At 55.3% G+C, this 57,671-nt stretch carries 49 protein-coding genes (2 of these 49 only partly in view); 36 read left to right on the top strand and 13 right to left on the bottom strand.

The annotated features are described in order from the left end of the window. Positions 1-250 carry the start of a response regulator gene (locus tag CSC3H3_RS21955; RefSeq protein WP_101268712.1) on the bottom strand. It extends 413 nt beyond the left edge of the window, so 250 of the gene's 663 nt are visible here — the first part of the coding sequence; it begins with the start codon at positions 248-250; the stop codon falls past the left edge of the window. Between the two features lie 242 nt (positions 251-492). Between CSC3H3_RS21955 and CSC3H3_RS21950 the strand changes: the two genes are divergently transcribed. The 10 genes from CSC3H3_RS21950 to CSC3H3_RS21905 all read left to right on the top strand — a co-directional run bounded on the left by CSC3H3_RS21950 (position 493) and on the right by CSC3H3_RS21905 (position 14,285). Continuing rightward, positions 493-1,593, top strand: a complete 1,101-nt coding sequence (locus CSC3H3_RS21950) for a type 2 periplasmic-binding domain-containing protein (protein WP_101268713.1) — start codon at positions 493-495, stop codon at positions 1,591-1,593. Positions 1,594-1,725: 132 nt separating this feature from the next. Continuing rightward, the gene (locus tag CSC3H3_RS21945; protein ID WP_101268715.1) at positions 1,726-3,705 is read left to right on the top strand and encodes a tripartite tricarboxylate transporter permease; all 1,980 of its coding nucleotides are present in this window, start codon (positions 1,726-1,728) and stop codon (positions 3,703-3,705) included. A gap of 5 nt (positions 3,706-3,710) precedes the next feature. After that, positions 3,711-4,841, top strand: a complete 1,131-nt coding sequence (locus CSC3H3_RS21940) for a 4-oxalomesaconate tautomerase (protein WP_101286541.1) — start codon at positions 3,711-3,713, stop codon at positions 4,839-4,841. Continuing rightward, complete coding sequence (locus tag CSC3H3_RS21935; protein ID WP_101286540.1) at positions 4,841-5,899, top strand: isocitrate/isopropylmalate dehydrogenase family protein; 1,059 nt, start codon at positions 4,841-4,843, stop codon at positions 5,897-5,899. Before CSC3H3_RS21940 ends, CSC3H3_RS21935 begins: the two co-directional genes overlap by 1 nt. A gap of 288 nt (positions 5,900-6,187) precedes the next feature. After that, the gene (locus CSC3H3_RS21930) at positions 6,188-6,406 is read left to right on the top strand and encodes a hypothetical protein (protein ID WP_101286539.1); all 219 of its coding nucleotides are present in this window, start codon (positions 6,188-6,190) and stop codon (positions 6,404-6,406) included. 403 nt (positions 6,407-6,809) lie between these two features. Beyond that, positions 6,810-8,405, top strand: coding sequence for an ABC transporter substrate-binding protein (locus tag CSC3H3_RS21925; RefSeq protein ID WP_101286538.1), 1,596 nt, complete (start codon positions 6,810-6,812; stop codon positions 8,403-8,405). A 262-nt stretch (positions 8,406-8,667) separates the two neighbouring features. Continuing rightward, on the top strand, positions 8,668-9,675 hold the full coding sequence (locus tag CSC3H3_RS21920; RefSeq protein ID WP_165791881.1) for an ABC transporter permease: 1,008 nt from the start codon (positions 8,668-8,670) through the stop codon (positions 9,673-9,675). Next, positions 9,672-10,499: an ABC transporter permease gene (locus CSC3H3_RS21915; protein WP_101268727.1), complete on the top strand. Its 828-nt coding sequence runs from the start codon at positions 9,672-9,674 to the stop codon at positions 10,497-10,499. The genes CSC3H3_RS21920 and CSC3H3_RS21915 overlap by 4 nt, the downstream gene beginning before the upstream one ends. Further along, positions 10,492-12,123, top strand: a complete 1,632-nt coding sequence (locus CSC3H3_RS21910) for an ABC transporter ATP-binding protein (protein WP_101286536.1) — start codon at positions 10,492-10,494, stop codon at positions 12,121-12,123. The genes CSC3H3_RS21915 and CSC3H3_RS21910 overlap by 8 nt, the downstream gene beginning before the upstream one ends. 140 nt (positions 12,124-12,263) lie before the next feature. Next, positions 12,264-14,285: a CocE/NonD family hydrolase gene (locus CSC3H3_RS21905; RefSeq protein ID WP_101286535.1), complete on the top strand. Its 2,022-nt coding sequence runs from the start codon at positions 12,264-12,266 to the stop codon at positions 14,283-14,285. Between the two features lie 95 nt (positions 14,286-14,380). On the opposite strand, the gene CSC3H3_RS21900 is transcribed toward CSC3H3_RS21905, so the two are convergent. Then, positions 14,381-15,352: an alpha/beta hydrolase gene (locus tag CSC3H3_RS21900; RefSeq protein WP_101286534.1), complete on the bottom strand. Its 972-nt coding sequence runs from the start codon at positions 15,350-15,352 to the stop codon at positions 14,381-14,383. A gap of 282 nt (positions 15,353-15,634) precedes the next feature. Next, entirely contained in the window at positions 15,635-16,567 is a 933-nt protein-coding gene (locus CSC3H3_RS21890; RefSeq protein ID WP_101268735.1) for an L-lactate dehydrogenase, read from the bottom strand. Between the two features lie 163 nt (positions 16,568-16,730). Between CSC3H3_RS21890 and CSC3H3_RS21885 the strand changes: the two genes are divergently transcribed. Continuing rightward, positions 16,731-17,120, top strand: a complete 390-nt coding sequence (locus tag CSC3H3_RS21885; RefSeq protein ID WP_101286532.1) for an ester cyclase — start codon at positions 16,731-16,733, stop codon at positions 17,118-17,120. A gap of 103 nt (positions 17,121-17,223) precedes the next feature. Here CSC3H3_RS21885 and CSC3H3_RS21880 read toward each other — a convergent pair whose 3' ends face one another. Together CSC3H3_RS21880 and araD are read right to left on the bottom strand one after the other, a co-directional pair. After that, the gene (locus CSC3H3_RS21880; RefSeq protein WP_101286531.1) at positions 17,224-17,946 is read right to left on the bottom strand and encodes a ribonuclease activity regulator RraA; all 723 of its coding nucleotides are present in this window, start codon (positions 17,944-17,946) and stop codon (positions 17,224-17,226) included. 19 nt (positions 17,947-17,965) lie between these two features. Beyond that, on the bottom strand, positions 17,966-19,708 hold the full coding sequence (gene araD, locus CSC3H3_RS21875) for an L-arabinonate dehydratase (protein ID WP_101286530.1): 1,743 nt from the start codon (positions 19,706-19,708) through the stop codon (positions 17,966-17,968). A gap of 246 nt (positions 19,709-19,954) precedes the next feature. Here araD and CSC3H3_RS21870 point away from each other — a divergent pair, with 246 nt between their 5' ends. The 4 genes from CSC3H3_RS21870 (at position 19,955) to CSC3H3_RS21850 (ending at position 24,274) form a co-directional block, all read left to right on the top strand. Then, complete coding sequence (locus tag CSC3H3_RS21870; RefSeq protein WP_101286529.1) at positions 19,955-20,674, top strand: GntR family transcriptional regulator; 720 nt, start codon at positions 19,955-19,957, stop codon at positions 20,672-20,674. Positions 20,675-21,142: 468 nt separating this feature from the next. Next, on the top strand, positions 21,143-22,123 hold the full coding sequence (locus tag CSC3H3_RS21860; RefSeq protein ID WP_101286527.1) for a C4-dicarboxylate TRAP transporter substrate-binding protein: 981 nt from the start codon (positions 21,143-21,145) through the stop codon (positions 22,121-22,123). A gap of 325 nt (positions 22,124-22,448) precedes the next feature. Further along, positions 22,449-22,994 carry a TRAP transporter small permease gene (locus CSC3H3_RS21855; protein ID WP_101286871.1) on the top strand — a complete coding sequence of 182 codons (546 nt, stop codon included), beginning with the start codon at positions 22,449-22,451 and terminating at the stop codon, positions 22,992-22,994. 2 nt (positions 22,995-22,996) lie between these two features. Next, complete coding sequence (locus CSC3H3_RS21850) at positions 22,997-24,274, top strand: TRAP transporter large permease (protein ID WP_101268747.1); 1,278 nt, start codon at positions 22,997-22,999, stop codon at positions 24,272-24,274. A 75-nt stretch (positions 24,275-24,349) separates the two neighbouring features. Here the strand turns inward: CSC3H3_RS21850 and CSC3H3_RS21845 are convergent, their stop codons facing one another. Then, a complete protein-coding gene (locus CSC3H3_RS21845; protein WP_101268749.1) occupies positions 24,350-25,243 on the bottom strand; it encodes a LysR family transcriptional regulator in 894 nt (297 codons plus the stop codon). A 134-nt stretch (positions 25,244-25,377) separates the two neighbouring features. On the opposite strand from CSC3H3_RS21845, the gene CSC3H3_RS21840 reads away from it, so the two are divergent. The 4 genes from CSC3H3_RS21840 (at position 25,378) to CSC3H3_RS21825 (ending at position 29,824) form a co-directional block, all read left to right on the top strand. Further along, the gene (locus CSC3H3_RS21840) at positions 25,378-26,667 is read left to right on the top strand and encodes a TRAP transporter large permease (RefSeq protein WP_101286526.1); all 1,290 of its coding nucleotides are present in this window, start codon (positions 25,378-25,380) and stop codon (positions 26,665-26,667) included. A gap of 39 nt (positions 26,668-26,706) precedes the next feature. Beyond that, a complete protein-coding gene (locus CSC3H3_RS21835) occupies positions 26,707-27,705 on the top strand; it encodes a TRAP transporter substrate-binding protein (RefSeq protein ID WP_101286525.1) in 999 nt (332 codons plus the stop codon). Between the two features lie 16 nt (positions 27,706-27,721). Beyond that, the gene (locus CSC3H3_RS21830; protein ID WP_245881435.1) at positions 27,722-28,276 is read left to right on the top strand and encodes a TRAP transporter small permease; all 555 of its coding nucleotides are present in this window, start codon (positions 27,722-27,724) and stop codon (positions 28,274-28,276) included. A 105-nt stretch (positions 28,277-28,381) separates the two neighbouring features. Then, the gene (locus tag CSC3H3_RS21825) at positions 28,382-29,824 is read left to right on the top strand and encodes an N-acyl-D-amino-acid deacylase family protein (protein ID WP_101286524.1); all 1,443 of its coding nucleotides are present in this window, start codon (positions 28,382-28,384) and stop codon (positions 29,822-29,824) included. Between the two features lie 76 nt (positions 29,825-29,900). Here CSC3H3_RS21825 and CSC3H3_RS21820 read toward each other — a convergent pair whose 3' ends face one another. Both CSC3H3_RS21820 and hmgA read right to left on the bottom strand, forming a co-directional pair. Next, positions 29,901-30,911, bottom strand: a complete 1,011-nt coding sequence (locus CSC3H3_RS21820; protein ID WP_101286523.1) for a fumarylacetoacetate hydrolase family protein — start codon at positions 30,909-30,911, stop codon at positions 29,901-29,903. Positions 30,912-30,980: 69 nt separating this feature from the next. Further along, positions 30,981-32,354 (bottom strand): homogentisate 1,2-dioxygenase, encoded by a 1,374-nt coding sequence (hmgA, locus tag CSC3H3_RS21815; RefSeq protein ID WP_101286522.1) that lies wholly within the window; start codon positions 32,352-32,354, stop codon positions 30,981-30,983. A gap of 79 nt (positions 32,355-32,433) precedes the next feature. Between hmgA and CSC3H3_RS21810 the strand changes: the two genes are divergently transcribed. After that, positions 32,434-32,862 (top strand): MarR family winged helix-turn-helix transcriptional regulator, encoded by a 429-nt coding sequence (locus CSC3H3_RS21810; RefSeq protein ID WP_101286521.1) that lies wholly within the window; start codon positions 32,434-32,436, stop codon positions 32,860-32,862. Positions 32,863-32,882: 20 nt separating this feature from the next. Here the strand turns inward: CSC3H3_RS21810 and CSC3H3_RS21805 are convergent, their stop codons facing one another. Continuing rightward, positions 32,883-33,710 carry an IclR family transcriptional regulator gene (locus CSC3H3_RS21805; protein WP_245881434.1) on the bottom strand — a complete coding sequence of 276 codons (828 nt, stop codon included), beginning with the start codon at positions 33,708-33,710 and terminating at the stop codon, positions 32,883-32,885. Between the two features lie 212 nt (positions 33,711-33,922). Between CSC3H3_RS21805 and maiA the strand changes: the two genes are divergently transcribed. The 5 genes from maiA to CSC3H3_RS21780 all read left to right on the top strand — a co-directional run bounded on the left by maiA (position 33,923) and on the right by CSC3H3_RS21780 (position 38,087). Continuing rightward, positions 33,923-34,561, top strand: a complete 639-nt coding sequence (maiA, locus tag CSC3H3_RS21800; protein WP_101286519.1) for a maleylacetoacetate isomerase — start codon at positions 33,923-33,925, stop codon at positions 34,559-34,561. 92 nt (positions 34,562-34,653) lie between these two features. Continuing rightward, on the top strand, positions 34,654-35,712 hold the full coding sequence (locus CSC3H3_RS21795) for a TRAP transporter substrate-binding protein (protein WP_101286518.1): 1,059 nt from the start codon (positions 34,654-34,656) through the stop codon (positions 35,710-35,712). Further along, the gene (locus CSC3H3_RS21790) at positions 35,709-36,245 is read left to right on the top strand and encodes a TRAP transporter small permease (RefSeq protein WP_101286517.1); all 537 of its coding nucleotides are present in this window, start codon (positions 35,709-35,711) and stop codon (positions 36,243-36,245) included. The genes CSC3H3_RS21795 and CSC3H3_RS21790 overlap by 4 nt, the downstream gene beginning before the upstream one ends. After that, positions 36,245-37,555 carry a TRAP transporter large permease gene (locus CSC3H3_RS21785; RefSeq protein WP_101286516.1) on the top strand — a complete coding sequence of 437 codons (1,311 nt, stop codon included), beginning with the start codon at positions 36,245-36,247 and terminating at the stop codon, positions 37,553-37,555. The genes CSC3H3_RS21790 and CSC3H3_RS21785 overlap by 1 nt, the downstream gene beginning before the upstream one ends. Before the next feature lie 82 nt (positions 37,556-37,637). After that, positions 37,638-38,087: a GNAT family N-acetyltransferase gene (locus tag CSC3H3_RS21780; RefSeq protein WP_101286515.1), complete on the top strand. Its 450-nt coding sequence runs from the start codon at positions 37,638-37,640 to the stop codon at positions 38,085-38,087. Between the two features lie 87 nt (positions 38,088-38,174). Here the strand turns inward: CSC3H3_RS21780 and hppD are convergent, their stop codons facing one another. Next, entirely contained in the window at positions 38,175-39,287 is a 1,113-nt protein-coding gene (gene hppD, locus CSC3H3_RS21775; RefSeq protein ID WP_101268776.1) for a 4-hydroxyphenylpyruvate dioxygenase, read from the bottom strand. A 143-nt stretch (positions 39,288-39,430) separates the two neighbouring features. Here hppD and CSC3H3_RS21770 point away from each other — a divergent pair, with 143 nt between their 5' ends. Continuing rightward, positions 39,431-39,895: an Lrp/AsnC family transcriptional regulator gene (locus CSC3H3_RS21770; protein WP_101268778.1), complete on the top strand. Its 465-nt coding sequence runs from the start codon at positions 39,431-39,433 to the stop codon at positions 39,893-39,895. A 67-nt stretch (positions 39,896-39,962) separates the two neighbouring features. On the opposite strand, the gene CSC3H3_RS21765 is transcribed toward CSC3H3_RS21770, so the two are convergent. Continuing rightward, the gene (locus CSC3H3_RS21765) at positions 39,963-41,093 is read right to left on the bottom strand and encodes a Gfo/Idh/MocA family protein (RefSeq protein ID WP_101268779.1); all 1,131 of its coding nucleotides are present in this window, start codon (positions 41,091-41,093) and stop codon (positions 39,963-39,965) included. A 101-nt stretch (positions 41,094-41,194) separates the two neighbouring features. Between CSC3H3_RS21765 and CSC3H3_RS21760 the strand changes: the two genes are divergently transcribed. From CSC3H3_RS21760 to iolG, 10 genes are all read left to right on the top strand, one after another. Continuing rightward, entirely contained in the window at positions 41,195-42,019 is an 825-nt protein-coding gene (locus CSC3H3_RS21760; protein ID WP_101268781.1) for a MurR/RpiR family transcriptional regulator, read from the top strand. A gap of 209 nt (positions 42,020-42,228) precedes the next feature. Further along, on the top strand, positions 42,229-43,179 hold the full coding sequence (locus CSC3H3_RS21755; RefSeq protein WP_101286869.1) for a sugar ABC transporter substrate-binding protein: 951 nt from the start codon (positions 42,229-42,231) through the stop codon (positions 43,177-43,179). Positions 43,180-43,257: 78 nt separating this feature from the next. After that, complete coding sequence (locus tag CSC3H3_RS21750; RefSeq protein ID WP_101286514.1) at positions 43,258-44,355, top strand: ABC transporter permease; 1,098 nt, start codon at positions 43,258-43,260, stop codon at positions 44,353-44,355. Further along, positions 44,355-45,134: an ATP-binding cassette domain-containing protein gene (locus CSC3H3_RS21745; RefSeq protein WP_101286513.1), complete on the top strand. Its 780-nt coding sequence runs from the start codon at positions 44,355-44,357 to the stop codon at positions 45,132-45,134. The genes CSC3H3_RS21750 and CSC3H3_RS21745 overlap by 1 nt, the downstream gene beginning before the upstream one ends. Then, positions 45,134-47,044 (top strand): bifunctional 5-dehydro-2-deoxygluconokinase/5-dehydro-2-deoxyphosphogluconate aldolase, encoded by a 1,911-nt coding sequence (locus CSC3H3_RS21740; RefSeq protein WP_101286512.1) that lies wholly within the window; start codon positions 45,134-45,136, stop codon positions 47,042-47,044. The genes CSC3H3_RS21745 and CSC3H3_RS21740 overlap by 1 nt, the downstream gene beginning before the upstream one ends. Then, positions 47,041-48,870, top strand: a complete 1,830-nt coding sequence (gene iolD, locus CSC3H3_RS21735) for a 3D-(3,5/4)-trihydroxycyclohexane-1,2-dione acylhydrolase (decyclizing) (protein ID WP_101286511.1) — start codon at positions 47,041-47,043, stop codon at positions 48,868-48,870. Before CSC3H3_RS21740 ends, iolD begins: the two co-directional genes overlap by 4 nt. Positions 48,871-48,876: 6 nt before the next feature. Beyond that, positions 48,877-49,782, top strand: a complete 906-nt coding sequence (gene iolE / locus CSC3H3_RS21730; protein ID WP_101286510.1) for a myo-inosose-2 dehydratase — start codon at positions 48,877-48,879, stop codon at positions 49,780-49,782. Next, a complete protein-coding gene (gene iolB, locus CSC3H3_RS21725; protein WP_101286509.1) occupies positions 49,782-50,585 on the top strand; it encodes a 5-deoxy-glucuronate isomerase in 804 nt (267 codons plus the stop codon). The genes iolE and iolB overlap by 1 nt, the downstream gene beginning before the upstream one ends. 44 nt (positions 50,586-50,629) lie before the next feature. Further along, entirely contained in the window at positions 50,630-52,132 is a 1,503-nt protein-coding gene (locus CSC3H3_RS21720) for a CoA-acylating methylmalonate-semialdehyde dehydrogenase (protein ID WP_101286508.1), read from the top strand. Between the two features lie 11 nt (positions 52,133-52,143). Continuing rightward, positions 52,144-53,136: an inositol 2-dehydrogenase gene (gene iolG, locus CSC3H3_RS21715; RefSeq protein ID WP_101286507.1), complete on the top strand. Its 993-nt coding sequence runs from the start codon at positions 52,144-52,146 to the stop codon at positions 53,134-53,136. Between the two features lie 102 nt (positions 53,137-53,238). On the opposite strand, the gene CSC3H3_RS21710 is transcribed toward iolG, so the two are convergent. Further along, positions 53,239-55,032 (bottom strand): ShlB/FhaC/HecB family hemolysin secretion/activation protein, encoded by a 1,794-nt coding sequence (locus tag CSC3H3_RS21710; protein WP_133125842.1) that lies wholly within the window; start codon positions 55,030-55,032, stop codon positions 53,239-53,241. Between the two features lie 88 nt (positions 55,033-55,120). Beyond that, positions 55,121-57,671, bottom strand: partial view of a hypothetical protein gene (locus CSC3H3_RS21705; protein ID WP_425444989.1) — the 3' end only. 18,344 nt of this gene lie beyond the right edge of the window; only the last 2,551 of its 20,895 coding nucleotides appear in the window; the start codon falls outside the window, past its right edge; it ends in the stop codon at positions 55,121-55,123.

Here is a 57,671-nt window from a genome sequence, read left to right as displayed (position 1 = left end):
GGTTGCCGCGCGCCGTTAAAATCATCACGGGCAGATTGATTTTGCGGATGCGCACGGTCTTTAAAATGTCCAAACCGTCCACACCTGGCAATGACAGGTCCAGAATCAAAAGGTCGAAAGTTTCCTGCAATACCAGCCGCAGCGCATCTTCGCCGTCATGAACCACATCGACAGCATGTTCCATCTGCCGCATCGCTGCGGCAATTTTGTCAGCTAAAACAAGGTTATCTTCTACGATGAGTATGCGCATCTGACTTCATTAACATCGAAATTCAATCCAAGGATTAAAAATTACAACATAGACAGCAAACTGACAGCATTTATCGACTAGATTGCTTTTCACAGGGGAACGGCATCCCGGCAATGACCGGAACAACAATAACAGCCGAATGCCTGATCGGGAGGAAATCGTTTGTTTGTACATCATCCATATCATGTGCAGTTCGCATCCTTCCGATGGAGAGACAACAACATTATCGGAGGGAATACCAGATGTCGTGGGGACGATCTTTCAACCATTCAGTAAAAGCGGTTTGCGCTGCAGCCGCCCTTGCCTGCGGCCTGACCGGTACCGCAATGGCCCAGGATGCGGATTTTTCAGGTGACCGCGTCGAACTTATCATTCCGTTTGGCGAAGGCGGCGGTACAGATACGTGGGGACGTTTCTGGGCACCCTATTTCAGCGTTTTTCTGCCGGGCAAACCGACCGTCGTTGTCAAAAACATTCCCGGTGGCGGTTCGACCTCGGGTGCGAACCAGTTTGAAGCCCGCGCCAAGGCCGATGGCCTGACAGCCATTGGCACCTCGGGTTCAACCCAGTTCCCGTATCTGCTGCGTGACAAACGCGTGCAGTACGAAATGCGCGACTGGCGCGTTATTCTGGCATCGCCCACTGGCGGCGTTGTCTATGTCAATTCGGACCTGGGCGTTAAATCCGCGGCCGATTTGAACACCCTTAAAGACATCCACCTGCGCTATGGCAGCCAGGGTGCCACCTCGCTTGATCTGGTGCCGCTGCTGGCATTTGAACTGCTGGGTCTTGATGTTGATGCCGTATTTGGCATGAAGGGCCGTGGTGCGGGCCGCCTTGCCTTTGAACGTGGTGAAGTCAATATCGACTATCAGACCTCGTCGGCCTTTATCAATAACGTCACCCCGCTGATCGATATCGGCACGGCTGTTCCGCTGTTTTCATGGGGTGCGATGGATGATGACGGCAACATCATTCGCGATCCGTCCTTCCCGGATCTGCCCAGCTTCCCCGAAGCCTATGAAATGATGAAGGGCGAAAAGCCGTCCGGCCCGGCATGGGAAGCATACAAGGCGTTCTTTATTGCCGGTTTCCCGGCCCAGAAAATGGTTTTCCTGCCCAAAGACACGCCGGAAAACATTGTTGAGGCCTACCGTGCGGCTGCCGTTGCGGCAACCGAAGACAAAAGCTTCCTTGCTGATCGCGAGGCAACCCTTGGCGAATACAAACAGATCGTTGGTGAACCGGCCGAACGTATCTTCCGCCAGGCGACAAATGTTCCGGAAGAAGCCCGTAGCTGGGTTCAAAAATGGCTGACCGACAAATATTCGGTCCAGTTCTGATCCTGAAAACCTGAACCTTTCCCTTTTCTAATCCGGGGTGGCCTTGTCCACCCCCTCTTTTTCTCACCCTCCGACCTTGTGGTCGTTTGCAGGGAACGGGCGAACTTTGCCTTTTGCCGGAGTTTTTTCTAAATGCTTGATGCAATGATGACAGCTTTGTCTCATTTCACGCAGCCCCAACATCTGATGTATCTGATGCTCGGCGTGGGAATGGGAATGATTGTCGGTATCCTGCCGGGGCTGGGCGGCATTGTGGGGCTGTCCCTGCTTTTGCCCTTCATCTATGGCATGGACCAGATTTCTGCACTGGCGATGCTGATTGGTCTTGTGGCCGTAATCCCCACATCGGACACCTTTACATCGGTGCTGATGGGTATTCCCGGCTCCAGCGCCTCGCAGGCCACCGTGCTTGATGGCTTCCCGCTGGCCAAAAAAGGCCACGGCGCACGCGCACTGGGTGCGGCGTTTTCGGCATCGCTGTTTGGCGGGCTGGTTGGTGCCATCATCCTGACCGGCTTTGTCGTTATTGCCCGCCCGCTTATTCTGGCATTCGGTTCAGCCGAACTGTTCATGCTGGCCGTTCTGGGCCTGTCAATGGTCGGGGTTCTGGCAGGTAAAAGCCTGCCCAAGGGTATTATTGCATCCGGCCTTGGTCTTCTGCTCGGTGCGCTTGGCGCGGCGCCTGCGACCGGCGAACTTCGCATGAGCTTTGATTCCATCTATCTGATGGATGGCCTGCCGCTGGTGATTGTCGGCCTTGGCATGTTTGCCTTCCCCGAAATTATCGATCTTTGCCGTCAGAACCGGTCCATTTCCGATAACGGCACCCTTGGTTCGGGCTGGAAAGACGGTGTCCGCGACATGATCCGCCATAAATGGCTGTGCCTGCGCTGTGCAGGTCTTGGCAGCATCGTTGGTGCCCTGCCCGGCCTTGGCGGCAGTGTCGTTGACTGGATCGCCTATGGCCACGTTGTGCAGACCGCCAAGGATAAATCCCAATTTGGCAAAGGCGATATTCGCGGGGTTCTGGCCCCGGAAAGTGCCAATAACGCCAAGGAAGGCGGCGGCCTTGTTCCGACCCTTCTGTTTGGTATCCCCGGTTCGGGCAGCATGGCGGTTTTTCTGGGCGGCATGGTCCTGATCGGCCTTGAAGCTGGCCCGGCCATGGTTGGTCGTGACCTTGACATCACCTACACCATCATCTGGTCGCTGGCGATTGCCAACGTGGTCGGTGCGGGTGGTGCGCTGCTGCTGTCGCCTTTTGTTTCAAAGCTGACGACCATCAAATACGGCTATCTTGCGCCGTTCATGATTACCATCATCTGCTTTGCCGCCTTCCAGGCAACCCGTTCCCTTTCCGACATGATCGCCCTTCTTGCCCTTGGCGTTCTGGGCGTTCTGATGAAACGGTTTGGCTGGCCGCGTCCGGCTTTCCTGATTGGTTTTGTACTGGCTTCCAACACCGAAACCTACCTTTATCAGGCGCTACAATTCTATGACTGGGGCTTCCTGCTGCGTCCGGGTGTCATGATCATTCTGGCACTGACGATCATTTCCATCGTCATGGGCATGCGCAAACAGCCGGTAAACCCGGTCGAGGAAGAAGAACGCAGCCATTCCCATTCGCCCAACCGCCTGCCGCAAATTCTGTTTGCCGGTTTGATCCTTGCGATCTTTGCGCTTGGCATCTGGGATGCGACCCAGCATTCGTTCCTGGGCAGCGTTTTCACCGGTGCGGTTTCGGTGGTCATGTTTGTGGTAACGGCGGTTCTGCTCTGGCAGCTCGTGGTCAGCCCACCGTCGCATGGTGCCAATTTCGACCATGAATTTGACCTTGCCCACCAAGATGAAAAACCCACCGCCGGTCTTTGGCATTATGTCTTCTGGGTTGGCGGGCTTGTCGCGGGAACAGCACTGTTTGGTTTCCTGATCGCGATTACCGGCTTTTTCATCGCCTTCCTGCGTCTTAAGGCCGAAGCCTCCTGGACCCGCACCATCCTTCTCACAGTACTGGCAATGGGCGGCATGTCCTTCCTGGCCTGGTCGCTTGTGCTCGATTTCCCGGGTGGCCTGCTTCAGGACCTGGTCGATCTTCCCTGGCCGTTGGGATAATCATCATGACCCAGACCCAACCTCAAACCCAAATCCTTAATGATCAACATGCCGTTCCCTGCGTCATGATGCGCGGCGGAACATCCAAGGGGCCAATCTTTCTGGCAGCCGATCTTCCCGAGGATGTCACCCTGCGCGATCGCATCCTGCTTGCTGCCATGGGGTCCCCCGACAAACGCCAGATCGATGGCATTGGCGGGGCCGATACCCTGACCAGCAAAAGCTGCATTGTCGGGCCGTCAAACCGCCCCGACGCCGATGTGGAATTTTTGTTTGCCCAGGTGGCAATCGACCGGCCGGAAGTGGACGTTAACCCCAATTGCGGCAACATGACTGCTGCTGTCGCCCCGTTTGCCATCGAGGCGGGCCTGGTCCCCATCACCGGTGATCAGACCCTGGTACGGATTTATAACCGCAATGTTGGTGCGCTGGTTGATGCCGTCGTCCCCACACCGGACGGGCGCGTTATCTATACCGGTGATGCCGCCATTGATGGCGTACCGGGAACCGCCGCACCGCTTATTTTACGGTTCAAGGAAATCATGGGCAGCAAAACCGGCCGGTTGCTGCCCACCGGCAAACCCATCAATTATATCGATGGCCTTGAAGTCACCTGTATTGATGTGGCGGTGCCAATGGTCATGTTTCGTGCCCGCGATCTTGGCCTTACCGGCCGCGAAAGCAAGGCCGAACTCGACGCCGACAAGGACCTTCTTTCAAGGATGGAGGCCGTGCGCCAAAAGGCATCCGTGCTGATGGGTCTTGGCGATTGTACCGGCAAGGTGGTGCCCAAAATGGCCATTCTTTCCGAACCGGCACAGGGCGGGCACATTACATCGCGTTATTTTGTGCCCCATAACTGCCACGCCACCCATGCGGTAACCGGCGCCATTTGTGTTGCCAGTTGTGCATCCCTTTCGGGCAGCATTACGGATGGCATGATCGACCTTAAGGTCGTGCCACAACAATGGATCAAAATCGAACATCCCAGCGGCAGCATCGATGTTGAACTGACAATCGATGGTTCCGGCCCCAATCTTTCCGTTATTTCGGGCGGGGTCATCCGCACTGCAAGGCGGTTGTTTGAAGGGCGGGTTCTGGTGCCCGAAACCCTGCTGGCAGGAGATGCCCGCTAATGGATGTACTGTTTTTACCGGGTGATGGCATCGGCCCTGAAATTACCGCCGTCTCCCGCACGGTTCTTGAAAAACTCAACCGGCTTTTTGATCTGCACCTTAACTTTGCCGAGGATGATGTCGGTTTTTCCTCGCTGGAAAAGCACGACATCACCATTACGAACGCGCTGATCGAACGTGTTCGCAATACCGATATGACCATCCTTGGCCCGGTTGATACCGCCCATTATCCCCCCGCCGATCAGGGCGGGGTCAACCCTTCGGCGGCATTGCGCATCAAGCTGGATCTTTACGCCAATATCCGTCCCTCACGCGCCATACCGGGACTTCCGGCAGTTGCCCCGGATATGGACCTGATCATTGTGCGCGAAAATACCGAAGGCTTTTATGCCGACCGCACCATGTTTGCCGGCAGCGGCGAATGCATGCCAACACCCGATCTTGCCCTGGCCACCCGCAAAATCACCCGCAATGGCAGTTTTCGCATTGCGCGGGTTGCGGCCCAACTGGCCGCCCTTCGGCGCAAACATCTGACCATCGTTCATAAGGCCAATGTCCTGAAACTCAGCGACGGCCTGTTCCTGTCCGAGGCCCAAAAGGCCGCCAGCCAGCAGGGCGACCTTGTGATTGACGATGAACATATTGACGCAATGGCATCCCTTCTTATCCGCCATCCTGCGGCTTATGATGTCATTGTCACCACCAACATGTTTGGCGATATCCTTTCAAACGAGGCCGCCGAACTTGCCGGGGGGCTGGGTCTTTCCGGGTCGCTTAATGCCGGGGATGACATTGCCATTGCCCAGGCATCCCATGGTTCCGCCCCCGATATTGCCGGGAAAAATCTGGCAAATCCGGCATCGCTGCTCTTTTCAACGGTCCTTCTGATGGACTGGAAAGGCAAACAGGCAAAGCGATCCGATCTGCAAACTGCCGCACACGCACTTGATTCCGCCATCATCAAAACCCTGCAAACCCCGCAAAGCCGAACCCGCGACCTTGGCGGCACGGCAAGCTGCAGCGAATTTGGCCGCGCAGTAATTAAAAACCTTGAATAACCAGCACGGATACGCTGGCAATAAACACGGGCCATGCTGCCCCGGCGTCACACCAAAACATATGGGGAAGTCCCTTCCGGTCCCGGAAAAGGGCTTCCCCTGTTATATCTCCATACCCCGTCTAACCACGCCATTTGATGCGCCATAACGGGCGAGCTAGGCCCGCTTTATCCTGCCACCTCTGACGCAACCATTAATTGCATTAGATGTGCCTGCGCATTCATTCGCGTCATCATAACCACCAGTTATGTTCATATTTGAATTTTACGGTTTTCAATTGAACAATTTGTGTGGCAAGCTTTTGACCTGCCCGGCAAGGTGGCGCAACTTTGTGTAACAATTGTTCCGTTGCTGATTGCCCAGGACGACATGAAACACCTGATCCGTCAGGAATCGTTTTTTGAGCGTTTAAAATTTTCATTCCCGCACAGCGCGATTTATTTTGATGTCAAAGCATCCTTTGACGCTATTCCCACGATTCTTCTTCCTATAATTATTAATAAATAACAGTTACTTACATAAAATCTAAGGATTAACCCTCACCCCTTGGGTTGTCAGGAGCCTTCCTGTCGTGCAACCATAACAATCGGTCACCGAATGTGGTGTAAACTTTGTACGAATGTTGAAGGGGAACAATTCGCAAAGCCGGGCGTTGATCGCCTTGCCTTAAATACGCGAAGCACCGTTTTCCCGGACGCATGCGCACAGGTTTCAAGGGTAACACACAGGTCATTCAGGGGGGAATTCAGCGACACAACCATTGCGGTTTCTAACGGCCCTTTCCGTGTCCGCCGGCTGGCGGGTCGGGCCGAATAATGACCATACCCAAAAGGTTTGCCCAAACAATCAACAACAAGGGCCAACCCAACCGGATCAGTAATTATTTAAACACAAAAAAGGAAAATCGGGGATGACTGACCCACTTAAACATTTGACAGACCGCGTGAAATCACATGGCCTGAACCGCCGCGAATTTATCGCAAGCTCGATGGCGGCAGGCATGACGCTGGCCGCTGCCAGCAGCCTTTATTCCAAGGCTGCCAAAGCCGCCGAAGGCGAACCCAAACGCGGTGGTCACCTCAAACTCGGTCTTCAGGGTGGTTCGGCAACCGACATTATCGACCCGGCCAAATCCCAGTCCCAGTTCACCTTTGTCATGGGCCGCAACTGGGGTGATACCCTGGTCGAAAGCCACCCGCATGATGGTACGGCCGTGCCTGCACTGGCTGAATCCTGGGAATCCTCGGCCGATGCATCGACCTGGACCTTCAAAATCCGCAAAGGCGTGCAGTTCCACAATGGCAAGGAACTGACCATCGATGACGTGGTAAAAACCCTGCATCGTCACACGGATGAAAAATCTGAATCCGGCGCGCTGGGTATTTTGAAATCCATCACCGAAATCAAGGCTGATGGCGACAAGCTTGTCGTGTCACTGACCGAAGGCAATGCCGACCTGCCGCTGCTTTTGACCGACTATCACCTTGTCATTCAGCCGAGTGGTGGTGTGGACGAGCCGAATTCGGCCATCGGCACCGGCCCTTACAAGCTGAAAACCTATGATGCCGGTGTGCGCGCCACATTCGAGAAAAACGAAAATGACTGGCGTTCGGACCGCGGTTATGTCGATAGCATCGAAATGATCGTGATGAACGACGCAACCGCCCGCGTTGCCGCCCTGTCATCGGGCCAGGTTCATTACATCAACCGCGTTGATCCCAAAACCGTCAGCCTGCTCAAACGCGCCCCGACCGTTGATATCCTGCAAACATCCGGTCGTGGTCACTATGTTTTCATTATGCATTGTGACACCGCCCCGTTTGACAATAACGACCTGCGCCTTGCCCTGAAATACGCCATGGACCGTGAAACCATGGTTCAGAAAATTCTGGGTGGTTACGGCAAAGTCGGTAACGATTTCCCGATCAACGAAACCTATGCCCTGTTCCCCGAAGGCATCGAACAGCGCACCTATGACCCCGACAAGGCCAAATTCCACTATAAAAAGTCCGGCCATGACGGGTCTGTTCTGCTGCGCACATCCGATGTTGCCTTCCCGGGTGCCGTTGACGCCGCCGTGCTTTATCAGGAAAGCGCGAAAAAGGCCGGTATCAATATCGAAGTAAAACGTGAACCGGGTGATGGCTACTGGTCCAATGTCTGGAACGTTCAGCCGTTCTCGACCTCCTATTGGGGCGGTCGCCCGACCCAGGACCAGATGTATTCCACCGCCTATCTTTCCACCGCAGACTGGAACGACACCCGCTTCAAGCGCGAAGATTTCGACAAACTTCTGCTGAGCGCGCGTGCCGAACTTGACCAGGCAAAGCGCAAGGAAATGTATCGCGACATGGCAATGATGGTCCGCGATGAAGGCGGCCTGATCCTGCCGATGTTCAACGATTTCGTGAATGCCTCGAACAAAAAGCTCAAAGGCTATGTTCACGATATCGGTAACGACATGTCGAATGGCTATGTCGCCACCCGCGTCTGGCTTGAAGGGTAACACCTTGTGGGGCCATCCCGTCAGCCCCGCCCACATGCCCGGAACTGCCAGCCCATACTGGCAGTTCCCCCAAACTGATTTCGCCTGATCGGAAATATGCAGCCCCCTTGCCCGCCAGCGCGGCTGGCAGGCGGGCCTGCATCATGTGCCAGAACGTTACGCGCCACACCCGTATGCAGCCGGGCCCACAACCGGCCAGCCAAACCAAAGGTGCATGCAGCCCCGTTTCCGGTTCAGGCATTCATCAAGGAGAAATCGCCCCATGGATACTGCCATGGAAGACGGCCAACCGCGCCGTCGCCGTTTGAAACAGCGTTACCCGCTGACAGTCCTGATCCTGCAAAGGCTGGGGCTTAGTGCCGGTTTATTGCTGGCTGTCTCGATCCTGATATTTGGTGGTGTGGAAGCCTTGCCGGGTGATTTTGCCCAAACCTATCTCGGGCAGTCCGCAACCCCACAGGCCATTGCCAATATCCGTTCGCAGCTTGGCCTCGAACGCCCTGTAACGACCCGCTATTTTGAATGGCTGGGCAATGCCGTGCAGGGTGATTTCGGCAAAAGCTGGGCCAGCGGAAATTCGGTTTCCGAGCAAATCGGCAAACGTCTGGGGAATTCGCTGTTTCTTGCATTCTGTGCGGCCATCATATCCGTGCCACTGGCTGTGGGCCTTGGCATGCTGGCCGTTCATTTTCGCAACCGGGTGCCTGACCGCATCATCAACATCATTTCGCTGGCAGCCATTTCCCTGCCCGAATTTTTTATTGGCTATCTGCTGATCCTGTTTTTCGCCGTCAAGTTCGGCGTCGCCAGTTTCCCGGCCACGGTCTATGACGGTATGTCCTTTGCCGACCGCCTTTCTGCCATTGCCCTGCCAACCGCAACGCTGGTTTTTGTGGTTCTGGCCCATATGATGCGCATGACACGCGCCGCCATTATCAGCGTCATGTCATCGGCCTATATGGAAACCGCAGAACTTAAGGGCCTTGGTGCCTTTAAAACCATCATCAAACACGCGGCCCCCAACGCCATTGCGCCAATTGTCAATGTCGTGGCCCTGAACCTTGCCTATCTGGTGGTGGGTGTAGTCGTCGTCGAGGTGGTTTTTGTCTATCCCGGCATGGGCCAGTATATGGTCGATGCCGTTACCGTGCGCGACATGCCCGTTGTACAGGCCTGTGGCCTTATTTTTGCGGCCGTTTACATCCTGCTGAACATGGTTGCCGATCTGATCGCCATTGTTGCCAACCCGAAACTGAGGCACCCGCGATGAGATTACGTGAAATTCCCATCACTGCCTGGATCGGCCTGATTGGCATTTTCCTGGCATTTGGCTGCGCCATTTTTGCGCCCCTGCTGGCTCCTTATGGCGAACGTGAAATTGTTGGCGATATCTGGCTTGCCGCCGATGCCCAGCATCTTCTTGGCACCGACAATCTGGGCCGTGACCTGCTTTCGCGCCTTATCTTTGGCGCCCGCACCACCCTGTTTGTCGCCCTTGCCGCGTCGATCCTTTCCTTTTCGATCGGCATTTTCCTCAGCTTCACTGCTGCCGTTTCGCGCGGCATCATTGATCAGGGCCTCTCGCGCTTTAACGACCTGATGATGTCGATCCCAACCCTGATCTTTGCTTTGGTGGTGCTGGCGGTTCTCCCGCAAAGCCTCTGGATCCTGATTGCCGTGATGGCGGTTCTGGATTCCACGCGCGTTTACCGGCTGGGCCGTGCCGTTGCCCTTGATGTGGCGGTCATGGAATTTGTCGAAGCCGCCAAACTGCGCGGTGAAGGCAAAATGTGGATCATTTTCCGCGAAATCCTGCCCAATACCCTAAGCCCGCTTCTGGCCGAATTTGGTTTGCGCTTTGCCTTTTCCATCCTGTTCCTCTCCACCCTGTCCTTTCTGGGGCTGGGCATTCAACCGCCTGCGGCCGACTGGGGCGGCATGGTCAAGGATAACAAGGATGGCATCATCTTTGGCATTTCCGCGGCCCTTATTCCCGGTGGCGCAATTGCCGCCCTGGCAATTTGCGTGAATATGGTTGTGGACTGGCTTCTGAAACGAACTTCCAGCCTGAAGGGGGGCCGTGGTGATGGCTAATATGTTATCTGTACGCAATCTGCGCATCGGTGCCACGGTTTACCCCCCGGGCGAAGACCCCAAGGATATCGAAATCGTCCATGGCGTTTCCTTCGATCTTGAACGGGGCAAGGTCCTTGGCCTGATCGGGGAATCCGGTGCAGGCAAATCCACCATCGGCCTTTCAGCACTGGCCTATGGCCGGGGTGGGGTGCGCATTACCGGCGGCGAAGTCCTGCTGGACGGCGAAGATATCCTCAAGGCCGATAAAAAAGGCATTCGCAAAATTCGCGGGGCGCGTGTCTGTTATGTTGCCCAATCGGCAGCAGCCGCCTTTAACCCGGCACACAAGCTGGGCGATCAGGTTATCGAGGCAACCCTTGAACATGGCCTGATGACCCGTGATGAAGCCCGCGCCCGCGCGCTTTATCTGTTCCAGATTTTAGGCCTGCCCGACCCGGAAAACTTTGGCGACCGTTACCCCCACCAGGTTTCAGGCGGGCAGTTGCAACGTGCCATGACGGCAATGGCGCTGTGCTCCAACCCCGAACTGATCGTTTTTGACGAACCCACAACCGCGCTGGATGTTACCACCCAGATCGATGTTCTGGCCGCCATCAAAAACGCCATCGAGGAAACCGGCACTGCGGCCCTTTACATCACCCACGATCTGGCCGTTGTCGCCCAGATTTCCGATGACATCATGGTGCTGCGCCACGGCAACACCGTGGAATATGGTACCGTCCAGCAGATTATCGAGGCCCCCCAGGAAGAATACACCCAGGCCCTGATATCTGTTCGCCAGACCAAACAGCGCGAAGCCAAGGACCAGTCCAAGGCGCTGCTATCGGTCAATAATGTTTCGGCATCCTATGGCAATGGCTTCAAGGTGCTGCACGATGTATCGCTGCATGTGCCGCGCGGTCAAACCCTGGCCGTGGTGGGTGAATCCGGCTCGGGAAAATCCACCCTCGCCCGTGTAATTACCGGCCTTTTGCCTCCCAGCGAAGGGTCCATCACCTTTGCCGATACCGACCTTCCCCCGCAGCACAAACAGCGCAGCCGCGACCAGTTGCGCCGTATCCAGCTGATCTATCAAATGGCCGATACCGCGATGAACCCGCGCCAGACGGTGGGGCAAATCATTGGCCGGCCGCTCACCTTTTATTTCGGCCTGCGCGGCCGCAAGAAAAAGGAACGGGTGCAGGAACTACTTGATGAAATCGAAATGGGTTCAGGCTTTTACGACCGTTACCCCGCCGAACTTTCCGGCGGGCAAAAACAGCGTGTCGCCATTGCCCGCGCCCTTGCCGCCGAACCGGAACTGATCCTGTGCGATGAACCAACATCCGCACTGGACCCGCTGGTGGCCGAAGGCATCCTTGATCTGCTGATGCGCCTGCAAAAGGAAACCCAGGTTTCCTATCTGTTCATCACCCACGATATCGCAATTGTGCGCGCAATTGCCGATTCAGTAGCCGTGATGCTGCAGGGTAAACTGGTGGATTTCGGCCCGCGTTCCAGCGTGCTGTCGCCACCGTTCGACGATTACACCGATCTGTTGCTTAAATCGGTGCCGGAAATGGAACTGGGCTGGCTGGAAAAAGTTCTGGCCACCCGCCGTATGGAAAGCGCCGGTAACTGATTTTACGCGCCTGCCCACACCGCCCGGACCATGTTCGGGCGGTGTTTTATTTATTCCCAACACGTTACCCTAATACTGCCGCAAACTGGTTTCAGGCTTTGATCCGTTTGCCATCCCCGCCCACAAGGATTGTATGAAGAATGCCCAATAGCACCTATTCCGTCATAGAAAACAAGTGGATCACCTTAAAGGATGGCACCCGCCTTGCCGCGCGGATCTGGATGCCCAACAGTGCCGATATTACCCCCGTCCCCGCCGTGCTGGAATTTCTGCCCTATCGCAAACGCGATGGCACCAGCCCGCGTGATGAATCCACCTATCCTGTTTTTGCCGCTGCCGGCATTGCCGGGATACGGGTCGATATTCGCGGATCAGGGGAATCTGACGGGGTCATTGACGGCGAATATACCCAGCTTGAACTTGAAAATGCCTGCGAAATCATCGCCTGGATCGCCGAACAGGCATGGTCGAATTGTTCTGTCGGCATGATGGGCATTTCATGGGGCGGCTTTAACTGCCTTCAGGTCGCAGCACTACAGCCCCCTGCCCTAAAGGCGGCCATTTCCATTGCCTCAACGGTGGATCGCTATAATGACGATATCCATTATAAAAATGGCTGTCATCTTGCCGCCCAGCTTTCCTGGGCATCCACCATGCTGGCCTATCAATCCCGCTCGCCCGACCCGGAACTGGTCGGTGATCGCTGGCGCGATATGTGGATGGAACGCCTGGAAAACGAACCTTTCTTCCTTGAAGAATGGCTTGAACACCAGAAACGCGATGATTTCTGGAAACATGCCTCAATCGGCGAGGATTTTGATGCCGTCAAAATCCCCTCGATGGTCATGGCGGGCTGGGCCGATGGCTATCGCAATACCCCCATCCGCGCGATTGAGGGCATGCCGGACCGCGCCAAGGCCCTGATTGGCCCCTGGGTGCATAAATATCCGCATTTTGCCTGGCCCAAACCGCGCGCCGATTTCCATGGCGAAGCCATCCGCTGGTGGAACCGCTGGCTGCGCGACGATAAAAACGGTGCCGAAGACCTTGCGCAAATGCGCGCCTATATCCTTGATGCTGTAAAACCTGCCCCACGCCGCGACCATGATAATGGCTTCTGGATCGCCAAACAAAGCTGGCAGGCACCGGAAATGCTGCATTTCCATGTCCGTGATGACCGCCTTGTTGGTGCCAAAGACGCCGAAGCCGTGGTGCATTCGACCGATGGCCAGCACGATGTTTTTGTAAAATCGCCGCTCGATACCGGCACGGCAGCGGGTGAATATTTCACCCTGAAACCCGATGCCGAAATGGCAATAGACCAGGCCCGCGATGATGCCGGGTCGCTGTGTTTTGACACAAACATTCTTGAAAACGACCTCGACCTTTTGGGGCGTGCCGAAATAACGCTTGATGTCGGCTGTGCGGCGGACTGGGCCAATCTGTGTGTCCGGCTGGTCGATATCCACCCGGATGGTACTGCTGCCCGTATTGCCTTTGGTGTTTTAAACCTTGCCCATCGCAACCTTGATGCCAATTACAACGACCCGCAACCCATGCCTTCGGGCGAAAAAGCTGCCATCAAAGTGGTTCTTGATGCCTGCGGATATCGCATTCGCAAGGGGCACAAACTTCGGATTGCCATTTCAACATCCTATTGGCCGCTGATCCTGCCCGATCCGTTTAACGCCGGTGTTACCATCGATACCGCATCCATCGACCTTGCCCTGCCCCTTCTGGGCGATCACGAGGTTATCGAAATGCCGGAACCGGAAAACCCCGATCCGCTGCCAACCTATATCGAACATCAACCTGCAACGACGCGGCGCGAAGTTCGCCATAACCTCAGCGCCAATAAAACCGAATATTGCATCCTGGAAGATACCGGTTCGTTCGAACATCCTGATACTGGCCTGTCCACCCGGCAAATCCGCGATGAAACCTGGGCGATCTCGCCTGATGATCCAACATCACTGCGCGGTCATGCCCTTTGGACCTGCGATATGGAACGCGAAGGCTGGTTTACCCGCACTGTTTGCCGCGCCACACTTACCTGCACCCAAACCGACTGGCGCATCGAAGCCAGCGTCATCGCGGTTGAAGGTGACCACGAGGTTTATGAAAAAACCTGGAACCGCACCATTCCCCGCGATTTCATGTAAATCCGGGCGGCAACAACCAAAGAAACCAAACACGCAAACGGCCCGTGATCACGACGGGCCGTTTTCTGTTTCTGGTCGGGTTATTTTTGCAAATCTCAGTCACAAAACCCGGCAATCGCCCTGCATAAATGGTCAAATCCTGTGCGCGCGCCAACGCTCATATTTCGGGCGCGCAACCATCCATGCACCATTTGCGGTTCTTCACGATAGGTCACATTCACCCCGGCACGCGCCAGTCTGGCGGCATAATCCCGCCCGTCATCACGCAGCGGATCAAAAAATGCCGATGAAATATAGGCGGGTGGCAGCTTTCCAACGTCACCGGCCTTTAACGGATAGGCCACGGCCTCATCGTCGGGTGCCTGTAAAATATCACGGTAATATTGCACATCCTGCGTGCTCAGCCCCGGTGCCTCGGCCATTTCCACATAGGAACCTGCCGTCATATCCCCACCCAGAGCCGGATAAACCAGCACCTGCCCGGCGATACTGCCTTTCTCACCATCACCACCACCTTCCTGCATCACCCGCACCATCAGGCCTGCGGCAATATTGGCCCCGGCGCTATCGCCAATCACCACAATGCAGTGCCCACGCGCCAGCAGGTGGCGCAAAACGGCATAACCATCATCCGATGCCGCAGGCCACACATGTTCGGGTGCCAAACGGTAATCCACGGATATCAGCTCTGCCCCGCAAAATTCGGCAATTTCGGCGCAAATGGCATGGTGGCTGTCGCACGACCCCACAACAAACCCGCCCCCATGAAAATAAAGCAGGCAATTGGCGGTTTTTTGCGCGGACGGGTGAAAATACCGTACCTTCACCCCGGCAATCTCTCCATCTTCATAGGTTAAACCAGCCGGGTCTGGCGGATTAAAACTGGCGCAAAAGGCGTCATACCATTCACGTTGCTGCGCAATGCTGGCATTCACCGCATCCGGTGGATAAAACCCGTCCGCCTGCTTTTGAAAGGCAAGAATACCTTCATCCGTTGGCATTGGTGGCGCTGGCTGCCCCGATTCATCCTGCACTTCCGGCACCCCCGCCTGTTCTTGCTGCCCCATCTTCACCGCACCTTCATTTTCAAACTTGGCCGCGCCTGGCCCATTCCCGGTAACCTTACCAGCAATCCAAATGTCGGCCCCATTATCGTCGCCAACAGCAACATCCGCATCCGCATCCGCATCCGCATCCGCATCCGCCGGGCTAACTTTTGGACACCGACAACGCCAGGCGTTTTTCGCGCATTCTCTTCGCCACCACCCAGAAATGAGCGATATTTCTATATGTAAAATCTAATTTCCAATAATGACGTCACCGTCACCTGCAGGCTGTTGCGCCGTCACTCACAGTTCAACCGCCTCGATGGTTGTTTTCAGCATACTGGCACTGCGATGCAGGGCTTCGTTTTCGCCGTCATCCAGGGTCGGCATCATATCAGCACATATGCCAGCCGCACCCACAACACGCGGGATTGAAAGGGCGACATCCTCGATCCCGGCGACATGGCGTGTGACAATCGATACCGACAAAACATCCTGCTGGTCCTGGGCGATGGATTTCACAATTCGCGCCAGGCCGGCACCAATCCCATAATAGGTCGCACCTTTGCCATTAATGATTTTATAGGCCGCATTGCGCACGCCATCATCAATTTCGGCCTTTATCGCCCCGGTCAAGGGCGCGCCAAGCTGCGTTGCAAAGGATAATAACGGTTCCGACCCTGCCCTGGCATTCGACCACGCCAGAACTTCGCTATCCCCATGTTCCCCCAGCACATAGGCATGCACCGATTGCGGCGAAATTTGCAAATGGCGGCCAAGAAGGCTGCGAAACCGCGCGGTATCAAGGATCGTGCCCGACCCAATCACCCGTTCCGCGGGCAGGCCCGACAGGCGGGCGGTAATCTGGGTCATGATATCAACAGGGTTCGATGCAATCAGCAAAATGGCATCGGGGGCAACGCGCAAAACTTCGCCAACGACTTCGCGAAAAACCGCGGCGTTACGACCCAAAAGCTCAAGGCGGGTTTCACCCGGTTTCTGGCTGACACCAGCGGCCAGAATAACCACCGATGCGCCTTTCAGGTCGGCATAATCGCCCGCCTGCACAACGCAGGAGGACATGAACGGCACAGCATGCGAAATGTCTTCGGCCTGGGCACGTGCAAGATCGGCATTGCGATCCACAAAAATCACCGAACTGGCAATTCCCATCAGGGCAATGGCATATCCGGCCGAACTGCCCACCATGCCCGCCCCAACAATACCGATTTTCATAAGCCTGCCTCCGCCACGAATTTGTATCTTGATCCATCCTAGCGTAAAACAGGTTCAGTTGCATTGCACCGATGAAAAATCATTCATTTCTGCGGGGTTATCCCAGCACCCTTGCCAAAGGTGGCCCGCCTTGCGAAATGAATTTCAATCAAAAGGATATGCCATGACCCCGGCCGAACTTGCCAGCCTCTATCGCCAGTATATTGATTGCCTGAACAGCCAGGACTGGGACAATCTGGGAAATTTCGTGCATGAAGATGCCGCCCATAATGGCCGCCCGCTGGGCGTTGCCGGCTATCGCGCCATGCTTGAAAACGATTACGCCCAAATCCCCGATTTGCGCTTTAACATCGACACCCTGACCTGCGAAGCCCCCATGGTCGCCAGCCGCCTGATGTTTGACTGCACGCCAAAGGGCGAATTTCTAGGCCTGCCCATCAATGGCCGCAAAATCAAATTTGCCGAAAACGTCTTTTATGAATATCGCGACGGCAAGATCATCAATGTCCTTTCAGTCCTCGACAAAGTCGCGATCGAGGCACAATTAAGCTGATCTCACCCTATGAATAGCCCGTCAATATCACGCAACAAGCCTAGCGAAAAACAGCCCGCCGCACTCCTGCCACGGGCTGTTTCGCCAGGAAAAGCAAATGATCTTACCGACCGGCTTTTGTGCGCCAGGCTTTGAAATCTTCCAGCGTTTGCGGGTTGGTGGCCGGGTACAAGCCGACAATGGTTTTACCGCCCAGCACCTGTTCGGTGACGAAATCTTCAAAGGCAGTCATTTCAACGGCTTCGTCGGCAATTTCAACGGCAATTTCGGCGGGCACAATAATCACGCCTTCACGGTCCCCCACAACGACGTCACCGGGGAATACAGCAACATCACCGCACCCAATTGGCACATTGATATCAAGGGCCTGATGCAGGGTCAGATTGGTGGGGGCAGACGGGCGGTTGTGATAGGCCGGAATGGCCAGTTGGGCGATTTCGGGTGAATCGCGAAAGCCGCCATCGGTAACAATGCCCGCAACACCACGCACCATCAGGCGCGACACCAGAATGGAACCAGCCGATGCCGCGCGGGCATCCTTGCGGCTGTCAATCACCATTACCGCACCTTCGGGGCATTGTTCGACTGCCACGCGCTGCGGGTGTTCCGGGTTCTGAAAAACCGTGATCGGGTTCAAATCTTCGCGCGCGGGAATATAACGCAGGGTATAGGCCTCGCCCACCATATTGGGACCATCGGCCTTAAGCGGGCGCACATCCTGAATGAACTGGTTGCGAAGGCCACGTTTAAACAGGGCGGTGCACAGAGTAGCAGTGCTGACCTGCATATATTTGGCGCGGGTTTCGGCACTTAGTTTGAATGTCATATTTTTGCTCTCCGCCTGCTTAATAAATGTCGGGTTCGCCGGCCGTCGGGCCGAAACCGGTTTCAAGGAAGTCAAAATCGCAACCGTCATTGGCTTGCTTGACATGGCGTCCAAACATCCAGCCATAACCACGGGCAAAGGCGGGTTCGGGCTTTTTCCATTCGGCCCGACGTTTCGCCAGTTCCTCGTCGGAAACCAGCATTTCAATGGTGCGGTCCGGGATGCTTACCCGGATCATATCACCGGTTTTAACCAGTGATAACGGCCCGCCAATCGCGGCCTCGGGCGCGCAATGCAGCATACAGGCACCGTACGAAGTACCACTCATGCGGGCGTCGGAAAGACGCAGCATATCGCGCACCCCCTGTTTCACCAGCTTGGTCGGGATCGGCAGCATACCCCATTCCGGCATCCCCGGCCCGCCCAGCGGCCCGACATTGCGCAACACCATAATATGGTCCGCCGTCACATCGAGGTTTTCATCATCAACGGCAGCTTTCATTTCCGGGTAGCTGTCAAACACCAGGGCCGGACCAACATGTTCATAATATTTCGGATCACAGGCCGACGGTTTGATCACACAGCCATCCGGCGCAAGATTACCGCGCAAAACCGCCAGTGAGCCTTCCTTGTATACCGGGTTTGACAGCGGGCGGATGACATCTTCACTATGAACCTTCGCCCCTTCCAGCGTTTCTCCCAGGCTAAAGCCCGTTACCGTCTTGCAGCCAAGATCAAGCTTCTCGGCAAGCTGGCTCATCAGGGCGCGCAAACCACCGGCGTAATAGAAATCCTCCATCAGGTATTTATCCCCTGTCGGGCGGATATTGGCGATCACAGGGGTCGTACGGCTTAGACGATCAAAATCGGTTAGATCAAGGTTCACCCCGGCACGGCGCGCCATGGCAATAAGATGGATCACCGCATTGGTTGAACAGCCCGTTGCCATTGCGACCGTCACGGCATTTTCAACAGATTGCGCCGTGATAATCTGATCCGGGCGCAAATCTTCCCAGACCATATCGACAATGCGCCGGCCTGATGCGGTGCACATGCGAATATGGTTTGAATCCGCCGCCGGGATCGAGGTTGCACCGGGCAGGGTCAAACCCATTGCCTCGGCAATCGCCGTCATGGTGCTGGCTGTGCCCATTGTCATGCAATGGCCGTAGGAACGCGCAATACCCCCTTCGATCCCCTGCCATTCGGCATCGGAAATATTGCCTGCCCGGCGTTCATCCCAATATTTCCAGGCATCGGACCCGCTGCCCAGCACATTGCCATGCCAGTTGCCGCGCAACATGGGGCCAGCAGGCACATAAATCATTGGCAGGCCCATGCTGACCGCGCCCATTACCAGGCCCGGCGTGGTTTTATCGCACCCCCCCATCAAAACAACGCCATCAACCGGGTGAGAGCGCAAAAGCTCCTCCGTCTCCATCGCCAGCATGTTGCGATAAAGCATCGTCGTGGGTTTCACGTAACTTTCCGAAAGCGACAGTGCTGGAAGTTCCATCGGGAAACCGCCTGCTTCGGTAATGCCACGGCGAATATCATCGACCCGGAACTTGAAATGCGCGTGGCACGGATTGGCATCCGACCAGGTATTGATAATGGCGATTTGCGGTTTGCCTTCCCAGTCTTCCGGCCCCAACCCCATCTGCATGGCGCGGGAACGATGGCCAAAAGACCGCAAATCATCGGGAGCGAACCACCGTGCACTGCGCAGGTCTTCGGCCTTGATCGTTTTTTTATGTGTCATGAAATCCTCGGAACGGTGGTCGATATTCTTTTTCCGGAAAGGCAGAGCGCACTTTTATCGGGAACCATCAGGGTCACCCCAACTGATAACCCAGCAGGCCATTACACCCGCCAAACCCGATAAATATATGCGTAAAAAGACGCCTCGCCCTGAAATTGTTTTGCTTTGATGCGGATACTAAAATATTAGTATTGCGCGTGCAAGGCATATTGTAGGATAAGGCGAAGTGGCATAGGAAAGATCACGATGAGACAAAAGATTACCGGCGGCATCCCGGAAGGGAGCCTTGCAGCAACACCATTTCAAATCAGCCGGAACCGCCCGGTCGCGTTGCAGGTTTATGAAGACCTGCGCGACAGGATCGTCTCGCTTGACCTTCGGCCGGGTTACAGCCTGTCGCGTGCTGTTCTGGCCGATTTCTACGGCGTCAGTCAGACACCCGTTCGCGAAGCCTTTTTGAAACTGGAACAGGATGGCCTGGTCGAAGTTTTCCCGCAATCCAAGACCCTGATTGCGCCAATCAGCATTCACAAGGTGAAATCCACCCATTTCCTGCGCACATCGCTGGAGCTGGAAGTCGCCCATAATCTGGCATTATCGCTCGATAAATCCAAAATCGCCCCGGCTGAAAAAATGCTGGCAGAGCAACGCCATAGCAGCATGGAACCGGGTGCCTTTTCCAAGCTCGACAGTGCCTTTCACCGATCGCTGTTTATTGCGGCGGGATACGAGGATTTATGGGAAGTCGTGCGCGAACATAGCGGCCATCTTGACCGGGTGCGCTGCCTGCAATTGCCCACACCGGGCAAGATTGAGCGGGTCATTTTCCAGCACGGAAAAATCCTCGATGCCATTCGTGCATCGGACCTGCAAACCGCCGAATCCCACGTCCGCGACCATCTTTCCGGTTCGCTGATGGAACTTGATACCATCATCCAGAACAATCGGGAGATGTTTGGCGCCTAAGCAAAGCCACACCAAACCGCCCCCACTTCAGCCGGTTTAAGGCCCCAGGATTGGCAATAGACTCACGCGCCCCGCAACCGGCCCAAGAATAGCGCTTGGCACCGGCACCAACGCAAACACCATTCGTCAGCAAAAACTTTCCAGTGTCAGCCGTTCTGGGCACCAAATTTAATCAGCAAAATGATGCACATCTGCCTGCCGAACGCTGATGGCAGGTATCGCGATTCTGCCACCGCAGCCGCGCACAACGTCATAATTCCGCCCACCAGGCGACCGTCACACATTGCTAACCGGCCACAATAAACGACGCCGAAAAACACCCCCACCAACATCACCCCGCCCGCAGCAATAGGATTGCACATCGCCAAATCCGGTTTTCCATTGCTGCGAATTGACACTAATATATTAGTATGCTATTTCACCAAAATAAGGCTGGCGACCATAGCCAGCATCTTCAGGGAGGAAAGAATGAAGATTTCACGTTTGGCCACCATCGTCGCATCTGGCGTTGCAGGCATGACCATGGCTTTTGCGGCCCATGCCGCTGACTACACCCTTAGCGTCAATACTGCCCTTGCCACCAGCGACCCGCTTTACAAGGGCCTCGAAGCCTTTGTTAAAAACGTTGATGAACGCACCAAAGGGCAAATCAAGGTTACCCTGTTTCCCAATTCCCAGCTTGGCCCGGATGAAGATGTTCTGGAACAGGCGCGCGCTGGCGCACCGGTTGCAGTCATCGTTGATGGCGGTCGCCTTGCCGTTTTTGAAAAAGAATTCGGCATTCTTGGCGCCCCGTATCTGGCACAGGGTTATGATGGCATTCGCAAGGTCGTGACATCCGACCTGTTTGAAACCTGGGTTCAAAAACTGCGCAAGGCATCTGGCCATCAGGTTCTGTCGTTTAACTGGTGGCAGGGTGAACGTCACCTTCTGACGAAAAAACCGATCACGAAACCGGCTGACCTCAATGGTCTGGTCCTGCGGACCCCGGGAGCACCTGTCTGGACCGAAACCGTCAAGGCCATGGGCGGCACGCCAACCCCGATGCCGTTTTCCGATGTTTACAGCGCCCTGCAGCTTGGCACCATTGATGGCACCGAGGCACAGCTTCCCGCCGTTGTTGGTGCGAACCTTCAGGAAGTCATCACCCACATCACCAAAACCGGCCATATCAACCTGATTACCGGCCTGGTCACCAGTGCCGCCTGGTTTGACAGCCTGCCGGAAGATTTGCAGAAAATCCTGCGCGAAGAATCGCTTAAAGCAGGTGACATTGCATCCTATGGCACCCGCGATGCCCTCGCATCGATTGAACAGAAACTGAAAGACGGTGGCGTTGAAGTAACCGATATCGACACCACCCCGTTCAAGGAAGCCACCAAGGTTGTTTATGACAAGCTGGGTTATGGCGACCTGCACAAGCAGGTTGACGAACTTCTGAACAAATAAGCCCGTTATCCCGTGGCGGACGAGGAACCAGACGACCGGTTCTTCGTCCGTTTCACCTATCTGTTCCGGCTTATATATCCCGGCAGGTTAGAACCCCTGCCCCATAACAAAAACACGACCCGTCAGGCGGCCCCATTGATCGTGCCATTGGCACCCTTTCACAAGCCTGCCAAACTGCCCCATCCTGTTATGTCATTTTGGTTCGCAACCGGGCGCATATGCCCGCCTGATGAACAGAGATAATATTTTCCAGTTTCCCATCACCATCACCCGTTACCGTGACCCGGCGCCGCAAAGCGCCCCAACAAAGGGAGGAAAACCGGGCATGAAAAAACGTCTGGCCCAGGCCGAGTTTGCGCTGGTTTCCGCAATCTTCATCGCCATCGTCCTGCTGGTTTTTGTCGCCTCCATCCTGCGTACTTTTGGCCATCCGCTGATGTGGTCGGTCGATATGGCGCAGTTGCTGTTTATCTGGCTGTGCTTTTTCGGGGCCATTCGTGCCATGCGCCAGCGCGGCCATCTTGGTGTTGACCTGTTTGTGCGCCTGGCACCACACCGCTACCGGCTGGTGATTGAAACGGGGGTCAGCCTGGTTTTTGTCGCCATGCTCGCTGTTCTGGCGGTCGAGGGATATGACCTGACGATCCTAAACAAGCAGCGCCAGTTTGGGGATTCCGGCATTTCCTATGCCTTTGTCACCATTGCCGTGCCGGTTGGGTCGGTCATTTTGGGTGGCACCATTCTTTCCAATATCATCGAAGCCTGGCGCAACAGACGGGCCGAACAGGTGCTGGTCTATTCCCTGCCCGAAGAAGGCGTTGATGCCATCCCGCCTGTCAATACTCCCCCAACGACGACCCAGGAAATCTGACCATGCTTCTGATCGGTTCCATCTTTCTGTTTTTCCTGATCATTGGTGCCCCGGTGGCCTTTGCCATTGGCCTGTCAGGTTTTGCATTTTTCGCCACATCCGACATCATGCCGCTGTCGATTGGCGTGCAAAAAATTGCTGCGGTTTCGCAAAGCTTTCCGCTGCTCGCCGTGCCGTTTTTTGTACTGGCCGGGCATTTAATGAATGAAAGCGGCATTACCGACCGGCTGTTTCGCTTTTCCAACATTGCCGTATCCTGGATGGCGGGGGGCCTTGCACAGGTTTCGATCATTCTTTCAACCCTGATGGGTGGCATTTCCGGCTCTGCCGTTGCCGATGCAGCGATGGAAGCCCGCGTTATCGGCCCGAAAATGATCGAAAATGGCTATTCCAAGGGGTTCTCGGCAGCCGTCATCGCGCTTAGCTCGCTGATCACGGCGACCATCCCGCCCTCAATCGGGCTGATCCTGTATGGCTATGTTGGCAATGTGTCGATCGGGCGGCTGTTTCTGGCGGGTATTATTCCCGGCGTCTTGATGATGATCGTGCTGATGGTCACGGCCTATATCATTGCCAAAAAACGCAATTACGTTGCCAAGGATGCCCGCAAACCTACCTTTCGCGAACTTGCCGTTGCCTTCTGGGATGCAAAATGGGCGCTGCTGTTTCCGGTTCTGCTGATCATCACCATCCGCGGGGGCCTTTTCACCCCGTCCGAGGTAGGCTCCTTCGCCGTCGTTTATGCGGTTCTGGTCGGGATGTTCAGCCACCGCGAACTGGATTTTGCCGATATCAAACGTGCATTGGCCGATGCCATTTCCGATCTTGGCATGATCATGCTGATCATTCTGATGTCGGGCATGGTGGGCTTTGCCATTACCTTCCTGCAAATTCCGCAATCGGTTTCGGGTGCGCTTCTGGCCGGGCTTAGCAACCCGACAGCAATTGTTGCCACCATTCTGGTTATTCTGTTTGTGGCTGGCCTGTTTGTGGAAAGCACGGTGCTGGTTTTGCTGCTAACCCCGATTTTCGTGCCCATTATCAAACAGCTTGGTGTTGACCCGGTCCATTTCGGTATCCTGATGATGACCCTTGTCACCCTGGGTTCCATGACCCCGCCTGTTGGCGTTGCCATGTATACGGTTTGCGCCATCATGAATGTGCGGGTCGAACATTACGTCAAGGAAAGCCTGCCTTTCCTTGCAGCCATCCTCGCCCTTGTCTTTGCCCTGCTGATGCTGCCGGATCTTGTCCTGTTTTTACCAAGGCTGGCATTCTGATCATCAGATTGTTTCTGCCCTCAATACCAAACCCCTGCTGGATGACCCGGCAGGGGTTTATGTTTGATAGATGTTTTATCTTTCTGCCAGCAACTTGCGCAATGCATCGGAAAACAGGCGAATGGCATTGCGGTTCCCCGTTGATGGCAAACTTACCGCCCAGATATCAAACCGGATATCAGCAGCAAGGTCGATGCAAACAATGCCGGTTTGCTGTAGGGACCGGGCGGTAAATTCATCAACAATGGCACAACGTTTCAAGGTCTGTGCCATGGGGGGCACAGCCTCCAGCGAATTGCAGGTTACCGCCCCTGCCATGCTAAGCCCCCGCAGGCGAAGGGCTTCTTCCAGCACGTTGCCAATCGGACCGCGTGCCGTGGTATCGACCATTGGATAAACAAAAACCTGTTCAAGCGTCACCTGCCGCTTTTGCGCAAGCGGGTTATCACGCGGCACCACCGCCATTAATTTTCCACGCCCCAGCAGCGTAAATTCCTCGTCCCGAACAGGGACACGACCCGCCATAATCCCCAGATCAATCAACCCTGCATGAAGCAATTCCAACTGATGGGCTGACTTGCTGATATCCACGATCAGACGCAGTTGCGGCATTTTCTGCATCAGGCTGGCACAGGCCTGCGGCACAAAATGGTTCATCAACAGGCCAATCGACATGACCGATAGCTTGCCACCCACACCTTTTTTAAGGGCGTCAATCCGCCCTTCAAGCTGGCCGATACCATCCTGCAGAAACCGGCTTTCGCTATAAATCGCATCGGCATCTGCTGTTTGCAGGATACGGCCCCGTTCAAGGACAAATAATGTCAGGCCGGATGCGGCTTCAAAGTCGCGCAAATGCTTGCTGACCGTTGGCTGGGATAGGCCAAGCGCACGGGCTGCGGCACTAATCGAATTCCGCTCGTAAACCTCGCAAAACACCTGCAATCGCTGAAGCGTTATTCCACGCATGAAGCCCCTCACCGCTATTATGTCTTCCTTTCATCCATAGCATATTACTATGGATGAAATAAAAGTTTTCTATTTCCCTGCCTGTGCAATCGGCTCACTCTTGCTGATAATAAAAAACACACAGGGGAATTAGGATGCAGGCGGTATTTCTGTTTATCCTGATCGGAGCGGGGCTTTTATCTGGCGCGGCGATTGCGTATGTCATCGGTGCCGCTTCCATCTTGACTTTCATTCTGGGCGACCAGGCAAACTTCATGGCGGCCCTGCCGCAACGTCTGTTCAGCCAGCTTGACGTATTTGCCTTTCTGGCGATGCCGTTATTCATTTTTGCTGGCGATTTGATGAACCGAGGTGGCATTGCATCGGCATTGATCGATTTTTCCATGTCGCTGTTAGGGCGCCTGCGCGGCGGGCTGGGACATGTCAATATTCTGACCAGTGTATTCTTTGCCGGGGTGTCAGGATCGGCCGTTTCCGATGCGGCAGCCCTTGGCAATTCGCTGGTGCCGGAAATGCAAAGGCGCGGCTATTCGCTTGATTATGCCGTTGCCATTACCGGCGCATCATCAATTATCGGGCCGATCATCCCACCCTCAAGCATCCTTATTTTTTATGGCGCACTGATGAATACATCGGTTGCAGCGCTGTTTGCAGCCGGTGTTGTCCCTGGTCTTTTGCTGGCCGCCATGCTGATGGTGATGAATGCCTTTTATGCTTGGCGCGACGATCATCCCGGCGGCGCGGGAAGCCAGGCTGATATCCCGCCCATTGGCAAATCATTCATGCGCGCCCTGCCTGCCATGACCCTGCCGGTCATTATTCTGGGCGGCACCCTGTTTGGCGTAATGACCCCGGCAGAAGCTGCGGCCGTTGCCGTTGCTGCCGCACTGGTTATCGGCCTGGCCTATCGCGAACTGGACCGCGAAGCCATTCGCCAAAGCGCGATCCGCACGGCAGTAATGTTAGGTGCGCTTTTCATTATTTTATGTGCGATTTCAACGTTTTCCTACATCGCCGCACTTGACCGCCTGCCCCAGGCAATTGCCGCACAAATCACGGCCTTGGGCCTTGGCCCCTTACAATATCTGATGCTGGTCAATGTCGTATTTTTGATCGCGGGTATGGCCATGGATGTTAAGGCCGCCGTTGCCCTGTTTGCACCCATCTTTGTGCCCGTGGCGCTGGCAATGGGGATTGATCCCGTTCATCTGGGCATCGTCATCTGCTTCAACATTTCAACCGGGCTTTTATCACCCCCGATTGGTGGTGTCCTGCTGATCCTGGCAACGACCTGTAACATCAATTACTGGCGCCTGATCCGGGCAACACTGCCGTTCTTCTTTGCCGAGGTCGCACTTCTCATTGTGCTGACATTCTTCCCGGCCATCTCACTGGCTTTGCCGCACGCCCTGGGGCTTAGCTGATAACAAACAAAAAGGGCACCACAGAGGAGTTCACGTAACATGACGCTATCGAAGTCGGGCAGAAAACTTGCCTCCCTTGCCATTCTGTTATCCACATCCGTTATCACGCCGGCCTTTGCCACCGAGGTCAAAATCGCCATGAACGGCACCGATGACCCGGTCACCAATGCCGAAGCCGCCTTTGTTCACGGCTTTGCCGATGCGCTTGAAGGCACCGATTTCAAGGCGGTTGTGTTCCCGTCCGATACGCTGGGCAGCGAAAAGGAACGGTTTGATACCACAGCACAGGGCCTGATTGAAATTGACCTTGCAACCGTTTCAACCGGCGTCGGTATGAGCCCGCTTTTGAAAGGTGTTTTGTTACCGTTCCTGTTTAAAGACAGCGACGAATTCGACGCCGTTATTGCTAAAAGCGACCTGCTTGAACAAATGAACAAGCCACTGCTTGAAAATGGCGTTCGCCTTGCGGGATTCAACTATATTGGCGTTGGCATTGGCATTCATAACAGCCAGCATGCCGTTACCAAGATGGCCGACTTAAAAGGATTGCGCCTGCGTGCGCTTAACCCGGAACAGCTTGAATATGAAGAGGCCCTTGGCGCCAGCGGCACCATTATCGCCTGGTCGGAAGTTGCCAATGCAATACAGGTCGGCATTGCCGATGGGTACCTTAACCCGCCAAATTCATCGCTGCGCACCGGGCACACGGCGTTTCTGGTGCATTTCACCCCTGCCAATATTTCACCTTCAACCCGTGCCGTTTTTGTTGCCAACGACTGGTATGAAACCCTATCGGCCGATGAAAAAGCCCAGATTGACAAGGCACTGGATGCGGGCATTGCCGCCAACCGTGCCTGGCTGACCGACTGGAGCACCAAGGTCATGGCCCGCATGAAAGAGGCTGGCGTCACCATTTCCCAGCTGGAACCCGGTGAACGCGAAAAGATGGTCGAAGCCACCGCGCCGACATGGAAAACCATCATGGCACCAGATGCTTTGCAAAAATATCTCGACGCACTCAAGACCGTAAAAAACTAGGCAGGAGACGGCGACGGTGAACACGATCCGAAAAACAGCCCTGAATATCAGCCATGGTCTGGACCGGATGGCGGGCTTTATTGCCATCATCGCGCTTGCGGTGCTGGTAGGGGCCGTTCTGTTGCAGGTTGTTGCGCGTTATCTGTTTGCCTCGCCGCCATCCTGGACAGAAGAACTGGCCCGTTATGCCATGATCTGGGCCGGGTTGATTGGCGCCACCATGAGCTTCAAGCGACGCTTTGACCCGGCCCTTTTCGCCAGTGATGGCAGCAGCAACAAAATGATGGCCGTCCTTACGGGCACCATCCAGTCTGCTGTCGTCATCATCTATCTGACACCGATTTTATGGTTCTGCTTTTTTGGGCCGGGCAACAACCCGGCACGCGGTTTTTTGCTGCGCCATAGCCGAACCATGACCGACACCCTTGGTTTTTCAACAATCTGGGTCGCCATTGCCGTGCCGATCATGATCGTGATTATCCTGATCCACGTTCTTGCGCGATGGGCAGGTGATGACAATGAAACAGCAAGATCTGTGACACCTGCGTCACCCGACAGCGCTGACACTTAAACCTGCGCCGAACAAACTGGCATCCCATGGGATCTGCCCATTGCGGGCACCTGAAGGCATGCCTGAACAACAATAAAAACCACAAGACTTCTGGAGTTTCCACCGATGCAAGCTGACGTTATTTTTCGCAATGCCAATATAATCGATGGCACCGGCAGCCCGGCCTTTACGGGTGATGTTGCCATTCTGGATGACCGGATTACCGGCATTGGTGATTTGGGCACCGACCATGGCGGTCGCGAGATTGACTGCCACGGCCATACGCTTGCACCCGGTTTTATTGACCCCCATGTCCATCACGACGAGGCCCTGTTAACCGACCCCGGCATGGATTGTATGCTGAGCCAGGGTGTCACAACGATCATTGCGGGGAATTGCGGTTTTTCCATCGCCCCGCTTACCGCAACGATGAAAGATCTGCCCCAACCACTGGGCATGATCCTGACATCCAGCCGCCCGCGATTTGCCCGCTTTGCCGATTACCGCAATCAATTGCGCCAAACCCCAGCTGCGGTAAATTCTGCCTGCCTGATCGGGCATGGCACCTTGCGGATCAACGAAGTTGCCGATCTTGGCCGCCCGGCAGACGCAAGCGAGCTTAAGGCAATGCAAACTTCGCTGGATCAGGCCCTTGATGAAGGCGGCATCGGGGTTTCCACGGGCCTGTTTTACCCGCCCGCGCGCGCTGCCACCACCGAAGAAGCCATTGCAATGGCCCGCATTGCCAAATCGCATGGCAAACTTTACGTCACCCATATGCGTGATGAAGGCGACCACGGCATTGATGCCTTAAAGGAAACCTTTGAAATCGGGCAGGAATCCTGTTGTGGCGTCCATGTCAGCCATCATAAATGTGCGGGCCTTGCCAATCATGGGCAGTCGGAAATAACGCTTTCGATGTTTCGCGATGCAATGCGCCAGCATGATGTCAGCCTTGACACAACACCCTGGACGGCATCCTCGACCATGCTGAATTCCGGCCGCCATCGCCAGGCCACGCGGGTAATTGTTGCTGATTCCATACCATATCCCCAAATGGCCGGCCGGGACCTGGCCGATATCGCCCGGGAATGGAATACCGACCTTGATACGGCGATGGAACGTTTGCTGCCCGCAACCGGCATTTTCTTTATCATGGATGAAAGTGACGTCAGGCGCATTCTGTCGTTTGAACATACCATCATCTGTTCGGATGGCATTGCGCGCGGCGATCATTCCCATCCGCGTGTCTGGGGGACTTTCCCCCGGGTTTTGGGCCATTATGTGCGCGATGTCGGGTTATTTTCGCTGGAAGAAGCCATCAAACGCATGACATCGATGCCCGCGCAACGATTTGGCCTTAAGGATCGCGGGCTTATCCGCAAAGGGGCCTTTGCCGATCTGGTCCTGTTTGACCCGGCAACAATTCAATCTGGTGCAACCTATGAAAAACCCAAAACACCTGCCTATGGCATCAAAAGTGTTTGGGTAAATGGCCGCGAAAGCTGGGCTGATGGCAAAAATGTCGGCAACCGTGCTGGTATGTTGCTGGACCGCGATGTTAGTTGATTTGCATTAAATAAGGCCCCTGCCTTGGATGATGACAGGGGCCAAAGCATTCGAAAAAGCAGGAAGAATAAGCCGCTTATCCGTTATATTTTTCAACCGTCTGGTCGATGGTGCCAAAGATGGAATTGCCGCTGGCATCGCACATTTCAATTTTGACGCGATCGCCAAAGCGCATGAAAGGTGTGGTAGGTTTGCCATCGCGGATGGTTTCAATCATGCGGATTTCGGCAATGCAGGAATAACCCGCCCCGCCATCGGCCACCGGTTTGCCCGGTTCACCGTCCAGTTTATTTGAAACCGTGCCCGAACCCACAATGCTGCCCGCACTTAACGGGCGGGTTTTGGCCGCATGGGCAACAAGCTGGCCGAAATCAAACGTCATATCGATGCCCGCATTGGCCCGGCCAAAGGGTTTGCCATTCAAATCCACATTCAGGGGCAAATGCACCTTGCCACCGTCCCAGGCATCGCCCAGTTCATCGGGCGTGATGGCAACCGGCGAAAAGGCCGATGACGGCTTGGACTGGAAAAAACCAAATCCCTTTGCCAGTTCCGCCGGGATCAAACCACGCAGGGACACATCATTGACCAGCATGATCAGGCGGATGGCCTTGCGGGCTTCTTCAGGGGTGGCACCCATGGCGACATCATCGGTAATCACCGCGACCTCGCCTTCCATATCAATCCCCCAGGCTTCATCGCCCAGCACAATCGGGTCCTGCGGGGCAAGGAAGCTGTCTGATCCGCCCTGATACATCAGGGGATCAGTCCAGAAACTTTCTGGGATTTCCGCCCCACGCGCCTTGCGCACCAGTTCGACATGATTAACGTATGCCGAACCATCCGCCCATTGAAAGGCACGCGGCAGCGGCGAATGGGCTTTTGCCTGGTCAAACGCATCGCCAAAGGATGCATCAGCTTCCAGCTTTGCGGTCACATCTGCCAGTTTGCCTTGCATCGATGCCCAGTTATCAAGGGCATATTGCAGGGTTGGCACCCCATCAATTGGGGCGCAGCGGCCAAGGTCGCGTGATACCACGACCAGTTTTCCATCACGGCTGCCGTCTTTCAGGGTGGCGAGTTTCATGGGTCCTGTCTCCTTGCCGGGTATGTCCGGTCTTTATTTGAAATCATATTTCCAATAGTAAAATTTGGCCTAGTCCTGGCGGCCTTCAGGCGTGCCATCAAAGCGGCGTTCAAGGCCCTGCCAGCAATCCTGGTAATCATCCTGCAAGCCAGGCAGTTCGGCGGCAAATCGGGTCAGTTGCTGTGGCAGGCGGGTTTCAAACATGAACGCCATCGTGCCCTCCAGCTTGACCGGTTTAAGCTCGCTTTCCGATGCCTTGGTGAAGCCTTCGGTATCGGGGCCATGCGCCAGCATCATGTTATGCAGGCTCATGCCGCCTGGCACAAAGCCCTGTTCCTTGGCGTCATACTGGCCTTCGATCAGGCCCATAAACTCGCTCATGATGTTGCGATGATACCAAGGCGGACGGAAGGTATTTTCCGCCACCATCCAGCGCGGCGGGAAAATGACAAAATCGATATTCGCCGTACCGACCTCGCCCGACGGGGCCGTCAGCACCGTAAAAATCGACGGATCGGGATGATCAAACAGGATCGCGCCAACTGGCGAAAATGTGCGCAAATCATATTTGAACGGCGTGTAATTGCCGTGCCAGCCAACAACATCAAGCGGCGAATGGCCGATTTCGGTGGCGTGGAATTGCCCGCACCATTTAACCAATACCCGGCAGGGTGTTTCCTTGTCTTCATAGGCAGCAACGGGTGTTTTGAAATCACGCGGATTGGCAAGGCAGTTGGCACCAATCGGCCCGCGTTCGGGCAGGGTGAATTTGGCACCGTAATTTTCACAAACATAACCACGCGCACCGCCATCCGGCCCGGCCGAAATGATGGATACCTTAAACATCATGCCACGCGGAATAAGGGCAACTTCCAGCGGGGCGACATCCATAATGCCCAGTTCGGTAAAGATGCGCAGCGTGCCAATTTGCGGCACCACCAGCAGTTCGGCATCGGCATTAAAGAAGTAATCATCAACCATGTCGGTGTTGCAGACATAAACATGGCTGGCCATGCCCGCCTGCCCCATCGCATCACCCGCCGTGGTGATGGTGCGCATACCGGCAATAAAATCGGTCGCAGCCGATGGCATTTCAACCGGGTCCCAGCGCAACTGGCCCAGTGCCAGGCTGTGATCATCCAGGCAGGGGGCAGTTTTCCAATGAGGAAAATCGCGTTTTTCAAACTTGCCATTATGGCGCACGCTGGGGCGAATGCGATACAGCCAGGACCGTTCATTGGTGCCGCGCGGCGCGGTAAAGGGCGAGCCTGAAAGCTGTTCGGCATACAGGCCATAGCTGCATTTTTGCGGGCTGTTTTGCCCCTGTGGCAAAACGCCGGGCAGGCATTCGGTTTCGAAATCATTGCCAAAGCCCGACATATATTGCAATGCGCCCGCCTTTTCTTCCGGGTTCTTTTTTGCAGAAACAATGTGATCGGCCATTGTCTTCTCCCTAACATTATTTGATATAGTTACAGACGTAACTATAATTTTTGTAACTATCAAACAGCGATCAAACGTGATGACAGAAAAATTTGACCTGCATGGTTTCCTGCCCTTTGTGCTGCATCACACCAGCGAAAAGGTCAGTTTCGGTTTTCGCGATATTTACCGCGACAGATACCGCATGACCCGGTCGGAATGGCGGGTGCTGGCAACGCTGGGCCAGTATGGCCCGCAAACCGCAACCGACATTGGCACCCGCACCGGCCTGCATAAAACCAAGGTTTCACGCGCCGTCACCTCGATCGAGGCACGCCGCTGGCTTAAACGCCAGCAGGACGAAACCGACCGCCGTATTGCGTTGATCACGCTGACCAAACAGGGCGAAAGCGCCTTTGCATCCCTGAAAGAGGCCGGCATTACCTATAACCAGAAGGTCCGTGCCCATCTTGGCGAGCGGGATTTTGATACGCTGATTGACCTCCTTGCCAAGCTTGAAAACATGTGACGGTAAACGCCAACGAACAGTTATGACGTAGCGCGTTCGCGCCCGCCCCAATCATGGTTGAACCGGGCGATTTCGCGCAAAAACGCCTCGAATGGCGGGTAGCCCGGCTGGAAATAATTGGCCTTGGGGTTCATCAGGGTGACACAGCAGGCAACCGAACCATCGAGGTTAAAAACCGGCGCACTGATGGCTGAAAGGCCCGGCACAATGTCGCCTTCAATCACGGCGGCACCGCGGGCCTGGGTTTCGGTGATCAGCCCGGCGACCTTTTGATCATCCCAATGCAGGATTTCCTGCTCGGCGTGAATGACATGTTCAATCGCCGAACGGGGCATGGTCGCCAAAAAGGCCTGCCCGGTGGCCGAACGCAACAGCGGCATCACCGTGCCCAGCCCCATGGTTGAAATCACCGGCGGCCCGCCATGTTCGGTGCGAATAAGGACCGGGCCACGTTCGCCCCAAATGGCAAGATGCCCCGATGAACGCCATTCAAGCGCAAGTGCGCGCAAAAGCCGCCCCGCCCGCATCACCACATCATTGCGTTCAATCGCCGAAAGCCCCATGCGCAACGCCATCGGCCCCAACCCATACAACCCCGACTGGTCGTCCTGATAGGCAAGACCGATGCGCGCCAGACTGGTGAGGTAGCGGTGCACCTTGGCCGCGGACATGCCAACGGCCGCCGCCAGGTCCTTGAGCGGGACGGGATATTGAAAATCGCACAATGCCGAAATGATGCGCCCGCCCACCTCGATGGACTGAATGCCCTTGCGGGTATCGCCGGTTTCTTCGCCCGCCAGATCAATCACGGTGGGGTCATTGGGGGTGATGGGCTGCGTTGTGGTCACGATGACAAAAAGCCTGTTAAAATTTCATATTGCGTAATTCATTATATATAGCATAATTCCAATCTGAAAGAGGAAATCGCGTATCGGGATGCAAGCACACCAAATCCACCGCCTGCGCGGGTGGGGTTGCCAAATGTCGGAAATGCGATTTTCTCGTGCGGAGTGGGCGAAAAGCCAACGCAGCCAAGGCCACATTAAAAAAAGAGCCAGGGATGAAACTGAACGACCTAACCTTTTACGATTATTTCCGGTCATCGGCGTCGTATCGTGTGCGCATTGCCCTGAATTTAAAGGGATTGCAGCCCGAAACCGTCACCACGATCGACCTTCGCACCGGCGAACAGGCAGCAAGCCCCTATAAGGCGGTCGAGCCATCGGGGCTGGTGCCGTCTTTTCAGTTTGGTGGTAAAACATTTGGCCAGTCCCTGGCGCTGATTGAATGGCTGGACGTTAAATACCCCACCCCACGCCTGATCCCGCAGGATGCACTGGCAGCACTTGGGGTACGTGAAATCGCCCATACCATTGCGTGTGATATTCACCCGTTAAATAACCTGCGCATTTTAAAATATATCACCGGCACGCTGGGCGCATCGGAAGATGAAAAGCTGGACTGGTATCATCACTGGATCAAAACCGGGTTTGATACACTTGAGGCACTCATTGCACCACATCGCGATGAAGGCCCGTTCTGCCTGGGCAAACAGGCAACGCTGGCTGACGTTTGCCTGGTGCCACAGGTTTACAATGCCCGCCGGTTTGATGTGGACCTTGCCGCCTACCCGGCAATTTGCGCCGTCGATGCCCATTGCCAAAGCCTGCCTGCCTTTGGTGCCGCCGCACCGGAATAATCCAACATCAAATACCCGTCATTTGGGGAGGTTGCGAAACGGGCCACATGGCCACGCCCGCAACCACACAGAAAATCAACAGGGAGAGAACAATGAAACGTCTGAGTTTGCGTAAAACCGTGATCGGCCTTTTGGCCGGTGCAACGGCGCTGGCGGGTGCCACCTGCGCCAATGCCGCCGACATTACCCTTAAAATCAGCCATTACCTGCCGCCCAGCCATGGCTTTCAGAAGGACTTTCTGGAACCCTGGGCAAAGCAGCTGGAAGAAAAAACCAATGGCAAGGTCGAGGTCAAAATTTATGACGCGACATCAGCCTTTGGTAAAATTGACCGCCAGGCCGACCAGGTCAAAGCCGGTGTTATCGACATGGCCGTTGGCCTGAACGGTATTCCGCGTGACCGTTATCCGGCCGCTTCCATCGTTGAAATGCCGTTCTTGGTGAAATATGCCGATTCAGGGTCGGAAACCCTGTGGAACCTTTATAAGGAAGGCATGCTGGGCAGCGATTATCAGGGCTTCAAGGTTCTGGCGCTGTTTACCCACGAAGGCGGGCTGATCCATACGCTGGATAAACCGGTGCGCGCACTTGACGATTTGAAAGGCCTGCGCCTGCGCACGCCAAGCCCCGCGGTTTCAGCCATGCTGGAATCCTATGGTGCGTCGCCGGTTGGTTTGCCGCCATCGGCCATTTATGAAAACCTGCAAAAGGGCAATATCGATGGTCTGGTCACCACCTGGGACCTGGTCAATGCGGTGAAAGCCAACGAACTTTTGAAATACCATACCGATGCCGGGGCCTATGTTGCCGGTTTTTACTTCCTGATGAACCAGAAGAAATTTGATTCCCTGCCCGCCGATGTGCAAAAGGCAATTGATGAAATTTCCGGCGATCCGCTGGTCGCGAAATTTGGCGACTGGTGGGATAAATGGGAAGCCGCCGGCAAGGCCGACGCCGAAAAGCACGGCAATGAAATCATCCAGATTGATGATAAAACCCGTGCCGAATGGAAAGATGCCGTTCAGCCCATGATCAAGGATTATCTGGATGGTTTGAAATCCAAGGGGGTTAAAGACCCCGAAGCGATTTACAAACGCGCCCAGGAACTGGTCGCCAAATTTGACGCCAAATATCACGCAGATGGCAAATGAACCAGCCCCGCGACATACATGATGAACCGCAGCTTCGTGCTGCGGTTCGCCGCCTTGATGGCGCGATGACGCGCATCACCGATATTTTTGCCTTTGCTGGGATGGCCGCCCTGATTGGTGCGATTGCCGTGGTGGTGATTGATATTGTCTGGCGCCGGATTGGCGGGCAATCCTTTATCGGTGCGGTCGATTTAACGCAGTTTTGCGTGATGGCTGCGGCATCCTGGGCGATCCCCCATGCCTTTAGCACCGGGGCCCATGTGACGGTTGACCTGTTTGGCAAAAAGCATTTCCGCGCCTTTTTTACCGTTATTGATGCGTTGATCCCGCTTACAGGCGCGGCATTGATGGCGTTTCTTTTTTACCTTTCCTGGGAACGGGCGATGGAACAGCTCGCCTATGGTGATGTGTCGCAAAACCTTGCCATTCCGATGATTTTGTTCTGGGTGTTCCTGCTAAGTGGTCTGGCTCTTTCAGGGCTGGTTTGTTTTGTGAAATTTCTGAAATTTATCTTTACGGGCGAGACGATCTGATGGCGACGGAATGGGCCGGACTTATTGGTTTTGTAGTCGCCCTGGGGCTGGCATTGCTGCGGGTTCCTGTCGCGGTTGCAATGGCGCTGGTGGGCATTGGCGGCACCCTGCTGCTGATGGACTGGACATCGGCCAGCTATGTGATGGCAAGCCTGCCGTTTGAGGCGATTTTCCCCTATGGCCTGTCGGTCGTGCCCCTGTTTATTTTTATGGGGGTTTTTGCATCGCATTCGGGGTTATCGGGCAATCTGTTTCGCGGCATAACGGCCTTTGCCGGGCACCGGCGCGGGGGCCTTGCGGCATCAAGCGTTGGGGCCAGTGCCATTTTTGGCGCCATTTGCGGGTCATCCCTTGCCACCTGTGCCACCATGGGCCGGGTCGCATTGCCCGAAATGCAAAGCCGGGGCTATGCCAAAAGCCTGGCCGGGGCATCGATTGCGGCGGGTGGCACATTGGGCGTTTTGATCCCGCCATCCATTTTGCTGGTGATTTACGCGCTGATGACCGAACAGTCGATTGGCGCGTTATTTGCCGGTGCCATGATCCCAGGTGTTCTGGCAACGCTGCTTTATATCGCATCGATCCGCCTGCAGGTGATGCGCAACCCGGAACTGGCCCCGGTCAGTGACTATACCCCATGGTCGCAACGCTGGGGTGCGCTGTTGCGCATGTGGGATGCGATTGTTTTGATCCTGCTGGTGATTGGCGGCATTTATGCCGGCCTGTTTTCCCCGACCGAGGCGGCGGCCGTTGGTGCCGGTGGCGCGCTGTTATTTGCTGGTCTGCGCCGGAAATTGACATGGACGGTTTTGCGCAGCGGCATACGCGAAACCGCAGGCATGACCGGCATGATCTTTTTGATCCTGATTGGCGCGGCGCTTTTCAATTTCTTTATTGAAACCAGCGGGCTGACACAAACACTGGTCAACTGGATCACCAGCCAGGGTTTTTCACCGCTTGCGGTTCTGGTCTCGCTTCTGGTGTTTTATGTGGTTCTGGGCTGCTTCATGGATAGCCTTTCCATGATTTTGCTAACCGTTGTCCCGGCCTATAGCGTGATTACCGGAGTTGGTTATGACCCGGTCTGGTTTGGTGTTGTGCTGGTTTCGGTCGTGGAAATCGGCCTGATCACCCCGCCGATCGGCATGAACCTGTTTATCATTCAGGGTGTATCACCCGACATGAAAATCACCACCCTTTCACGCGGCATTCTGCCATTTCTGGCGGCCGATTTTATCCGCGTGATCCTTATGATCGCCATTCCCGGTCTGATCATGTGGTTGCCCCATACCCTGGGGCTGGGGGGCTGACACCCCGCATACCCCATAAAACCCGGTTGATTTACCCGCGCCACCATAAGAAATTCTGGTGGCGCAATTAACTGGAAACGCCATGATCCGCCCTGCCCGCCCCGCCGATGAACCCGCCATTCGTGCCTGTGCAATTGCCGCCTATCAGCGTTACATCGCCGTGATTGGCCGCAAACCCGCCCCCATGACCGCCGATTTCGTCGCCCAAATTACCGCCGGGCAGATTTATGTGGCGTGTGATGACAATGACCAGCCGGCAGGCTTCGTCGTTTTTTACCCCGATGATGCCATCGCCATGATGCTGAAAAACATTGCCGTGGCACCGGACCATGCCGGGCGCGGCATTGGCAAACGCCTGCTGGCCTTTTGCGAGGATACAGCCCGACAACAGGGCTTTTCCCATGTGCGGCTTTATACCAATGAAAAGATGACTGAAAATTTGGCGATTTATCCGCATCTTGGATATATCGAAACCGGCCGCCGAAACGAAGACGGCTTTAACCGCGTTTATTTTGAAAAAGCCCTGGCATGATAATCCCCAATACAATGCCACATAACAAAAGCCCGGATCGGCAATGCGACCCGGGCTTTTTGCTGCACGTTTCCCAAAATGGAATTTTTATTCGGCGGCATCGACCTTCAATACGCCACGGCGGATCTGGTCTTCTTCGATGCTTTCAAACAGTGCGCGGAAATTGCCTTCGCCAAAGCCCTCGTCACCTTTGCGCTGGATGAATTCAAAAAAGATCGGCCCGATCACGGTTTTCGAGAAAATTTGCAGCAGAATTTTCGTCATGCCGCCATTGATCACGCCTTCGCCATCGATCAGGATGCCGTGCTTTTTCATGCGTTCAATCGGTTCCTCATGGCCGTTCACACGGGCATAGGATTGCTCGTAATAAACCTCCGGCGGGCCGGGCATGAATTTAAGGTCATTAGCGGCCAGCTTGTCGGTCGCTTCGTAAATGCCATCGGTGCCAACGGCGATATGCTGGATGCCTTCGCCTTTGTACTTTTTAAGGTATTCCTCGATCTGGCTTTTATCGTCGGTGGATTCATTAAGCGGAATACGGATTTTACCACAGGGCGAGGTAATGGCCCGGCTGACAAGGCCGGTCATTTTCCCGGCGATATCAAAGAAATGGATCTGTTTGAAGTTGAACAGATTGCGGTAAAAATCCCACCATTTATCCATATTGCCGCGATAAACATTGTGGGTCAGATGGTCGAGGAAATAAAAACCAACGCCTTCCGGTTTCGGGTCGCGTTCGCCGATCCAGTCAAATTCGGCGTCATAGGCCGAACCGGTTTCACCATATTGATCGATGAAATAAATCAGCGAACCGCCAATGCCAACAATGGCCGGAACATCAAGGGTTTTATCATCGCCTTTATAAGGCTCCGCCCCGTTGGCAACGGCATGGTCAAAGGCATGTTTGGCATCGACCACACGCCATGCCATTGCCGGTGCGCACGGACCGTGCTTTTCCACAAATTTCATGCCATGTGATGCGGGTTCGGCATTAACGATATAATTGATATCACCCTGGCGCCAGACAGTGATGTTTTTGGTTTTGTGTTTGGCAACCGGCACATATCCCATGCGGTCAAAAAGCACGGCAAGCTTTTCGGGATCATCATGGGAAAATTCAACAAATTCAAAACCATCGGTGCCAGCAGGGTTATCTGCGCTGATGGTGGCGCGGGGGGCATCGTGCGGGAACGGACCCATGGGGAAGTCTCCTGATTTTGGATTTGTCTAATTATTAACTGCCCATAATCTTGCGCCCAATCGCGTACAATGTGCTTGCATTCTTGGGCCGTTTTGCCAAAATTTTACACGAAACACGCACCAATACATAAAATGGCGCACAAATGACGCATCTTGATAAAATGGACCTGAAACTGTTGGCCGAACTGCAAAAGGATGGCCGGCTGACCAATAATGAACTGTCTGAACGCATTGCGCTGTCACCCTCGCAATGTTCGCGACGGCGCACCCGGCTGGAGGCCGAAGGGTATATTTCCGGCTATCACGCCGCGATTGACCGTCAGAAACTGGGGCTGGGCCTGATGGTGGTGATTTCGGTAACGCTGGCCACGCACAACCGCGACAATGCCAAACGGTTCGGCGAATTGCTGGCCGATTTACCGGAAGTGCTAGAGGCCTATGCCCTGACCGGGGAAATGGATTACCACTTAAAAGTCGTCACCCGCGATTTGAACGACCTTTCGCGTTTTGTGAATGACGTGCTGCTACCCCATGATTCCGTCCAGCATGTAAAAACATCGATTGTGTTAAACGTGCTGAAGGATTTTGAAGGCTTGGCCGTGCAATGAATGTGCATGAAAACGCCAACGGGCGGCCATATTGACCGCCCGAAACAAAACATTCCCAAACAGGTGATCAGTCAAAATCGGCAAGTTTCACACGCCGGTCTTCGCGGGCAGATGTTGCCACCGCGTGGATGACCTTTTCAAATTCAAAGGCATCGTTGAAATTGGGATAGGCATCCTCGCCTTTGGCAAGCGCAGACAGGAAGGTGGCGCATTCAATAACCTTCAGGTCATTAAAGCCAAGCTGATGCCCCGCCGCCGGGCAGAAATTGCCATAAGGCGCGTGATGCGGGCTGGTGAGGATGGTTTTAAAGCCCTGTTCGGCCGGATTGCCGGAATTTTGGTAAAGCTGCAATTCGTTCATGCGTTCCTGGTCATAGCAGATCATGCCTTCGGTTCCGTGCACTTCCCAGGCCAGGCGGCTTTTGCGGCCCCAGGCAGAACGCGATGTTGAAATACTGCCCTGCACGCCCGATGCAAAACGGACAAGTGCGGTCGCCGTATCCTCATTTTCCACTGCGGCACTGCCCGTGCCATCGGAAAGCGGGCGGGTTTGATGCACGGTTTGCATATCCCCGACCAGATTATCAATCGGGCCAAGCAGGCCATAGGCCATGGAAACCAGATGGCAGCCCATATCACCCAGTGCGCCCAGCCCGGCATCGGCAAGGGTGCTACGCCAGGTCCAGGCAAGGTTGGGATCAGCCTGGTAATCTTCGTCCACCCAGCCCCGGAAATGAACAACCCGGCCAATCGCACCAGATTTGATGAGGCGACAAGCATGGGTAAAGGCCGGGTTATGGATATAATTATACCCAACCATGGTTTTTACCCCGGCCTTTGCCGCGGCATCGCGCATTTCGCGCGCCTGATCCAGCGTGAGGGCCAGCGGTTTTTCGCAATAAACATGCTTGCCCGCCGCAATGGCCGCCAGCGCCATTTCATGATGCAGCATATTGGGCGTGGTGATGGAAATGATATCAATCGCCGGGTCATTCAACAGGTCGCGCCAGTTATCGGTCGCGCGGGCAAAGCCGAACTGGTCGGCAAATTTTTCAGCCTTGTCAAAGGGTTGCTCGCATAACAGTTCCAGCCGCACATCGGGCACATCACCCATCACCGCCTTTGCCGAGCGATATGCCAGCGCATGCGCCTTGCCCATAAAACCGGTCCCGATCAGGCCGATGCCAATGCTGCTCATTTTCCTAGACTCCTCGCCCAAATAAAAATAGAATTTTTGTTCTATATTCTGGATGACCATGGAACATGTCATCCGTCAAGAAAAAACAAAAAAGGCACCGCATGAGCGACCAAACCGCGCCCGTATCCCTGGAAGAATTCAACCACCGCCTGCTTGATATTTCCGAATCCATGCCAAAACGGCTGCGCCAATGCGCCGATTACGTCGCACAGAATACCGACCGCATTGCCGTTTCAACGGTGGCGGAACTTTCGGCGGCAGCGGGTGTGCAGCCCTCGGCTTTCATGCGGTTTTGCCAGTTGATGGGTTTTTCCGGCTTTAGCGAAATGCAGAAAATGTTTCGCGAAACCTATGCCCTTAAATGGCCTGACTACGCCACCCGGCTGGATAACCTGAAAGCATCGGGCGCAGACAGCCCCAGCGCCCTTCTGGCGGAATTTGTCGAGGCCGGGCGTATTTCACTGGAAAATCTGGCGTCATCGATTGACCCGCAAACGCTGGAACGCGCGGTTGATATTCTCGCCCACGCGCCGATGATCCATATTATCGGCCTCAGGCGAGCGTTTCCGGTGGCGTCCTACCTGTCCTATGCGCTGGAAAAAATGGATATTCCCGCCGTCTTCCATGACGGTGTGGGCAAGCTGAACCACCGTTATGCCATTCGCAAAGGCGACGTTTTGATCGCCATTACCTTTGCCCCCTATTCCCAGGAAACCGTGGAACTGGCCCAATATGCCCACGGACTCGGCAATGAGGTGGTGGCAATAACCGACACCCTGACCAGCCCGCTACAGAAACTGCGCGCCCTGACCCTGCATGTCAGCGAGGTGGATGTGGGGGCGTTCCGTGCCCTGTCTGCCACCCTGTCACTGGCGATTTCCCTTGCTGTTGCCATTGGCGCGCGCCGCGACAAAACAACAAAATAGAAAATTTTGTTGCATTTCATTTTTTATGGAATAAAAATTCCATCCACAACATGAAGGGAAAGTTTACGGCTTTCCCTTTTTGCCAAGCGGTCCGCCGCAACAAGAAACCGTTACGCAAAATGCCGAGACAACGGCAAGGAACCATCACACCGATCCTACAACGGTGTTCCGAGAAAAAGCCGAATAGGGAGGCTAAGACCAAGATGAAGATGAAAAAGACACTGACCGCCATTGCGGCCGCCACCGTGGCATTTGCCGGGCTGGCAACGGCATCAACCTCCGCACAGGCCGAGGGCGAAAATTTTGTCCTGATCAGCCATGCACCGGATTCCGATAGCTGGTGGAACGTGATCAAGAATGCCATCAAGGTTGCTGGCGACCAGATGGATGTGAATGTTGAATATCGTAACCCGCCGACCGGCGACCTTGCCGATATGGCCCGTATCGTCCAGCAGACGGCCGCTTCCAACCCCGATGGCATCATTGTCACCATTGCCGACTTCAACGTGCTGAAAGGCCCGATCGAAGACGCGGTTGCCAAGGGTATTCCGGTTATCACCATCAATTCCGGTACGGTTGACCAGTCCCATGAACTGGGCGCGCTGATGCATGTTGGCCAGCCCGAATATGATGCCGGTTTTGGCGCGGGCAAACGCATGGCGGCACAGGGTGTCAAATCCTTCCTGTGTGTGAACCACTACATCACCAACCCGGCATCGGTTGAACGTTGCCGTGGCTTTGCCGATGCAATCGGCACCGATCTGGGCGACCAGATGATCGATACCGGCCTTGATCCGTCGGAAGTGAAAAACAAGGTTTCGGCCTATCTGAATGCCCATCAGGATGTTGGCGCGGTTCTGGCACTTGGCCCGAACTCGGCTGAACCGACCCTGGATGCCCTGCGTGAACTGGGCCTGAACGGTGCCGTTCCGTTTGGCACCTTTGACCTGTCGGCCAAAATTGCCGATGGCATCAAGAAAGGCGATATCAGCTTTGCGATTGACCAGCAGCCCTACCTGCAGGGTTACCTGCCGGTCGTGATCCTGACGAACTATGTTCGTTATGGCGTTCTGCCGTCCGGCGATATCAATTCAGGCCCTGGTTTCATCACCAAGGACAATATCAGCCTGGTTGAAAAATACGCGGGCGAATACCGCTAATCTTTCCTATCCTCCCGTCAGGGGGCTGCGTAACGCGCCCCCTGGCAACTCTCCCTTCTGAAATTCAAGAGTAATGCCATGACGGACGAGCGATTAAAGCAAGTCTCAAGCCTTCGTCGTGCCATGATCCGGCCCGAACTGGGCGCGATTTGCGGTGCAATTCTGGTTTTTGTGTTCTTTTTGATGATTGCGGGCGACAGCGGCATGTTCGCGCCCGAAGGCATAAAGAACTGGACTGTCGTTTCGGCACAGTTTGCAATTATTGCAGTGGGTGCCTGTCTTTTGATGATTGCCGGCGAATTTGACCTTTCGGTCGGTTCCATGATCGGTTTTTCCGGCGTCGTCATTGCCATTCTTTCCGTTCATATGGGCTGGCCGGTATGGGCCGCCATCATTGCAGCCTTTGTCATTGCCATGGCAATTGGCGCATTGAACGGGTTCCTGGTGATCAAGACCGGCCTTCCCAGTTTTATTGTCACCCTGGCATTTCTTTATATTCTGCGTGGCCTGACGATCTGGCTGTCAATTACCACCACCCGCCAGACCATTATTGGCGGTGTGAAAGAAGCCGCCGTAGGCGACCCGCTGGCCTTTCTGTTTGGCGGCGTAATTTTCAAGGACCTGTTCAAATGGTTTGGCGATATGGGCTGGGTGGGAACATTCACCCGTGGCACCCGTGCCGGTCAGCCGATTGTTGAAGGGATTCCGATGCTGGTGGTGTGGGCGATTGTATTGGTGATTTTTGCCCATTTCGTTCTGACACGCACCCGTTTTGGCAACTGGATTTTCGCATCAGGCGGCGATGCCAAGGCCGCACGTTATGTTGGCGTGCCCGTCGACCGTGTGAAGATCATGATGTTCATGTTTACCGCCTTTTGCGCCACCGTATTTGCTACCTGCCAGGTGATGGAATTTGGATCAGCCGCAGCAGACCGTGGCCTTCTCAAGGAATTTGAAGCCATCATCTGTGTTGTGATTGGTGGTGCCCTTCTGACCGGTGGATACGGGTCGGTTGTAGGTGCCGCCCTTGGCGCGCTGATTTTTGGTGTCGTGCAGCAGGGCCTGTTTTTCGCCGGGGCTGAAAGCTCGCTGTTCCGTGTGTTCCTGGGGACGATCCTGATCCTTGCCGTGATCATGAACACCTATATCCGCCGCATGATTACAGGAGAACGGTGATGGCCACCCCGCTGATTGAAATGGACAATATCGAAAAGCATTTTGGCCCCGTGATTGCGCTGGGGGGTGTTTCCTTCGATGTTTATGCCGGTGAATGCCACTGCCTGCTGGGCGATAATGGTGCAGGCAAATCGACCTTCATCAAAACCATGTCTGGCGTGCATAAACCAACCGGTGGCGTTATTCGCGTCAATGGCAAGGAAATCACCTTTACCACCCCGCGTGATGCCATGTCGGCCGGTATTGCCACAGTTTACCAGGATCTGGCGATGATCCCGCTGATGTCGGTAACCCGCAATTTCTGGATGGGCCGCGAACCGCGCAAGGGCTTTGGCCCGTTCAAATGGATCGATTTCAAAACCGCCAATCGCATCACCTTTGAAGAAATGCACCGCATGGGCATCAATCTGCGCGAGGCAGACCAGGCCGTTGGCACCCTTTCCGGCGGTGAACGGCAAAGTGTTGCCATTGCCCGGGCGGTTCATTTTGGCGCAAAGGTCCTGATCCTGGACGAACCGACATCGGCCCTTGGCGTGCGGCAAACATCCAACGTTCTCGCCACCATTGACCGCGTGCGCAAGGCAGGCATTGGCGTGGTGTTTATTACCCACAATGTGCGCCATGCCATGGCCGTGGGTGACCGTTTCACCGTGCTGAACCGCGGACAAACGCATGGCACCGCCAAGCGCGGCGAAATCCAACCCGAAGAATTGCAGGACCTGATGGCCGGCGGGCAGGAGCTTGCCGAACTTGAAGGATCGCTGGGAGGAACCATCTGATGACCCTGGATGTCATTACCATCGGCCGTTCATCGGTCGACCTGTACGGAGCCCAGATTGGCGGCCGCCTGGAGGACATGGCATCCTTCAACAAATATATTGGCGGGTCCCCCACCAATATGGCGTGCGGCACGGCAAGGCTTGGTCTGAAATCGGCCCTGATCACGCGGGTTGGCGACGAACATATGGGCCGTTTCATCCGTGAACAGCTTGTTGCCGAAGGGGTTGATGTGCGCGGGGTCGTTACCGACCCCGAACGCCTGACCGCCCTTGTCCTGCTGGGCATTCGCGACCAGGAACAGTTTCCGCTGATTTTTTACCGCGAAAACTGTGCCGACATGGCACTGTGCGAGGATGATATCGACCCTGATTTCATCGCGCAAAGCCGCTGTGTTACTGTAACAGGCACCCATCTTTCACATCCGCGCACCCGTGCGGCCGTTCTCAAGGCACTTGATCTGGCACGCCAGAACGGGGCCAAAACCGCCCTTGATATCGATTATCGCCCCAACCTGTGGGGGCTTTCAGGGCATGGGGATGGTGAAAACCGTTTTATTGCTTCGGAAAAGGTCACGGCGGAATTGCAGGCAACCCTGCATCTGTTTGACCTGATTGTTGGCACCGAGGAAGAATTCCATATTGCCGGGGGCACGACCGATACGCTGGCCGCCCTGCGCAATGTGCGCGCCATTTCATCAGCCACACTGGTCTGCAAACGTGGCCCGATGGGGGCGGCGGCCTTTGATGGCGACATTGGCGATAGCCTGGATGACGGCATTTCCGGCCCCGGTTTCCCGGTTGAGGTTTTTAATGTACTGGGCGCTGGCGACGGGTTTATGTCGGGCCTGCTGAAAGGCTGGTTAAGTGGTGAAAACTGGGAAACCAGCCTTAAATATGCCAATGCCTGCGGGGCCTTTGCCGTTTCGCGCCATGGCTGCACCCCGGCCTATCCAAGCTGGGAAGAATTACAGTTTTTCTTTAAGCGCGGCATGAAAACCCCGGCGCTCCGCCATGATGCGGAGCTTGAACAGGTGCATTGGGCCACCAACCGCACCGGTGACTGGCCGGAAATGCGCGTTTTCGCCTTTGACCACCGCATGCAGCTGGAAGACCTGGCCGATGAAGTTGGCGTACCGCATGACAAAATCGGCCCGTTTAAAAAGCTGTGCCTGAATGCGGTTGAACAGGTTGCCGATGGCAGGCCGGGTTATGGCCTGTTATGTGACGGGCGTTTGGGCCGGGATGCGCTTTATGCCGCCGCGGGCCAGGGCCTTTGGATTGGCCGGCCGGTGGAACTGCCGGGTTCGCGCCCGCTTCAACTGGAAATCGGCCCGGATCTGGGCAGCAAACTGGCCGAATGGCCGGTTGAAAACGTGATCAAGGTTCTGTGTTTTTATCATCCCGATGATGACGCCGCGATGAAGGCCCAGCAGGAAGAAACCATCCTGCGGTTATTTGATGCCGGGCGGGCCAATCGCCTTGAATTTTTGCTCGAAATCATTCCATCAAAAGTTGCACCATGCGATGATGAAACGACGGCAAAGATCATTCAGCGGTTTTACGACATTGGCGTTTATCCCGACTGGTGGAAACTCGAACCAATGAAAAGCGATGCCGCATGGCGCCATGCCTGCGACACGATTGCAAAGAATGATCCCCATTGCCGGGGCGTGGTGGTTCTGGGCCTTGAAGCGCCAAGCGAAGAACTTGCCGCCAGCTTTGAGGCCGCAGCACGCCATGAACTGGTTCGTGGCTTTGCCGTGGGGCGCACCATTTTTGCCGGTACAGCCCGTGAATGGCTGACCGGGGATATCGACGATCAAACCGCCATCACACAAATGGCGGACAAATACCGTGCCCTTTGCCTTTCGTGGGACCAGGCACGTAAAAATATCGGAGGAACGGCGTGAACACCATTCGTTTGACTGCCGCCCAGGCAATGGTGCGGTATTTAAGTGTGCAATATAACGCCGATAACGTGCCGTTTTTCGGCGGGTGCTGGGCCATTTTTGGCCATGGCAATGTCGCAGGGCTGGGCGAAGCCCTGCACGGTATTGGCGATGCATTGCCCACATGGCGCGGCCACAATGAACAGGGCATGGCGCATGCCGCCATTGCCTATGCCAAGGCATCAAACCGCAAACGTGCCATGGCTGTGACCACATCGATCGGCCCGGGTGCGACAAACATGGTAACGGCTGCCGCCCTTGCCCATGTCAACCGCCTGCCTTTGCTGCTGATCCCCGGTGATGTTTTTGCCAACCGCGCACCAGACCCGGTTTTGCAGCAGATCGAAGATTTTGGCGATGCCACCATCAGCGCCAATGACTGCTTTAAGCCCGTCAGCCGTTATTTCGACCGTATTGCTCGGCCCGAACATTTGTTAACCGCCCTGCCGCGCGCCATGGCAACCCTGACCGACCCGGCCGATTGCGGCCCCGTCACCCTGGCCTTTTGCCAGGATGTACAGGCCGAAGCCTATGACTGGCCGGAAAGCTTTTTTGCCCCCAAAACATGGAAGCCGCGCCGCCCGCGCCCCGATCAGGACGAACTGGCCGCTGCGGTTGAAGCCATCAAACAGGCGAAAAACCCGGTCATTATCGCCGGGGGTGGCGTGCATTATGCCGATGCCTGCGCAACACTGCGCGATTTTGCCCATAAACACGGCATTGGGGTTGGCGAAACCCAGGCAGGCAAATCGGCCCTGCCGTGGGATGATGCGTTAAACCTGGGTTCCATCGGTGTCACCGGCGCCAGCAGTGCCAATGCCGTTGCCGAAAATGCCGATTTGATCATTGCGATTGGCACCCGCCTGCAGGATTTCACCACCGGTAGCTGGGCACTGTTTAAACACCCCGACCGGCGCATTCTGGGCATCAACATTGCCGCCTTTGATGGCAACAAACACAATGCCCTGCCGCTTATTGGCGATGCCAAAGTCATTTTGAACGACCTTTCCGATGCATTGGGCGATCATTGCTTTGAACAGCCCGATAGCGCACTGAAACGTGACTGGATTGCCGCACTTGATGCCGTTACCGCCACCCCCACCGGCAATGCCCTGCCCACCGATGCCCAGGTGATTGGCGCGGTACAGCGCAGCCTGGATGAAAACGGCATTGTGGTGTGTGCCGCAGGCGGCCTGCCCGGCGAGCTTCACAAGCTTTGGAAAACGGCAAAACCCAATGGCTACCATGTTGAATATGGCTATAGCTGCATGGGCTATGAAATTGCCGGTGGTTTGGGTGTTAAAATGGCCCGGCCCGACCAGGACGTTGTCGTGATGGTTGGCGACGGGTCCTATATGATGATGAATTCCGAACTGGCGACCAGCGTAATGCTGGGCCACAAGATTATCACCGTTATTCTGGATAATCGCGGTTTTGGCTGCATCAACCGGCTGCAAATGGCAACCGGCGGCGAAAGCTTCAATAACCTGCTTGATACCGCCCGCCATGTTGAACCATCCGCGATTGATTTTACCGCGCACGCCGCATCAATGGGCGCAATTGCCGAAAAGGTATCGTCGATTGGCGAACTGGAAGAGGCCATTACCCGCGCGCGTGCAGCAACCAGATCCTATGCCATCGTGATTGATACAGACCCCCTGCCCTCGACCGAGGCAGGCGGGCACTGGTGGGACGTTGCCGTACCCGAAGTTTCCGTTCGCCCCAGTGTGAATGAAGCCCGCAGCAATTATCAAAACGCGCTGAAAAACCAGCGCCCCGGAGATTAAGCCACCATGATTCTTTACGGCACCAACCCCATTGCCTGGTCCAACGATGATGACCAGACCCTTGGCGCGGATATTTCCCTTGAAACCTGCCTGGCACAGGCAGGCGAGATCGGCTTTGACGGCATTGAAAAAGGCCACAAAATGCCGACCGAACCCGCTGCCCTGAAGGCTGCCCTTGAACCAAACGGCCTTAAATTTGTTTCGGGCTGGCATTCGTTAAACCTGCTGGCCCATTCGGTCGCGGACGAAAAGAAAGCCATTCAGCCGCATCTTGACCTGTTAAAGGCCATGGGCTGCAAGGTGTGCATTGTATGCGAAACATCCAATGCCATTCATGGCAATGACAATGTGGCACTGGCCGAAAGCCCGGTTTTACCGGCTGATCTTTGGGCGAAATTTGGTGCCGATGTTGAAGCCATCGCCCAATATTGCGCCGATCAGGGCATTACGCTGGTGTACCATCACCATATGGGTACCATTGTTGAAAGTGCCGATGAAATTGATGCCCTGATGGCACATACCGGCCCGGCAACACATTTGCTGCTTGATACCGGCCACGCCCTGTTTGGCGGTGCCAACCCCGAAGAAGTCGCACGCAAATATATGGACCGGGTTGGCCATATTCACTGCAAAAACGTGCGCCCTGCCGTTCGCGCACAGGTCGAAGGCGAAAAGCTTAGCTTCCTTGAAGGGGTGCGGCGCGGCGTATTTACCGTTCCGGGTGATGCCGAAGGCGAAGTTTCCTTTGAACCGGTTTTGAAAATTGCCGCCGAACATGGTTATAGCGGCTGGCTGGTAATTGAGGCCGAACAGGACCCCGCCGTTCGCAACCCGCTTGAATATCAAACCCTTGGCCTGAAATCGCTTCGTGCGATGGCCAAAACCACCGGACTGGACAAAGGAGACGCCTGATGGCCGACCTTCTACGCAAACCCAACGGAACGCATGGCAAAGTCCATGACATTACCGCCCAATCGGCCAATTGGGGCTATGTCGGTTTCGGGCTTTATCACCTGGAACCGGGTGAAACAGCATCCGAAGCCACGGACGATCGCGAAGTCATTCTGGTGCTGGTCGAAGGCAAAGCCGACATTTCGGTTGATGAGCAGAAATTCGGTGTATTGGGCGAGCGCATGAATGTGTTTGAACGCACGTCCCCCCATTGCGTTTACGCGCCAAATGACAGCACCTGGACCGCACAGGCCACCACCAAATGCACCCTTGCGGTATGCACTGCACCGGGCAAGGGCAACTATCCTGCCCGCGTTATCAAGGACGTGCAAATGGTGGAACGTGGCAAAGGTGCCAATACCCGTTACATCCACCCGATTGCGATGGAAGAAAGCGATGTTGCCGACAGCCTGCTGGTAACCGAGGTTTTCACCCCGCAGGGTAACTGGTCGTCCTATCCGCCGCACCGCCATGACGAGGATAATTACCCCGAGATGACCTATCTTGAGGAAACCTATTATCATCGTTTGAACCCGGAACAGGGGTTTGGTTTCCAGCGCGTCTTTACCGAAGACGGCGAACTGGATGAAACCATGGCCGTGCAAAGCGGCGATGTGGTGCTGGTGCCCAAAGGCCACCATCCCTGTGGATCACCCTATGGCTACGAGATGTATTACCTCAATGTCATGGCGGGGCCGATGCGCAAATGGCGTTTCCAGAACCACCCGGACCATGACTGGATTTTTCAGCGCGACAGCAAATGAACAGGAAACTGGCGCGCGAAGCCCAAAACCAAAGGATTTTACCCATGACCGAGATTGCCCATTACATCAATGGCGCACATGTTGCCGGCACCTCGGGCCGGTCGCAGGATGTTTTTAACCCGGCAACGGGCGAAGCTGAAAAAACCGTCGCCCTGGCATCAACCGCCGAAATTGACAAAGCCGTTGCCGTTGCCAAGGAAGCCTGGCAGGAATGGTCCAAAACGCCGCCGCTGCGTCGTGCGCGTATTTTGGACCGTTTTAAAATGATCCTGTGGGATCGTGCCGACCAGATGGCCGAAGCCATCAGCGCCGAACATGGCAAAACCCATGACGATGCCCTGGGCGAAGTAACCCGTGGCCTTGAAGTGGTGGAATTTGCCACGGGTGCACCGCACCTTTTGAAGGGCGAATTTACCGAAAATGTCGGCACTGGCGTAGACAGCCATTCCGTTCGCCAGCCTTTGGGTGTGGTCGCCGGTATTACGCCGTTCAACTTCCCGGCAATGGTGCCGATGTGGATGTTCCCCGTCGCCCTGGCATGCGGCAATACCTTTGTTCTTAAACCATCCGAACGCGACCCGTCCGCGTCGCTTCTGATGGCGGAATGGTTGACCGAGGCTGGCCTGCCTGCCGGTGTTTTCAACGTGGTGCAGGGGGACAAGGAAGCCGTTGACGCGCTTTTGAACAACCCCGATGTCAAAGCCATCAGCTTTGTCGGCTCCACCCCGATTGCGAAATATATTTACACAACCGGCACGGCAAACGGCAAACGGGTCCAGGCCCTGGGCGGGGCGAAAAACCACATGGTTATCATGCCCGATGCCGACCTGGATATGGCCGTTAACGCCCTGATGGGCGCGGCATTTGGCTCGGCGGGTGAACGCTGCATGGCCATTTCGGTTGCCGTCCCCGTAACCGACGCGGTTGCCGATGCACTGGTTGAAAAGCTGGTGCCGAAAATTGAAGCCCTGAAAATTGGCCCGGCATCCGACAAGGCATCGGATATGGGGCCGCTTGTCACCAAGCAGCACCTTGAAAAGGTGCGCGGCTATATTGATAGCGGCGAAGCCGAAGGTGCAAAAGTTGTGGTGGATGGTCGCACCTTCCGCCAGGACAAGCAGGGTTATGAAAACGGCTATTATATTGGTGGCACCCTGTTTGACCATGTCACGCCCGATATGAAAATTTACCGCGAGGAAATTTTTGGTCCGGCACTTTCGATGGTGCGCCGCCCCGATTACCAGTCGGCAATAGACCTTATTCACAGCCACGAATATGCCAATGGCACGGCGGTTTTCACCCGTGATGGCGATGTTGCCCGTGCCTTTAGCCAGGATATCGAGGTGGGCATGGTTGGCATTAACGTGCCGATCCCCGTGCCCATGGCATTCCATTCCTTTGGCGGGTGGAAGGCGTCCATTTTTGGCGATCACCACATGCATGGCATGGAAGGTGTTCGTTTCTTTACCCGGCTTAAAACCACCACCACCCGTTGGCCCAGCGGCCAGCGCACCGACCCTGAATTCACCATGCCGACCCTTGGTTAAGGACCATAGCCATGCTTAATATCGGACTGCTGGGTGCCGGACGTATCGGCATCACCCATGCCAAAGCTGTTCTGGGTGTTCCCAACGCAAAAATCGCCGCGGTTTACGACCCGGTGGATGCCGCGGCACAAAATGCCATCGCCCTGACCGGCGCCAAACGTGCCACGGTCGAGGAAATTATGGCCGATGCCGCCATTGATGCGGTTATCATTGCCACCCCGACTGACCTTCATGCCGACCAGATCGAACTGGCAGCAAAGGCGGGCAAGGCGATTTTCTGTGAAAAGCCGGTTGATCTGTCGGCCGAACGAGTACGCGCCTGCCTTAAAGTCGTCGAGGAAACCGGGGCGAAATTGATGGTTGGTTTCAACCGCCGTTTTGACCCCAGCTTTGCCCGTGTCCATGCCGAAATTCGCGCAGGCAATGTGGGCGATGTGGAACTGGTGCAAATCACATCACGCGACCCGGGCGCGCCGCCGGTTGATTATATCAAACGTTCCGGCGGGCTGTTTCGCGACATGATGATCCATGATTTCGACATGGCACGTTTCCTTCTGGGTGAAGAAGTCACCGAGGTTTTTGCCACCGGTGCCGTTCTGACCGACCCGGCGATCAACGAAACCGGCGATGTGGACACCGCCACGGCAACGCTGCGCACCGCCAGCGGTAAAATGGCTGTCATTACCAATTCGCGCCGGGCGACCTATGGTTATGACCAGCGGGTCGAGGTACATGGTTCCAAGGGCATGGTTCAGGCCGAAAACCACAGGGCAACATCGGTGACCATTGCCAATGGCGATGGCTATACCACCGAACCGCTGCTGGATTTCTTCATGCAGCGTTATGCCGATGCCTACCGCTTTGAACTGACAACGTTCTGCAACATGCTGGCCGGCGAAAATGTTGCCTTCCCCAGCGGGCAAGACGGGTTAAAGGCACTTGAACTGGCCGATGCCGCCGTTCAATCACTGCAAACCGGCGCGGCCGTAAAACCCGGCGCATAACCGCGCCAAACGCATCGGTTACCTCTCAAACAAAAGCCCGGCAGGATGTTCTGCCGGGCTTTTCTATTGGCTGACAGGGGCAAAACTGCCCGAAATCGCTGGTCAGAAATTCAACCGCATGCTCATCAAAAAGCTGGGTTTGCGGGCTTCGTCATTATTGGTGTTGTAATCCAGGTCCTGGAAATAGGCGGCATCAAGCGAAGCAATGCCCACAAAGTTATTCACCCGCACACCAATACCGGTGCCATTGGTGAAGTCCTCGCGGCGGTAACGGTCATTTTGCGACCCGTCACGATACCGGAATGCCCCGGCATGATCGAAAAACACATAAATGCTGGCCTGGGTGTTTTGCGGCTGGTCTTTCCAGAAGGCGGTCGGGAAATTGAAATTGTAATGCAGTTCGGTATTGATGAAATAGCCATCATCGCCCGAAAACGCACCGGGTTCATAGGCGCGCATGGTGCCGACCCCACCAACTGAAAACTGCTCTGCCGGGGGAAGGACGCGGTCCTTTGTCATTTGGCCACCGGCAGTAACCTGCGCGGTAAAAGGCCCACCCAATTGCTGATAGGCAAAGGCATCGGCGGTATATTTGCTGGTCACACGATATTCGGTTGCGGCCTGGCGAATATGTGAAAACATGCGATGGCCACGCAACCCGAATGAATAGAAACCGGTATCACCCAGATAGTCAAAATCAACGCCGATGGAATGGCGGTTGATCCAGGTTTCCGTCAGCGCCGCACCAAAGGTGGTGTAGGAAATATTGCCGTTATAGCTGTAATCAAGGTTCATCAGCCAGTGGGGTGACAGCACAAAGGGCTGCTTTAACGTTGCTGAAATCAGCTGTGTCTGGCCATACACATCGGGGTCGGCCGGGTCATCGGCGAAGGGACCATCGATGATGTGAATGCGCGTTTGCGTATATCCGACCGACAGGCGTGTATCATAGGCATTTACCGGCAGTTCATAGGATGTAAATACCGACCGCGACCCGCGTGATTCCGTTACACCCACGGTCAACGGGTCATCGATGCCAAAAACGCTGTTGGCGCGGGCGTAACCGCCGCTGCGCCGGTGCCCGGTCGAAAGCGCGCCGTAATTATCCAGAAACAGCGAATAGGCCATCCGGTCCGGTTCTTTGGCGGTCACGACAATATCGGTCTGGCCAAAATTTTCGCCCGGCTCCAGCTTGGCAGTCAGCTTGGTCTGATGCAGGCGGTTAAACCGGCTTAGCGCCTTTTCCAGCACATCCAGGCTTACCAGGTCACCCTGCTCGATATGCAGGCTGCTGGTGATGTAATCTTCGCGCATATAGTCATTCTGCTCGACCCGAACACGGCCAACGCGCCCCTCCACCAGAATAACCCGCACCTCGCCGCCTGCAATTTTCTGCGGCGGGATATAGGCGCGCGCGGTGACAAAACCCTTCTGGTGATAAAGCTCGTTAAACTCTGCCAGCATGTCGTAAAGATCCGCCAGATAAAGCGGACGGCCGACATATTTTTGCAAAACGTCGCGAATGGTCTGGTCTTCAAGGATTTCCGAACGGTTGATGTCAAAGCGCTGCACGGTGAATTTTGCACCGGTTCCGGCCTTGGGCGGGGTGAAATCCGGGCTGCCATCAACGATTTCAGGCAGTTCAAAGCCATTAAATTCGTTGATCTGTTTCTGGCGCTGTTCCTGGCGAATAACATTTTCCAGCGGGTTGCTTTGCTGTTCGCTCTGCACGCTATTTGGGGCCTGCTGGGCCGATGCCACCATCGGCGCACATATCCCCACCCCCATCATGGTGCCCGCCATCAACGCGGCCTTCATGACACGAACCACCGGGCGTACTGCCCCCTTTCCGGTCAAACCGGAAACACCCGGCACGGTACGGCTGTAAATTGCCAAAATGTCTTCCCCCAAACCCAGCGCCCCGGCGCTGTTTATGCACGTATCGTCTTTTATGGAAGTGGCGGAAAACCCGCCACTTCACCCTTTACTGGTCCTGTTCGTCAGACCCGTTACCATTGCCGGTGCCGCTATCGGCGTTTGGATCGGTCTGGCCGGTTGTGGTCCCCGCTCCAATCGCCCCTGCGCCACCCGTTGTACCCGCAGCAGCCCCACCAGCACCATTCGCCCCGTTAGCACCGCTTGTACCAGTCGTGCCGGTTGAACCTGTGGTACCCGTCGTGCCAGCCGGCGTATTACCTGCCGCGCCTGCCACGCCTGCCGTGCCCGGTGTTACCGTGTTTGTCGGTGCTGCCGGTGTGTTCGCCGGTGTATTCGCTACTGGTGTTGTCCCTGATCCGGTTGTTGATGCCGGTGTCGCCGGGGACAGATTACCAACCGAAAGGCTCGGCTGGAAGACTGCATTCTGGAAGCCGCCATTATTGCTCGGCGTGCTGCCCTGCCCGGTAACAATGGCACTGCCACCCCCGCCAGTTGCCGGGCGGCCAAGGCCAACAACGCTACCCGATGCGACGGTGATGTTCCCCGGTACGTTATTGGTGGTTGTTGTCGTGGTGGTTTGTGCCGGGGTTGTCGCTGTATTGGTGGTCGGGCGCGGCGTTTCCGTCGGCGTGGTTGCGGTGATGCGGCCAATGCGGTCTTCCGGGTCGTCAATCACGATTGGCCCGTGGAAGATGCTGTCATCCATGGTGACGATACGGGTATCAACCGGCAGGTTGAAATCGGTATCATCGAACGACAGTTCGTTGAAATAGGTATTATTATCAAACAGTTGCAGCTCGTATCCCAGGCGGATCTTCTGGGTCACGTTATCCATCAGCATTTTTGCAAATGGCAGCGACATGATCATGTCACCGGTAATCTGCCCTGTCACGATACGGGTTTTAACGCTCTGCACATCAAATACCGCCTTGTTGGTCCGCAACAGATCAAACTGGATCTTTTTCGGTGCGCTGATATTGGCATTTACCGTCTGTGCCAGGCTGCCATTCAGCCCCGTCACCTTCATCAGCAACTGTTCGCTATTAACGTAGTTTTCCAGCTTGGTCAGGGAAATATGCTGGGCTTCCATGACCGTGCTTTCACCCAGGCTGCCTTTTTCAATATCCAGGCGGCCATCGTTGCCTTCAACATACAGGTCAGCATTGCGCGATGTCAGGTTCTCGATCTGGATATCCTGGCCACTGGCACGCATGTCGATCTTTTCGGGTGCCGAAATCGTGCCGATATCGCTGCTGCCATTACGAATGGCCAGGGCGATTTCGGCATTATCATTGCTGCCACCCTTTGCCGTTCCGGCAATTACGCGATCCGCGCTCAGATCACCGCTAACCTCGGCCATGTAAATGCCATCGCGGGCCTGCAGGGTGGTGTAACGGCGCTTGGTGGCAAACTGGTCACGGGCGACCACAATTTCGCTGCCATCCTGTGCCGTGGTTTCCACTTCAAAGCGATCGGATGCCGATGTGCCAATGGTGCCACCCTCGGCGATCATTGCCACCGTATCCCCCTTCAGCACGGCGGTTGTCAGCTGTACCGACCCGTTACCGTGATCAACAAAGGCATTTGATTCAACAATCGAATTGCCCGCCACGATATCGATATGGTTGGTCGCGCTGATTTCACCCAGCGAAATGGTCCCCGAAATCGACCGCAGCGAAATACCGATCATGCGGGTCACACCGTCATAGGATGCGCCACTTGTACCGGCACCGGTACGCAATGTTGCAATCCGCATATCCTGTGCCGATGTCAGCGACACACGCCCATCGCCACCGTCAATTTCCGACCCGTCATTCTGCACGATCTTGCCGGTGGTCGCAGTAATATCAATGCTGCCCGACGCTTCCGAAATCACATCGGATTCCGGATTGTTCAGGGTCACATCCTTATGCGCCAGCAGGGTAATCGAACCATCCTTGGTACGAATGAAATCATTCGCCAGAATGGATCCATTATACGCCGTAACGGTGATATTGGCGGTGTTGGTGCGAACCTGATCAAGGGTCACTTCATTTCCGGCTTTCAGGGTGACATTACCCGTACCACCATCAATCGTGCTTTCATCTTCCTGATAAAAATCACCCGCCGTTGCGGTGATCGTCACATCACCCGAACCAGTCGAGGTTACATCCGCTTCACCATTAAACAGCGTCACATTCTGTGCTGCCGTAATGCCAATATTGGCGATGCTGGTGGTGATGAAGTCTTTCGCCGTGACCGAACCGTTCTGCGCCGTGATGACGATATCGGCACCAGCGGTTTTAACCTGATCCAGAGTCTGGCTGTCACCTGCCGTCAGCGTAACCTTGTCGCTACCACCGTCGATGGTTGAACCATCGGCCTGGGTGATATCGCCCTTGGTGGCGATGATGGTAACTGCACCGGTACCGCTCGACGTAACGTCGGACAGGCCATTGGTGAAGGACACATCATTGTCACCGGAAATCTCAATCGCGGCATCGGAGGTTTTAATGAAGTCATTGGCAACAACATCACCGCCCTGTGCCGTGACCTTGATCGCTGCGGTCGTCGTCTGGACCTGATCGAGCGTGACTTTCTTGCCTGCAGTAAGGGTT

Source organism: Thalassospira marina (assembly GCF_002844375.1).
GTDB classification, from domain to species: Bacteria; Pseudomonadota; Alphaproteobacteria; order Rhodospirillales; family Thalassospiraceae; genus Thalassospira; species Thalassospira marina.
This window is presented reverse-complemented; position numbering and strand designations above follow the sequence as displayed.

Excerpts from the sequence above, each read along its gene's own strand:
- iolE (WP_101286510.1), top strand. The coding sequence starts at position 48,877 with ATGATTCTTTACGGCACCAACCCCATTGCCTGGTCCAACGATGATGAC.
- hmgA (WP_101286522.1), bottom strand. The coding sequence starts at position 32,354 with ATGGCCGATCACATTGTTTCTGCAAAAAAGAACCCGGAAGAAAAGGCG.
- CSC3H3_RS21870 (WP_101286529.1), top strand. The coding sequence starts at position 19,955 with ATGAGACAAAAGATTACCGGCGGCATCCCGGAAGGGAGCCTTGCAGCA.
- CSC3H3_RS21845 (WP_101268749.1), bottom strand. The coding sequence starts at position 25,243 with ATGCGTGGAATAACGCTTCAGCGATTGCAGGTGTTTTGCGAGGTTTAC.
- CSC3H3_RS21760 (WP_101268781.1), top strand. The coding sequence starts at position 41,195 with ATGAGCGACCAAACCGCGCCCGTATCCCTGGAAGAATTCAACCACCGC.
- iolG (WP_101286507.1), top strand. The coding sequence starts at position 52,144 with ATGCTTAATATCGGACTGCTGGGTGCCGGACGTATCGGCATCACCCAT.
- CSC3H3_RS21840 (WP_101286526.1), top strand. The coding sequence starts at position 25,378 with ATGCAGGCGGTATTTCTGTTTATCCTGATCGGAGCGGGGCTTTTATCT.
- CSC3H3_RS21820 (WP_101286523.1), bottom strand. The coding sequence starts at position 30,911 with ATGAAACTCGCCACCCTGAAAGACGGCAGCCGTGATGGAAAACTGGTC.
- araD (WP_101286530.1), bottom strand. The coding sequence starts at position 19,708 with ATGACACATAAAAAAACGATCAAGGCCGAAGACCTGCGCAGTGCACGG.
- CSC3H3_RS21940 (WP_101286541.1), top strand. The coding sequence starts at position 3,711 with ATGACCCAGACCCAACCTCAAACCCAAATCCTTAATGATCAACATGCC.
- CSC3H3_RS21790 (WP_101286517.1), top strand. The coding sequence starts at position 35,709 with ATGAACCAGCCCCGCGACATACATGATGAACCGCAGCTTCGTGCTGCG.
- CSC3H3_RS21740 (WP_101286512.1), top strand. The coding sequence starts at position 45,134 with ATGACCCTGGATGTCATTACCATCGGCCGTTCATCGGTCGACCTGTAC.
- iolB (WP_101286509.1), top strand. The coding sequence starts at position 49,782 with ATGGCCGACCTTCTACGCAAACCCAACGGAACGCATGGCAAAGTCCAT.
- CSC3H3_RS21890 (WP_101268735.1), bottom strand. The coding sequence starts at position 16,567 with ATGAAAATCGGTATTGTTGGGGCGGGCATGGTGGGCAGTTCGGCCGGA.
- CSC3H3_RS21785 (WP_101286516.1), top strand. The coding sequence starts at position 36,245 with ATGGCGACGGAATGGGCCGGACTTATTGGTTTTGTAGTCGCCCTGGGG.
- CSC3H3_RS21750 (WP_101286514.1), top strand. The coding sequence starts at position 43,258 with ATGACGGACGAGCGATTAAAGCAAGTCTCAAGCCTTCGTCGTGCCATG.
- CSC3H3_RS21780 (WP_101286515.1), top strand. The coding sequence starts at position 37,638 with ATGATCCGCCCTGCCCGCCCCGCCGATGAACCCGCCATTCGTGCCTGT.
- CSC3H3_RS21810 (WP_101286521.1), top strand. The coding sequence starts at position 32,434 with ATGACAGAAAAATTTGACCTGCATGGTTTCCTGCCCTTTGTGCTGCAT.
- CSC3H3_RS21855 (WP_101286871.1), top strand. The coding sequence starts at position 22,449 with ATGAAAAAACGTCTGGCCCAGGCCGAGTTTGCGCTGGTTTCCGCAATC.
- CSC3H3_RS21770 (WP_101268778.1), top strand. The coding sequence starts at position 39,431 with ATGACGCATCTTGATAAAATGGACCTGAAACTGTTGGCCGAACTGCAA.
- CSC3H3_RS21765 (WP_101268779.1), bottom strand. The coding sequence starts at position 41,093 with ATGAGCAGCATTGGCATCGGCCTGATCGGGACCGGTTTTATGGGCAAG.
- CSC3H3_RS21755 (WP_101286869.1), top strand. The coding sequence starts at position 42,229 with ATGAAAAAGACACTGACCGCCATTGCGGCCGCCACCGTGGCATTTGCC.
- CSC3H3_RS21915 (WP_101268727.1), top strand. The coding sequence starts at position 9,672 with ATGAGATTACGTGAAATTCCCATCACTGCCTGGATCGGCCTGATTGGC.
- CSC3H3_RS21860 (WP_101286527.1), top strand. The coding sequence starts at position 21,143 with ATGAAGATTTCACGTTTGGCCACCATCGTCGCATCTGGCGTTGCAGGC.
- CSC3H3_RS21885 (WP_101286532.1), top strand. The coding sequence starts at position 16,731 with ATGACCCCGGCCGAACTTGCCAGCCTCTATCGCCAGTATATTGATTGC.
- CSC3H3_RS21950 (WP_101268713.1), top strand. The coding sequence starts at position 493 with ATGTCGTGGGGACGATCTTTCAACCATTCAGTAAAAGCGGTTTGCGCT.
- CSC3H3_RS21720 (WP_101286508.1), top strand. The coding sequence starts at position 50,630 with ATGACCGAGATTGCCCATTACATCAATGGCGCACATGTTGCCGGCACC.
- hppD (WP_101268776.1), bottom strand. The coding sequence starts at position 39,287 with ATGGGTCCGTTCCCGCACGATGCCCCCCGCGCCACCATCAGCGCAGAT.
- CSC3H3_RS21850 (WP_101268747.1), top strand. The coding sequence starts at position 22,997 with ATGCTTCTGATCGGTTCCATCTTTCTGTTTTTCCTGATCATTGGTGCC.
- CSC3H3_RS21945 (WP_101268715.1), top strand. The coding sequence starts at position 1,726 with ATGCTTGATGCAATGATGACAGCTTTGTCTCATTTCACGCAGCCCCAA.
- CSC3H3_RS21935 (WP_101286540.1), top strand. The coding sequence starts at position 4,841 with ATGGATGTACTGTTTTTACCGGGTGATGGCATCGGCCCTGAAATTACC.
- maiA (WP_101286519.1), top strand. The coding sequence starts at position 33,923 with ATGAAACTGAACGACCTAACCTTTTACGATTATTTCCGGTCATCGGCG.
- CSC3H3_RS21925 (WP_101286538.1), top strand. The coding sequence starts at position 6,810 with ATGACTGACCCACTTAAACATTTGACAGACCGCGTGAAATCACATGGC.
- CSC3H3_RS21910 (WP_101286536.1), top strand. The coding sequence starts at position 10,492 with ATGGCTAATATGTTATCTGTACGCAATCTGCGCATCGGTGCCACGGTT.
- CSC3H3_RS21920 (WP_165791881.1), top strand. The coding sequence starts at position 8,668 with ATGGATACTGCCATGGAAGACGGCCAACCGCGCCGTCGCCGTTTGAAA.
- CSC3H3_RS21825 (WP_101286524.1), top strand. The coding sequence starts at position 28,382 with ATGCAAGCTGACGTTATTTTTCGCAATGCCAATATAATCGATGGCACC.
- CSC3H3_RS21745 (WP_101286513.1), top strand. The coding sequence starts at position 44,355 with ATGGCCACCCCGCTGATTGAAATGGACAATATCGAAAAGCATTTTGGC.
- CSC3H3_RS21880 (WP_101286531.1), bottom strand. The coding sequence starts at position 17,946 with ATGACATTCAAACTAAGTGCCGAAACCCGCGCCAAATATATGCAGGTC.
- CSC3H3_RS21835 (WP_101286525.1), top strand. The coding sequence starts at position 26,707 with ATGACGCTATCGAAGTCGGGCAGAAAACTTGCCTCCCTTGCCATTCTG.
- CSC3H3_RS21795 (WP_101286518.1), top strand. The coding sequence starts at position 34,654 with ATGAAACGTCTGAGTTTGCGTAAAACCGTGATCGGCCTTTTGGCCGGT.
- CSC3H3_RS21900 (WP_101286534.1), bottom strand. The coding sequence starts at position 15,352 with ATGGGGCAGCAAGAACAGGCGGGGGTGCCGGAAGTGCAGGATGAATCG.
- CSC3H3_RS21905 (WP_101286535.1), top strand. The coding sequence starts at position 12,264 with ATGCCCAATAGCACCTATTCCGTCATAGAAAACAAGTGGATCACCTTA.